This is a genomic window from Nonomuraea sp. NPDC051941 (assembly GCF_044593615.1).
In genome coordinates this window covers 112,565-153,909 of sequence record NZ_JBIUCF010000030.1, presented here as the reverse complement: position 1 = coordinate 153,909, position 41,345 = coordinate 112,565, and the positions used below count along the sequence as shown (strand labels likewise).

Below are 41,345 nucleotides of genomic sequence, written 5' to 3'. Positions count from 1 at the left end.
CACCAGCAGGGACTGCCGGCCGGGGTTGAGCCGCCGCCAGATCGACCCGATGGCCTTACGATGACGCCGGATGACTCCGGCGACGTAGTTCAGGGTCTGATGCGACAAATCGACGGCAGCACGATAGAACAACACCTGAAGCTCCTGGTTGCGACGGCGTGGATTGTGGTGATCAACCCGTCTACCAGGAGCTTCTTCACGTCACCGGCCGAACACCGGCATCGCGATCATGCTGTGACCAGGGCGCTCGCCGCGGAGCCTGAAAAAGGTTCAGTGCACTGGACTTCGGAAATCAGTGCAGAGGACTACGGGAATCGATACACAGTTTAATGATCTTGGTCTTGCTCTCGGGTTCCGTGACCGTTTTAGAGTCACTCAGGTCGTTTGAGCAACTACTCGAGATCTACGCTCAAGATCTGCAAACCCGCCGATGGCTGCTGGTCGGCGCATGTATCGATGCTTCGGGCCATGCAAGATGGACGGCCGTCGCGTCGACCGCGCGTGAACTCGGCCGAAGGAGGCTTGATCACGGCTTGGACGGGTCTGCGGCCAGGTCGGGTGTGTCCCGCGCACCAACCCTTCATCATGCCCTTCGGTTGGGTGTGTCGCTCGGATCTGGCTTTACGATCAGGCCCCCCGCAGCGGATACCCGGCGACACAAACCGGCTGATTTCGATCTCGCTGTCGGCCTGCCGATGTGCTGGACGCGTGCCGAAGAGCACGTGGCGAGCATGAACTCGGCTATCTGCGCCTCGCAGAAGAGAATCGAGAAAGTGCAGGTCAGATGGGGTATGGAGTGGTAGGGCGCCCGGTGCTCGAACCCGGAACCTACGGATAAAAGTCCGTAGCTTTGTTCCTGCATGCCAGAGCGTGCCGCATTCTGTCGCACGGGTTCAGAAAGTGTCAGCGCGAATGCGTCGAAGCTGGACATGCATGCACGTAGCGATCGCGGCGATTTTTTCGTGTATGTCCCGATCTAAAATCGTGTGCTGCTGTTGATTGCTCGAGCTGCTCGGTTCGGAATCCGATGCCGGTTTGACCAAGAGTTGGCCTATCGCGCTGTCCTAACCCGGCCTTTCTGGCCGGTATTTAGATAAGTGACAGGGATGATTCGCCCGCCAGATCGGGGCGTCTGATGGTGACCGTACAGTCCAGCCGCTTCAGCGGATCTCGATGCCGTGCCTTCCGCGCCGGTAGGAGCCGCAGTCCTGCGGTCAGCGCGGGGGCCTCGGTGTCTGGCCGGCGTCCTGCGACCGGGACAAGCAGCAGCGCATCCCCGCATCCACGTTCGGCCAGTGCGTGGGCCGGGATATGTGACCAGCGGATATCACTTGACGTGGGCGGTGAAGGTGGGCGTCGATACCGACGGCCCCGGCCAATCGGTGGCCCCCGACTGTCCCGCTGCGGCCCCCTACGGGCCTGTGCGGGCCGGCAGGGGCGCTATTCGGTCTGGGGCGCGGCATGCCCCACCCCGGGGTCGCTGGGCGATGACCCGCGCGGGGATCGGCCCGATGCGCGAGGCCGCGAGCGACGTCCTGTAGGGGCGATACCGCATCGGCGGTGTTCGGTGGCGGGGCGGGGGGCCGCAGGAAGTGCGGCGTCGAGCAAGCGGCGACGCGAGGTCAGCGAACAAAGGGAAAGGCTCGACAGCGACGATGAACGGAACCACCTTCAAGACGTGTTCCTGCCGGGACGAGGCGACGGGGAAGCGACTGGGCAAGGCCTGTCCGAAGCTGCGACGCCCGGGTGGCGGGGAGTGGTGGAGCAGCACCCATGGCCGGTGGGCCTATCAGCTGGAGCTGCCCGCGCACGCCGACGGTCGGCGGAGGAATCCGCTGCGCCGTCGGGGCTTTGCCACGCTGGAGGAGGTCGAGGCCGAACTGGAGCATGCCCGGGCGCTGCTGTCGCTGGATGAGGATCCGCACATCCAGCGGAAGGTCACCGAGCTGCTGCTGTCGGTGCTCAAGGACACCAAGGCGCTGCCGCCGGTGGAGGAGGTCGAGGCCGAACTGGAGCATGCCCGGGCGCTGCTGTCGCTGGATGAGGATCCGCACATCCAGCGGAAGGTCACCGAGCTGCTGCTGTCGGTGCTCAAGGACACCAAGGCGCTGCCGCCGGTGGAGGAGGTGCGGCGCAAGGTCCGCACCCGACAGGACCTCAATCCCACGGTGTCCGTGGCCGAGTGGATGGCCGAGTTCCTGCGGCGTAAGCGGAAGATCGATGCCACCACCCGCCGCTCCTACGAGGCGCACATCCGTCTGTACTTCACTCCCTACTTGGGCGATATCCGGCTGGATCGGCTCCGGGTATCGGATGTGGCGGGCATGTTCGATGCGATTGAGGAGTTCAACGACGTCATCGCCACCGCCCGGGCCAGCGGCGATCCCGAGGAGCGGGCCAAGGTCCGGTATCGGCGGCCGGTCGGCCCGGCCACCATGCACCGCATCCGTGCCACTCTCCGGCACGCTCTGAACATTGCGATCAAGCAGGATCGGCTGATCGACTTCAACCCGGCCGCGGTCGTCGAACTCCCTGACGCCGAACGCCCCAAGGCGCTGGTGTGGACCGACGAACGGGTCACCGCCTGGAACCGCGACCTGCAGCACCGGCTCGACATCGAGCAGCGGCGGCGCGGGTCCCGGCTCAGCCGCGCCAGCATGATCAACGTGTACGCGTCCGTGCCGAGGCCGTCGCCGGTGATGGTGTGGACGCCCTCCCACACCTTCGCCTTCCTCGCTCAGGCGGCCGGCCACCGGTTGTTCGCGCTGTACCGGTTGATCGCCCTGCGCGGGTTGCGCCGGGGGGAGGCGGTTGGGCTGCGCTGGAAGGACGTCGACCTGTCCGCCGGGACGGCCGGGGTGCATTGGCAGATCACCCAGCTGGGGTGGGAGCCGGTGCAGGGCAGGCCGAAGACCGAGGCCAGCGACCGCACTATTGCGTTGGATGAGGACACCGTCACCGCGCTGCGTGCGCACCGCAAGCGGCAGGCAGCCGAGCGGTTGATCGCGGGTGAGGCCTGGGCGGACAGCGGGTTCGTCTTCACCGACGAGATCGGCGGGCCGCTGCATCCGCAGCAGGTCAGCGACCAGTTCTACCAGTTGGCCTTCCAGGTGGGGCTGCCGCCGGTGCGGCTGCATGACCTGCGCCATGGGGCTGCCTCGCTGATGCTGGCTGCCGGGGTCGATCTGAAGGTGGTGCAGGAGACCCTCGGCCATGTCTCGTCCACCTTTACCCGTGACACCTACACGAGCGTCTACCCGGAGGTGGCCCGCGCCGCCGCGGAATCGACCGCCGCTCTCGTCAACACCGCAGCCGCAGGCGCGCAGACCGCCCGGCTGATCACTCTGCCGACCCACATCGGCGACGCCACAACCTGAACCACCGAACCCAGCAGGCCCGTCGGTTCTTCGGCGGGTCTGCGTCTTTGTCCTCAGCGTTGTCGTGCAGGTGATGCAGCCGATCGATCCTTAGCCTGTGCTGTAACGGGGTCGAGAGGATCGGCGCGAGAAGCAGCGGATCTTTTATCTGCTGGTCACGAACGGCCGGGGCGGTGAGACGAGCCCACTTGGACAAGGCTTGACCGCGCATGAGGCCACCACTGACCCGCGACGCCGAACAGACCTTCCAGCTTGATCTTCTGATGGTCATCTCTGGGGTCTGAGCTGACGGTGGCAGCCTAAATGATCTACCGCGATACACGGTCCGTACACAAGAGCAACCACCGAGCAATCAACCATAATCAACAACGAGGTCGGAGGTCGACGGAAACCGAGAAACCCCAGGTCGAACGCGGTATTGAAGAGTAGGGCGGGTGGGACTTGAACCCACGACCCACGGATTATGAGTCCGATGCTCTGACCGGCTGAGCTACCGCCCCTGGATTAAGTTGTGTGACGTGCGGTGGGACGTCGGAAGACCGTGCCGAGCCCCTGCGCATGCTAAGGCTAGAGCATCGGATGCGGTCGTGGCGTCCGGTCGAACGGGAGACGGGTCTCCGCGGATATCATTCCATGCCCGGCAGTGTTGTTGGAGCCTCGGTCGATCATATTCGGGGTCTTCGCTCCCAGCGGAGTCGTAGGGGATTGATGGGGCGGTAGCGTCTGGGCGTGGCCGTGACGCTGGGTTACGGGACTCACTCCATCGCCGTGGACAACGAGATGGGCATCGCCGCCGGGTGATTACCCAGGGAGTTGTCTGCGCGGGGGCGAAGCCTGGCTGTGGAGCTGGGGGCGCGGCGGGCGGCGGTGGACGTCGTTTATACCTCTGACCTGGGGCGGGCTGTGCAGACGGCGGAGATCGCCTTTGCGGGCAGTGGCAAGGAGATCAGGCTCGATCGGCGGCTCAGGGAGTGCGACTACGGGATCTACAACGGGCGGCCGGTCGGTGAGGTGGCGGCGTTGCGGAGCAGGCATATCGATATGCCGTGGCCGGGTGGGCAGAGCTATCGGCAGGTCGTGGCGGAGATGGCGGGGTTTCTGCGGGACATGATGGATGAGTGGCAGGGGGGTCTGGTGCTCGTGGTGTCGCATTCCGCCAATCGGTGGGCGCTGCAGAATCTGCTGGATGCGACTCCGTTGGAGGAGTTGGTTGACGCGCCGTTCGAGTGGCGGCCGGGGCGGGAGTACAGCATCGCCTTGAGGTGGGGTGGTGTGCGGGGGAGGGTGGGGTGCCCTCCCCGAGGTGGTGTTTTGGGTCCAAGGGGTGGGGGCGGTGTCCGGGGTAGATGGTGGTCTTCGGGGCGGGGGCGCTGATTTACGGGCGGGGCTTAGGGCGCGGTGCCGTAGCTGGGGTTGCGGACCAGCCAGTCGTGGTAGATCGGGCTGCGGCGTACGGCGTCCAGGTGGGCTTGTTTGGCCTGTGTCACCACCCAGTCCGCCTTGGGGGCGGTGGGGTGGTGGCCGAGGAGTTGGCGCCAGCGCAGTGGCGCGCCGGCGAACGGCACCATGGTCAGGCCCTGGGCGGCCTGGTGGGTGGCCTGGCAGAGCACGACCGCGCGGCCGACCTGGGCGAGGTGGGTGCAGGTTGACACGTCGGTCTCGTAGATCGTGCCCGGGGTGAACCCCGCTCGCGCGCACGCCGTGGCGAAGCAGTCGGCGAAGCAGCCGTCGCCGGGTGTCACCGCCCACTGTTCGCCGGCGAGGTCGGCGAGCTCCACCTCCTTCTCCTTGGCGGCCGGATGGTCCACGCCGACCAGGCAGAACACGGGGTCGAGGCTGATCGTCTCCCACATGAGCGCGCCGGTGGGGGTGCCGGAGTCGCCGCAGGCGCCGGTCAGCACGTAGTCGAGGCGGCCGAGCTCGACCATGCTGGTCAGCTCGTGGGCCGACCAGGAGGTGTACGTGCTGACCGCCCCTTCCGCGGCGAGCCGGTCGACCAGGCCGCCCAGTATGGGGCCGTTGGTGGCGCCGATGCGGAATCCGGGGGAGGGGGCGGCGGCGAAACGTACGGCTTCCTCCTGCAGCTCCTGCGCCGCGGGAAGCAGTACTCGTGCCCTGGAGAGCACGAGCTCGCCCAGCCTGGTGGGTCGCGCGCCATGCCTGTCGCGCTCGAACAGCGTGCCGCCGAGCACCCGCTCGATGCGCTTGATCTGGGCGGTCAGGGCCGGCTGGGCCAGCCCGAGCTGGGATGCGGCCTTGCTCACACTTCCCGCGTCCGCGACCGCACGGACGATCCTGAGGTGCCTGAGCTCGAGGTCCATAAGGGGACGGTAAGGCGGCGATCTCTTACAAACAATGCCCATATGTCAGGAAATGTGACAGATATTGTCGAGGCTCTCTGGGGTAGGGGGAGCCCATGACGACGATGGGAATAGATCCGGCGCAGCTCAGCGACGAGGATCTGGTCCGCGAGCTGCGGCAACTGCACACCACCCGGAGCGATACCTTCTTCCACGGATCGGACGACGCTCTGGCGGTGCACACGTCCCGGATGAACGAACTGGAATCCGAGTACCTTCGCCGCAACCCGGACCGTGAGGTCGACCCGAACCGGCTGAGGGAGGGGGCGAGACAGCGATCATGATCGAGGTCCACGATGTGCAGGCTCTGTCGGACGTCGATGTCTACGTCTACGAGGCGGTGGCGTCCCTGGCGGTGGAGCACGGCCTGGCGGTTCCGGCCGCGTTGGTGCGGGCGTGCGGGCTGACCGAGGAGCAGGTGCGCGAGAGCCTCAAGCACCTGATCGAGCATGGGTACGTGGTGCCCAGGCAGGACGGGTACGCCCTCGGGGCTCATACGTTCGAGGTCGAGTACTGAGGGTCTGAGGGTGCTGAGGCATCGTCGGCCGTCCCCGGCGCGCGTATGAGCGGTCCACCCGGTCCACCCGGTCCACCCGGGGTGCTGATCGCGCGCTGCCTGGACGAGATCTCGGCGATGTGATCGCGGCGCGTAGGGCCTGCGATGAACGGGCGAACCGAGCCGATCAGGGCCGTCTGGCCCGGACCGGTGCCATGAAAGGTGCCGGTCAGGGCCGTCGGCCGGGGCTGTGAAAGGTGCCGGTCAGAGCTGCCGGGCCGGGGCCGCGAAAGGTGCCGGTCAGGGCCGGGGCCCGGAGGGGCGGTCAGGGCCGGGGCCCGGAGGGGCGGTCAGAGGCGTCTGGCTCGGGCCCAGGCCACGAACGCGCCGCCGAAGACGGCCATGGCGAGGCCGGTCCACAGGTTGATCGCGCTCCCGAGCGCCCCGGCGACGACGAGGATCACCCCGTACACCAGGAACAACCCGCCGATCACCATCCGAATGTCACTCACAGGATCACCCCGTACATCACAACGGCCAGGACGAGGGCGCCCGTGCCGAGCAGCACCGGCGAGCGGTACCAGCGCGCGTCGCCCGCGAGCGCGTCGTCCTCCAGGTCGGTGGCGTTGAGCCCGTACACGAGCCCGCGCAGCTCCTCGGCGGGCTTGGGCGTGGTGACCAGCGTGACCGCCACGGACACGATCACGTCCACGACGAACGCCAGGCCCGCGCCCCAGAAGCTGGCGTTCAGCTCGGTGCCGAAGTCCACGATCCCGGCCTTGAACGCGATGTACGACGCGAAGGCCGCCAGCGTGCCGGCGAGCAGCCCCCAGAAGCCGGCCCACGGCGTCATCCGCCGCCAGAAGAGCCCGACGATGAACGTCGCGAAGAGCGGCGCGTTGAAGAACGAGAAGAGGGCCTGCAGGTAGTTCATGATGTTGGAGTAGCCGGCCGCGATGAACGCCGTCCCGACGCCCAGCGCCACGCCCGCGACGGTCGCGATCCGGCCCACCCGCACGTAGTAGCCGTCGTCGCGGTCCGGCCGCAGGTGCGACTGCCAGATGTCGTTGGTGAACACCGTGTTGAACCCGCTGATGTTGGCCGCCATCCCCGCCATGAACGAGGCCAGCAGCCCGGTCACCGCGACCCCGAGCACGCCGTTCGGCAGCAGGTCCCGCATGAGCATCGGGATCGCGTTGTTGTACGCCTGCCCCTGCCCCCAGCCACTGAACAGCACCAGCGCGATCATCCCCGGCAGCACCGTCACCAGCGGGATGAACAGCTTCGGGTACGCGGCGATGATCGGCGTGAGCCGGGCCGCGTTCGTGTTCCTGGCCGACAGCGCCCGCTGCACCTCGGCGAAGTTCGTGGTCCAGTACCCGAAGGACAGTACGAACCCGAGGCCGAACACGATCCCGATCCAGTGCGCGTGCATCGGGTTGTCGCCCGCCGTGCCCGCCCACGTGTGCAGGCCGCCCTCGCCGAGCGGGCTCTGCCGTACCTTGTCCGCCAGCCCCGAGAAGCCGCCCACCTTGATCAGCCCGAGCACGGTCAGCGGGATCAGCCCGGCGAGGATCACGAAGAACTGCAGCACCTCGTTGTAGATCGCGGAGGAGAGCCCGCCGAGCGTGATGTACGCCAGCACGATCACCGCCGAGACCACCACCGAGACCGGCAGCGGCCAGCCCAGCAGCGCCTCCATGACCAGGGCGAGCGCGTAGAGGTTCACGCCCGCGATGAGGATCTGCGCGACCGCGAACGTGATCGCGTTCAGCAGCTGCGTGGCGCCGTTGAAGCGCTTGCGCAGGAACTCGGGGACGCTGCGGACCTTGGAACGGTAGTAGAAGGGCATCATCACGATGCCGAGGAACACCATGGCGGGCACGGCGCCGATCCAGTAGTAGTGCACGGTCATGGCGCCGTACTGCACGCCGTTGGCCGCCATGCCGAGGATCTCGATCGCGCCCAGGTTGGCCGAGACGAACGCGAGCCCGGTGATCCACGCGGGCAGGCCGCGCCCCGCGAGGAAGAAGTCGAGGCTGGAGCTGATCCGTTTGCGGGCGGCTAACCCGATGGCGAGCACGGTGGCGAAGTAGATGGCGATGAGCACGTAGTCGAGGAGGTTCACGTCGAGACGCACGGCAAGCCCGCTACCCCGGAAACGCCCGGCATCACGCGGACCTGTCACGCGGGCGTACTGTCGGGGTGTGGACGTCGCCGATCTCAGCCCGGCGCAGGCGCGGGAGCGCTTCCGCGCCGGCGAGCGCGTGCCCACGGCGGGGTGGTGCCTGGGGTGGACGCAGGCCAACCTGATCGCCGTGCCCCGGCGGCTGCGCTACGAGCTGCTGCTGTTCGCCCACCTCAACCCGCAGGCGTGCCCCGTCCTGGACGTGGGGGAGCCGGGCGCCTGGTCCACGCCGCTGTTCCCCGGCGACCTCCGTACCGACCTGCCCGGATACCGGCTCTACCGCGACGGCGAGCCGGTCGCGGATCTCGGCGACGTGGTGGAGCGGTGGCGGGACGACCTGGTGCCGTTCCTCATCGGGTGCAGCTTCACCTTCGAGCGGGCGCTGCTCGCGGCCGGGGTGCCGGTGCGGCACCTGGAGCTGGGGACGAACGTGCCGATGTACGTCACGGACGTGGCCTGTACGGCGGCCGGGAGCCTGTCGGGGCCGCTGGTCGTGTCGATGCGGCCGGTGCCGGACGAGCTGGTGAAGACCGCGATCGAGGTGAGCGGGCAGTATCCGCTGGTGCACGGGGCGCCGGTGCACGTCGGGGACCCCGCGGGGATCGGGATCCACGATCTGGCCCGGCCGGACTTCGGCGATCCGGTCGAGGTGCGGGAGGGGGAGGTGCCGCTGTTCTGGGCGTGCGGGGTGACGCCGCAGGCGGCGGTCATGGCCAGCGGCGTCGAGTACGCGATCGGGCACCTGCCGGGGCACATGGCGATCCTGGACGCCCGCGACGACGACTACCGCGTGCCGTCCTGACCGTCTTGCTGTCCTGACACCCGCGTACGCGGATTTGCGTACGCGGGTGCCTCGTCTCGGCGGACGACCCCGGGCGCCGCCCAGGTCAGACTCCTTGACCATGCTGACCGTCTTGACCAGGGCGTTCCGGGTGCCGGAGCTGCGTAAGAAGCTGCTGTTCACGCTGGGACTGATCGCGTTGTTCCGCCTCGGGCAGCTCATGCCCTCCCCGGGGGTGGACGTGGTGGCCGTACGGGAGTGCGTGGGGTCGGCCAGGGGCGGGCTGTTCGACATGGTGCAGATGCTCAGCGGGGGCGCGATGCTGCAGCTGTCGGTGTTCGCGCTGGGCGTCATGCCGTACATCACGGCCAGCATCATCATGCAGCTCTTCGCCGTGACGGTGCCCAGGCTGGAGGCCCTCAGGAAGGAAGGGCAGCGGGGCCAGGCGAAGATCACCCAGTACACGCGGTACCTGACCGTCGGGCTCGCCGTGCTGAACGCCGGGACGATCGTCGCGCTCGCCCGCTCCCGGCAGCTCCTGCCCGGGTGCGCGAAGCCGCTGCTGCGCGACGAGGGGCTGCTGCCCGTGGCCGTGATCGTGCTGACCATGGTGGCCGGGGCCTGCGTGGTCATGTGGCTCGGCGAGCTGGTCACGGACCGGGGCATCGGGAACGGCATGTCCATCCTGATGTTCACGCAGGTCGTGGCCGTCTTCCCGGGATACATGGCGAAGATCTTCGTGATGAGCCCGGTGAGCTTCGTGGTGATGACGGCGGCCGGGCTGTGCCTGGTGGCGGCAGTGGTGTTCGTGGAGCAGGCGCAGCGGCGGATCCCGGTGCAGTACGCGAAGCGGATGGTGGGGCGGCGGATGTACGGGGGCACCAACACCTACATCCCGCTGAAGGTGAACCAGGCGGGGATCGTGCCGGTGATCTTCACCTCCTCGCTGCTGTACCTGCCGACGCTGGTGGCGCCGCTGCTGGGGGACTCGGCGCGGACGTGGGTGGAGCTCAACCTGACCTCGGGGACGCATCCCCTCTACATGAGCGTGTACGTGCTGCTCATCGTCGCCTTCGCCTACTTCTACGTGTCGATCACCTTCAACCCCGTGGAGGTGGCGGACAACATGCGGCGCTACGGGGGATTCGTTCCCGGGATCCGGCCGGGCGGGCCCACGGCGCGATACCTGGCGTACGTGCTCTCCCGGCTGACCGCGCCCGGGGCGCTCTACCTGGGGGTGCTGGCGCTGCTGCCGCTGGTGGCGTTCGCGATCCTCCGGGATCCGGGTACGCAGCAGAACTTCCCGTTCGGCGGGACGAGCGTGCTGATCATGGTCGGGGTCGGGCTGGACACCGTCAAGCAGATCGAGTCCCAGCTCCAGCAGCGCAACTACGAGGGTTTCCTGCGGTAAGTCACACGCTGAGCCCGGCTCGCATGGCGAAGACCACGAGCTGGGCCCGGTCCCTGGCATGCAGCTTGAGCATGGCGCGGCTGACGTGGGTGCGGACGGTGTCAGGGCTGATCACCAGCTCCTTGGCGATCTCCTCGTTCGACCGGCCGGTGGCCACCCACGCCACCAGCTCCCGTTCGCGGGGCGTGAGCGTCTCCAGCCCTTCGACCGGCTCGGTGCCGTGCCGCCCGAACATCCCGATGACCTTCTTGGTGATCGCCGGTGAGAGCAGCGCCTCCCCGGCGGCCACCACGCGTACGGCGTTGACCAGCTCCTCCGGGGCGCTGTCCTTGAGCAGGAAGCCGCTGGCGCCGGCCTGGAGGGCGGCGAAGACGTACTCGTCGACGGCGAAAGTCGTCACCACGACGATCCTGGTGGCGCGCAGCTCGGGGTCGTCGGCGATGGCCCGCAGCACGGCCAGGCCGTCCATGCCGGGCATGCGGATGTCGAGCAGGAGGACGTCGGGGCGGGTGCGGCGGATCAGCGCGAGCGCGGCGGCGCCGTCGGCGGCCTCGCCCACGCACTCCATCCCGGGCGCGCGCTCCAGCAGGGCCCGCAGCCCCATCCGCACGACCGCCTGATCGTCGGCGACGGCCACCCTGACCACGCCTTCAGGGGAGGTCGCACCGTCCGGGGTGGTCACGCGGAGGTCCGGGGGAACCGGGCGGTCACCTGGAAGCCGCCGCCCTCGCGCGGCCCGGTGGCGAGGTGGCCGCCCGCCTCGGTGACCTTGGCGCGCATCCCGGCCAGCCCGCGCCCCTCACTCCCGCCCGTACGGCCGACACCCCGATCGGCCACCTCCACCACGAACTCGCCCGGACCCCCGCCCACCCGCACGAGCGCCCTGGTGGGCCCCGCGTGCCGCAGGACGTTGGTCAGCGACTCGCGCACCACCCCGTAGACGGCGGCCTGGAGATGGGCGGGCACGGCGAGGTCCGCGGGCTCGACGTCCACCGGCACGCCCGCCGCCCGGACGCCGTCGATCAGCCCGGCGAGGTCGGCCCCCGGCGGGTCGATGCCGTCGAGCGCCGCCCGCAGCTGGGCGAGCGCCGTCGTGCTGGTCTCCCTGATCGCCCGCAGCGAGGCGCGCGCCTGCTCGGGGTCGTCGTCCAGGGTGACGAGCGCGATCCCGGCCTGCATGGCGATGGCCGCCAACCCGTGCCCGGCCGCGTCGTGCACCTCTCCGGCGATCCTGGCCCGCTCCGCCGCCAGCAGGTCGGGCCCGGCGCCGTCGGCGGAACGCACCGTGGTGAGCCGGTGGGGCTGGGCGGCGGGGATGCCCCACGCCGCCGGCTCGACGCGTGCGGATCCAGTGAAAAGTGGCTCGGCGCGTACGGACTCCGTGGAGAACGGCGGCGGCTCGGCCTCCGCCGCGGCGGCGGCGGCCGCGGCGCGGGCCTGGGCGAGGCCGCTGAACGACCACGGGACGGCCAGCCAGCCCGCCCACGCCAGCATGATCACAACGGGGACGTCGCCGACCCGGGTCAGGCGTGACAGGGCGGCGAACGGCCGGCGCAGGCGGCCGGCCCTGTGCGTCTGCTCCGTCACCATCCCCACCCGGCCAAGGTTCGCGTTGCCCCGATCCTAGCGAGCTTTCACAGGTTCCGGGTCTGGCGCGGGCCGTCCAGCCCCCACGAGGTGATCTTCCTCGGGGTGATCCTGATGATCTCTCTCGAGAAGTACGGCACGGGCGGGTCCACGTCGCTCAGCGCCTCCGCCGTGCCCCTGATCTCGATGCCGCGCACCACCCACGGATCGACCGAGGCCAGGTCGTCCACGACGAGCGCGACGGTGCTGCCCTTCCCGACGTTCCTGAACTTCTTGGACGCCCCCATGGCGTGCCCGCCGATGGTGATCGTGCCGGTCCCGGCGTCGACGAAGAAGCCGACCGGGTTGTTCTGCACCTGCCCGTCGGGCGACACGGAGGCCAGCCGGCCGAGGTGCTGCGAGGACAGGTAGTCAAGTTCCGCTGGTGTGAAGGTCATGCAGGCGAGTCTGCAACCTTGACATTGGTTGGGGTCAAGCCATTCCGCCTGTGAGCCAGCGCACCGGGTTCGCGGTGGTGATGAGGCCGATCGTGTCCTCGCCGACGCCCGCCTCGCGCAGGCGCGGCAGCAGCGCGTGGAAAAGGTGCGCGTAGCCCGGCCCGTCGTACTTGCGCAGCTGCGCGACCCGGCTCAGGCCCGTGCTGATCAGCAGGCGTTCCGCGTGGCCGTCCTCGATGAGGCCGAGCGCGATCCTGGCCGCCTGGTCGGCGCCCAGGCCGAGCACGCCCAGGCTCACGTACGCGCCGGCCTCGGCGATCTTCCTGGCCGCGCCCAGGTCGGTGCCCGCGTAGCCGACGGCCACCCGGGAGCCCGGCAGGCCCTGGCCGAGCAGGATCTCCAGGAGCGCGGGGGCGTGCGCGCCGTGCGTGGCGACGGGCAGGCGCGACTTCAGCGAGGCGCGGGCGGCGGCGACCAGGCAGCGCTCCTCGCGCGGCGTCGGCTCGGCGCCCCAGGTGCCGACCTCGCCGATCACGCCGGGGAAGACGCCCATGTCGTCCATGCCGCTGAGGATCTCGTCCATGAGGCGGGCGGTGAGTGTGTCCACGTCCGCGTCGCCGACGTCCGTGAACGGCTCGGCGAACAGGCCGGTCGAGGCGATCACCGGCACCCGGCTGCCAGCCGCCATGCGGGCCAGGGCGGCGGCGTCGCGGCCCATCCCCATGCAGGTCAGGTCGACCACGAGGCCGAGGCCGTCGGCCTGGCGCAGCTCGCGGAGCTCGGCGGTGACGGCCTGCTCCTCGTCGAGCCACCGGTGCGGGTCCGAGTCGATGCCGACGGCCCAGCGCATGTCGGTACGCAGGTGCTCGTGGGGGAGTACGGGGCCGGTGATGGCCGCGGCTCGTACAGGGCCGGTGACGGTGCGAAGCAAGACCTCGGGCATAGCAGACATTAACCGATGTTTGCCGGAAGTAGCCTCTTCTGGCGGGAAATTTTGCCGTTCGGAGGGTTTCAGGCCTTGCTAGTCGCCTGCAAGTCGGCACCTAGTGAGGGCCCGTATCCTGGATGGCACACCGACTGCCGGGGGGAATTGTGCAGGTTCAGAACTCCGACACCGGCGACGCCGACATGCTCAAGGGCGAGGCCGCCGAGCATTCCCGCATGCCCGAGCGCCGTACGGGCCTTCACGGGTGGCTGGACGGGATCAGGTCCACGCGCACGGGCGCGCTCACGCTGAAGATCGTGTTCGGCGTGATCGGGACCCTTATGGTGGTGGCCGGGCTGATCATGGTGCCCTTCCCCGGGCCGGGGTGGGCGGTCGTGTTCGCGGGGCTGGCGGTGCTGGCCGTGGAGTTCCACTGGGCCCGCAGGGCGCTGGAGTTCGGCAAGCGCACGCTGCACGCCTGGATGGAGTGGTACAAGCGGCAGGGCTGGCTGGTGCGCGTCGTCGTGCTCGTCGTGACGGTGGCCGCCGCCGCGGTGATCGTCTACTTCGGGCTGCTCACGCTCGGCTTCGACGCGATCGCGTTCGCCCGGGGTTACATATAGATCGGTCCGGTATACCGGCCCGATATTCCATGCTTTCCTGCCTATTCTGCGGGCGTGATCGCCAAAATCGCCATCGCGCTGTCCTTAACGCTTTCCGGCCACGCGTCCGCGGGGTTTACGGGTCCCGCCGCCCGGGCGGACCTCGTCCTCCCCGGGACCGCGGGCATGAAATATCGCGAAACAACGGGTGATCCGGTACGCCTGACCGCCTACGGCCTCGGCACCAAGCGCACCTACCTCAGGTCCACGACCGGGAGCACGTTCACCTGGCAACAGGCGCTGTCCGAAGTGTCCGTCGCGCCCGGCGGCCGGCTGACGGCGGGCGTGCCCAGGGCGTACCGGTCGGGCTACGACTCCCTGATCGTCACCGACCGCACCACGGGCGCCGCCGGCCGGATCCGTACGGTCAAGAAGCCCCTGACGGCTTCCTACGCCTCCTGGTCCCGCGACGGGAAGCGGGTCGCGCTCACGGTCGAGCAGAAGACCGGCGGCACGTGGCGCGTGATCGGCTACACCGTCGTGGACGTGGCCGCCAAGACCGCCCGCACGATCAGGGTCACCGGCCTGAGCGCGAAAGCGGGCTTCTGGTGGAGCCCCGACGGCAACCTCGTCTCCATGTACGGCACCGGCCTGCGCGTCTACCGGGCCCTGGACGGCGCGGTCCTGCGCACCTACGCCGGCGTCGGCCTGCCGACCGGCCCCGAGGACTCGTTCTCGCCGTCGGGCACCCGCCTGACCACCTGGTGCCCGGCACGCTTCAAGGAACAGCTCTGCCTGGTCGACCCGGCCACCGGCAAGATCGCCCAGCGGGTGAACGCCCGGCCGGAGGCGCTGTTCGGCTGGTGGGACGACAGCCACGTCATCGCCGTCGTGGCGCGCGGCACCGCCTACCGGCTGGTGGTGCTGGACCTGACCGGCAAGGCGACACGCGTGCTCGCGGAACTGCCTCGTACGACGTGGGCCGCGGAGCTCTGGCTCTCCTTCACCCGAGGATCATAGATAGAGGCCGGTGCCGTGGTCGGTCTCCTGGGTGGCCACCGCGTGCAGATCGCGCTCGCGCATCACCAGATAAACCTGCGCGTGCACCTCGACCTCGGACTGGTCTTCCGGGTTGAAGAGCACCTTGTCGCCCACCTTGACCGAGCGCACGTTCGTACCGACGCCGCACACCTCGCCCCAGGCCAGCCGGTTGGCCAGTTTGACCGTCGCGGGGATGACGATCCCGGAGCCGCTGCGCCGCTCCTGTGCCTCCGGCTCCAGCCTGATCATGACCCGGTCGTGCAGCATCTGAATTTCGAACTTGGGCTCAACCACAGCCCAAGTTTACGAGTCAGGACACCCCCGAGACTCCGGAAGCGCGATCACGGCAGCCTGAGCTCGGCGAACACGGGCCGGTGGTCGGTGCCCGGCAGCGGCAGCACCTGGAACTCCCGCACCGCCATCCGCGAGTCCGCCAGCACGTGGTCGATCGCCACGCCCGGCAGGTCCACCCGCGAGCCTTCCTGCGGCCAGGTCGCCACGAATCCCCGCCCCATGACGTCGGCCGCGTCCCGGTAGCCGCTCGCCAGCAGGGCGCGTACCGGCAGGTGGTCGAGCGTGGCGTTGAAGTCGCCCGCCAGCACCCGCAACTCCTTGCCCGCCGGCGGCAGCGCCTCCAGGCCGGACTGCCAGCACGGCTGCCTGCCGATCCGCTTGGGCGCGCACGGGTGCACCGACACGATCTCCACGCGGGCCCCGCCGGGATGCCTGAGCCAGGCCCTGGCCTGCCCGAAGCCGCCGAAGTTGATGGCCTGCCCGGCCGTGAGCGGGTGCCGCGCGTACACGGCCGACCCGCCGACCCCCTCCCGCGGCCGCGTGACGGCGTACGGCAACAGCGCGCGCACCCCCGCCCGGTCCAGCCGCCGCATGGCGTCCGGCGTGAACTCCTGCAACGTCAGCACGTCCGGCCGCAACCTGCTGATCAGCGCCATCAGCTCAGCCGTGTGGGCCCGCCCCACCAGCAGGTTCGCCGCGAGCACCCGCAGCACCGGCCCGTCGGCGTCGGGGTTGCCGTCGACCAGGGCCCGGGGGAGCACGGCCGGCACCAACGCCAGCACCGTGACGAGCGCGACCGTGCCCGCCGCCCACCGCCGCAGCACGCAGGCCAGCGCCAGGCTCACCGCCGCCGCGCACACCGCGTACGGCGTGTACGCCACCACCGGCACCCACGGCCAGTCCGGCTCGAACCCGCTCAACCGCACCGCCGCCCACCCCGCGAACGGCACCACCACGATCCAGCTCACCCATGTCCGCACGCCTTGTATCGCCACAAAGCGCGATTCGGGTTCATGAGTAGGGTGTGCTCCATGCGCGACGTGGAGGCAGGCGTCCTGAACGCCATCGACGAGGTCGAGACCGTGAGCCTGCTGGCCGAGACCGTCGGCGTCCCCAGCGTGACCGGCACCGACGCCGAGTCGGAGCTGCAGCACCGCTTCGCCCGCCTGCTCACCGAGGCCGGCATGGACGTGGACGTCTGGAAACTCGACCTCGCTGGCCTGGCCGCCCGTCCCGGCTTCCCCGGCACCGAGGCGCCCAGGAGCGAGGGGTACGGCGTCGTGGCCGTCACCGAGGGCGAGGGGCCGCCGGCGCTCGCGCTCCAGGGCCACGTGGACGTCGTCCCGACCGGCGACCTGGCCAAGTGGGAAGGGCACGACCCGTTCGCCGCCCGGATCACCGGCGACGTGCTGCACGGCAGGGGCGCCTGCGACATGAAGGCGGGCCTGGTCGCGAACCTGGCCGTCGCGCGGGCGATCAAGAAGGCCGGGGTCAGGCTGGCCAGGCCGCTGGCGGTGCACTGCGTGATCAGCGAGGAGGACGGCGGGCTCGGCGCGTTCGCCACGCTCGCCCGGGGGCACACGGCGCAGGCCGCGGTCATCACCGAGCCCACCAGCGGCGCGATCATCACGGCCAACGCGGGCGCGCTGACGTTCCGGCTGGAGATCGCCGGGCGGGCCGCCCACGGGGCCACGAGGCACGAGGGGGTCAGCGCGGTCGAGGCGTTCTGGCCGGTGTTCGAGGCGATCAGGCGGCTGGAGACCGAGCGCAACCGGGACGTTCCCGATCTCTCTCGGCCCGATCTTTCTCGGCCCGGCCTCTTCCGGGGCGACGGAGCGCCGTACCCGATCGAGGTCGGCACCGTGCGCGCGGGCGACTGGGCCAGCACCGTGCCCGACCTGCTGGTGGCCGAGGGCCGGCTCGGGGTGCGGCTGGACGAGGACCCGGCGGCGGCGCGGGCCGCGTTCGAGGAGGCGGTCGCCGACGTCGCCGATCCCTGGCTGCGCGCGAACCCGCCGGTGGTGACGTGGCCCGGCGGCCAGTTCGCCAGCGGCCGGCTGCCCGCCGGGCACGCGCTGCTGGACGAGGTCGGCCGGGCGGTCGCCGACGTCACGGGCGTGCGGCCCGCCGAGGCGGCGGCGCCGTACGGGAGCGACCTGCGACTGTACGCGGCCGGCGGGATCCCCACCCTGCACTACGGCCCCGGGGACGTGCGGTACGCGCACGCCCCCAGGGAACAGGTCGAGCTGAGGGAGCTGCGCGAGGTCACGCGGGCACTGGCACTGCTCGTTGTGCGCCGCTGCGGAGCACTCTGAGCAGGGTCCCCGGGCTCATCAGCGACGGCGGCGGGTCGTAGAGGTTCGACACCCGCAGGAAACGCAGCGCCAGCTCGGGGTCGTGTGCGGCGGCCGCGTGGAAGCGCTCCAGGTACGCGTTCACCATGCGGACCTTCGGCGTCAGATCGCCCTCCACACCGGGCATCACCAGGTCGCCGCCGACCGTGATCTCCCACGGGCCGTCCACGATCTTCGCGATCCGCCGGAAGAACGGCAGCGGCCGCAGGTCAGGGTCGAGCAGCATCCTGGCCTCCAGCGCGGCGACCGTCATGCCCTGGCCGTAGATCGGGTTGAACGCGCAGACCGCGTCCCCGACGACCAGCAGGCCCTCGGGGAAGCGGGCCAGCCGCTCGTAGCGGCGCCTGATCCCGGCCGGGATCCGGTACGTGCGCGGCTCGCCGATCGGCTCGGCCGTGCTGACCAGGCGGTGCAGGTCGGGCGCCCACAGGCCGGCGGCGAACTCGGCGAACTCGGTCAGGCCCAGCCCCGGGCCCTCCCCGTACCCGGCCATGGTGACGATCCAGCGGTCGTCCTCCATCGCCAGCGCGACCCCGCCGCGCGGCGACTCGACCGTGGGGGCGATCACCACGACGAGATCTCCGCCGAAGTCGCTGGGCCCGCGGCGGAACTCGCGCGTGCCGTAGCGCAGGTCGATGCCCACCCGCTCCTCCTCGGGCGGCCGGTAGCCCAGCTCGCCCAGCCAGAGCGGCGTGCGCGAGGCCCGGCCGCCCGCGTCCACGACCAGGTCGGCCGGGATCGGCTCCCCGTCGGCCAGGCGCACCCCCGTGACGCGCCCGTCCCGGGAGAGCAGGCCGGTGACGACCTTGCCCGGTGACACGTGCACGCCGGGGAGCGCGCTCACCCGGCGGCGTACCTGGCCTTCGAGCAGCGGCCGGCTGACGAGCAGCCCGATCAGGCCGCTGTCGCCGCGGGCCAGCATCCGCCCGGCGTGGTAGTGGCGCGAGTGCCGCTGCAGGTCGCCCTCCATGGCGCCCTGCGCGACGAGTTCGGCCGTGATGCCGGGCAGCAGTTCGTCGATGGTTTCGCGGCCCCTGGCGAGCAGGCCGTGGGCGTGCCGGCTCTGCGCGGTGCCCCGCCGGTGGACGTCCACGGCGGGCAGCGTGTCGCGGTCGAGTACGGTGACGGTGGCGAAGCGGCGGTGCAGCGCGGCCGCGGTCAGCAGCCCTGCCATGCTCGCGCCGATGACGACGGCGTGGTCCATGAGATTCCCCCAGTGTGTCGGCCCGTGTGGTGTCTGTCCGGCTGAGGGTCACCCGGGACGGCCGTCCGTTCCACGTCCAATGGCGCGTTCTGGCTGTGCCGGCGGGCACTGAAAATGGACTAGAGTCCGAATCATGTCGGAGTCCCTGGAGCTTCTGGTCGGCCAGCCGGTGAAAGAGCGGGCGGACGCGGCGCGCAACCGGGAGAAGGTGCTGGCCGCGGCGGCCCGGCTGTTCGCGGAGAAGGGGGTGGAGGCGGTCTCGATGGACGCCGTCGCCGCGGAGGCCGGGGTGGGCAAGGGCACGCTCTTCCGGCGCTTCGGTGACAAGTCGGGGCTCGCCGTGGCGCTCCTGGACGCGCGCGAACGCGACCTGCAGCAGCGCGTCCTGTCCGGCCCGCCGCCCCTCGGGCCCGGGGCTCCCGCGTCCGAGCGGCTGGCCGCCTTCGTGGCCGCCTACCTCGACTATCTCTTCGCCCACCTGGACCTGGTCCGCATGTCGGAGACCGCCAGCCCGGGGGCCCGCTACCGGATCGGGGCCTACCGCTTCTGGCACCGGCACGTCGCGATCCTGCTGGCTGAGTGCCGCCCGGGCGGCGACGCGGACCCGCTGTCCCACACGCTGCTGGCCGCGATGGGCGCGGAGGCGGCCGCGGCCCTGAAGGACGCCTACGGCCCCGCGCGTGCGGCCACGGCCGTCACCACCCTCGCCACCGCCCTCACCACCACCCCCTGACCCCACCGCGCGGCCCGCCGAGCCCGCGGGCCGGTCGTCGGCGGGGTGGCGGGTCAGGCGGAGGTGGAGATGCGGCGGCGGGACTCGGGGACGATGAGCGGGGTGCCGGACTGCGGGTCCGCGATGATCTCGCAGCGCAGGTCGAACACCCGGTGCACCAGCTCAGGCGTGACGATCTCCGTCGGATCCCCCTCCGCGACGATCTCGCCGGCCCGCATGACGATCAGGTGGGTCGCGTACCGGCAGGCCTGGTTCAGGTCGTGCAGGACGGCCACCATGGTGCGCCCGGCCTCGTGCAGGTCGGCGCAGAGGTCCAGCACCTCGATCTGGTGGGAGATGTCCAGGAACGTGGTCGGCTCGTCCAGCAGCAGGATCGGCGTCTCCTGGGCCAGCGCCATGGCCAGCCACACCCGCTGCCGCTGCCCGCCCGACAGCTCGTCCACGATCCGGTCGGCCAGCTCCGCCACGTCGGTGGCGCGCATGGCCTCGGACACGGCCGCCTCGTCGGCGCGCGACCACTGCCGCATGAGCCGCTGGTGCGGGTAGCGGCCGCGGGCCACCAGGTCGGCGACGGTGATCCCGTCGGGCACGACCGAGCTCTGCGGGAGCAGGCCGAGCCGCCGCGCCACCTCCTTCGACGGCAGCGACGTGATCACGCTCCCGTCCAGGTGGACGGCGCCGGACTTCGGCTTGAGCATCCGGGCCAGGGCGCGCAGCAGGGTGGACTTGCCGCAGGCGTTCGGGCCGATGATCACGGTGAAGGACTCGTCGGGGATCGCCACGCTCAGGTCGGCCGCCACGACGCGCTGGTCGTAGGCGAGCGTGAGATCGGTGCCTGACAAACGGGCCATCAGTGGCGGTCCTTTCGCAGGAGCAGAGCGAGGTACGTGCCGCCGATGGCGGCGGTCAGCACGCCGACGGGCAGCTGGGTGGGGGCGAGGACGCGCTGGGCGGCCAGGTCGGCGACGGTCAGCAGGACGGCGCCCATGAGCGCCGAGGCCCCCATCGTCACCCCGGCCGAACGCGTGAGCCGCCGGGCGAGCTGCGGCGCGGCGAGCGCGACGAAGACGACGGGCCCCGCGGCGGCCGTGGCCACCCCGGACAGCAGCACGCCGGCCGTGATGGCCACCGCGCGCACGACCTCCACCCGGATCCCCATGGCCTTGGCGGCGTCGTCGCCCATCTCGATCATCCGCATCGGGCGCGCCACGAACGCGCACACCGGCAGCAGCACGGCCAGCGCCAGCGCCACAGGGATCGCGTGATCCCAGCCGCGCCCGCTCAGGCTGCCGGTCAGCCAGGCGCCCGCGGTGGCCGCGTCGTTGATGTTCGCCCTGGTCAGCAGGTACGAGTTGACCGCCAGCAGCAGCGCGTTCGCCCCGATGCCGACCAGGACCAGCCGGTAGCCCTGCACGCCGCCGCGGAAGGCCAGCGCGTACACGAGCACGGCCGTGAGCACGCACCCGGCCAGCGCGCCACCGGCGATCGCCATCGCCGAGCCGCCCGCCACGACGGCGACGATGCCGCCCGTCGAGGCGCCGGCGGTGAAGCCGATGAAGTCGGGGCTGCCCAGCGGGTTCCTGGTGAGGCTCTGGAAGATCGCGCCGCTCACCCCGAACGCCGCGCCGACCAGCAGCCCGGTCACCACGCGAGGGGCGCGCAGCTTGTTGACGATCAGCTCGGCGACCGGCGTGCCCTGGCCGAAGAGCGCGGAGACGATGTCGGGCACGGGCACCGTGAACTCACCCGTCGAGATGGCCGCCACGGTCACCGCGCAGGCGACCACGACGAGGATCGCGCCGACGAGCAGGGCGCGGGGCGCGAGCCGTACGGACCAGGGGCCGACGCGGACGGTCACAGCGCCGCCACCCGCCTGCGCCGGGCCAGCATGATGAAGATCGGCGCGCCGATCACCGCCCACACGATCCCCACCTGCACCTCTCCGGGCCGGGCGATGACCCGGCCCACCACGTCGGCCGCCAGCAGCAGCACCGGCGCGGCCAGTGCTGAGTAGGGGAGGACCCACCGCTGGTCGGGCCCCACCACCGCGCGCACGGCGTGCGGCACGATGAGCCCCACGAACCACAGCGGCCCCGCGGCGGCGGTGGCCGCGCCGCACAGCAGAGTGACGGCCACCCCGGCGAGGATCCTCGTACGGTTCACGGCCACGCCGAGCGCCCTGCCCGCGTCGTCGCCGAGGGCGAGCAGGTTGAGCGGCCTGGCCAGCAGCAGCCCCAGCACCAGCCCGGCCACCATGAACGGCGCCAGCCGCACCAATGTGTCGGCCGTCTGCCCGGCCAGCGACCCGGTCAGCCAGAACCGCATCCGGTCGAACGTCTGCGCGTCCATGCGCAGGATGGCCGAGGCCACCGCCGTGCAGACCATGCCGAAGGCCACGCCGGCGAGCGCGAGGCGTACCGGGCTGGAGCCGGAGCGGCCCGCGGAGGCCAGGGCGTAGACGGCGGCGGAGGCCAGCGCGGCGCCGCCGAACGCGAACCAGACGTAGACCGCCGGATCGGACAGCCCGAACAGGCCGAGCGCCAGCGTCACGCCGAGCGCGGCCCCCTCGTTGATGCCCAGCAGGCCGGGGTCCGCCAGCGGGTTGCGGGTCAGGCTCTGCATGAGTGCCCCCGCCAGGCCGAGCGTCGCGCCGACGCCGAGGCCGAGCAGCGTACGCGGGACGCGCAGCTCGCGGATGACCGTGTGGTCGTTGGAGCCGTTCGGGGCGAGGAAGGCGTCGATCACCGTCGAGAACGACACGGACCGCGCCCCCAGCGCCACACTCGCCATCGCCACGAGCGCCAGCACGCCCACCGTCACGACGAGCCCGGTGACGAGCATGAAGGCCCTTGCGGCGGGAGCGGGGCGGCCGGTGGTGGCCCCACAGCGCGGCGGGGCCGTGTCTTCAGCCGGGCGCACCCGACCCCCTCTCGTAGCGGTCAAACTTAGGCAAGGCTAATCTAAACGCCCAGTAATCAGGCAAGCCTAACCTTAGGAGATGTACATGTCGGGACCGGTTCTGCCTCGCAGGGGTTTTCTGGCGTCCGCCGCGGGCCTCGCGGCAGCCCTGACACTGGCGGCGTGCGGTGGCGAGACGGCGGCCCCCGGCGGGTCAGCCGCTCCCACCGCCTCGTCCTCCACCGCACAGAGCTGGACGTTCACCGACGATCGCGGCAAGAAGGCCGAGCAGCCCAAGACCCCGTCCAGGATCGTCGCCCAGGTCGGCGCCGCCGCCGCCCTGTGGGACTTCGGCGTGCGCCCCGTCGCCGTGTTCGGCCCGCACAAGCTCAAGGACGGCTCCAGGGACCCGCAGGTCGGCAACGTCGACATCACCAAGGTCCAGGGCCTGGGCAACGTGTGGGACGAGTTCAACGTCGAGCAGTACATCGCCCTCCAGCCCGACCTCCTGATCAGCAGCATGTACATCAAGGGCACCCTCTGGTACGTGCCCGAGAAGTCGAAGGACACCATCGAGCAGGTCGCCCCGACCGCGGGCATCATGCTGACCGGCCGTAGCGCCACCCAGGTGATCGGCAAGTACGAGGAGCTGGCCAGGTCCCTCGGCGCGGACATGCAGGGCGTGCCCGAGGCCAAGGCCCGCATGGAGGCCGCCACCAAGGAGCTCGCGCAGTTCAAGAACCTCAAGATCCTCATGATGTCCGGCGGCCCCGACGCGATGTGGGTGGTCAACCCGCCGGAGTACCCGGACATCGTGCACCTGATGGACGCGGGCCTCGACGTCGTCAAGCCCGCGAAGGTGGACGAGGGCGGCTTCTTCCAGACGCTGAGCTGGGAGAACGCCGACGAGTACGACGCCGACGTGATCCTCTACGACACCCGCACCCAGTCGCTCAAGCCCGAGGAGATGATGAAGAAGCCCACCTTCGCCAAGCTCCCCGCGGTCAAGGCCGGCCAGCTCTACCCGTGGAACGCCGAGGCGCCCTACAGCTACCAGGGCTACGCGGCCTTCCTCGAAGGGCTGGTGGCCAACCTGAAGAAGGCTAAAGAGCTCCCCTGACCTCGACGATCTCGGCGAGGGGGAACTCGAGGTAGTCGCCCGCCTCCTCGCACCACGCGTCCAGCGCGCCGCCCTTGAGCTCGCCGTGGCTGATCGTGGCGGTCAGCCCGTCGGTGAGCGTGATGCCGGCGCGCACGCCCCGGTCGACCACGAACCCGAGCAGCGACTGCTGGGCCGTCGGCAGCCTGGTCGCCATCCTGCCGATGATCGCCCACGTGCGGCCGTTCCTGTCGTCCGCGTTCCGGCCGGCGGTGACCAGGCGGCGGGCATGCTCGTACGGGTCGGGCGTCGGCTCGGCGAGCATGTAGGGCACCTCCAGCTCCGCGAGGCCGGGGAACTCCGACAGCTCGGCCACCTGGCCGCCCGGCAGCAGGATCAGCTTGCCGTTCGGCGGCTCCTCGGGCCTGGCGCGGTGGATGGTGATCTGGCCGGTGTCGGCGACGGGCACGGGGGAGTAGCCGACCTCGCGCAGCGCGGCCAGCGTGCGGTCGGCCGGCGCGGCGCTCACCAGCACCGTGGGCGCGAGCAGCCGCAGGCCCAGCCGGCCCAGCCGCCGGTGCGCGGCGATCTCGGCCAGCAGCGCGGGGTCGCCGGCCTGGACGACGCATCCGACGGTGGTGACGGTGACCTCGCCGTGCCTGCGCGCGGTGTCGCGTACGAGGTATTCGAGCGGCTGCGGGATCGTGCCGACCCCGGCCAGCTCGTCGAGCAGGGCGTCGGCGTCGTAGCCGTGGTCGAGCGCCCGGCGCACGCTCTCCGTCGTGAACCGCCACACCGAGGCCGCGCCCCGCGACTCGCGGTCGGCGGCCCGGTCGAGCAGCGCCGCCAGCTCCGCCGACGGCGGCCCGGTCACGACCGCGGTCAGGTCGGGGCCGAACAGCGCGCTCCTGCGCACGCTGGCCAGCGCCCTGGTGGCCGCCTCTGCCAGCACGGGGTCGTGCTCGACCATGGGCACGGCGTCGTCGTTCTCGTCGCCCGGCCCGGCGATGAGCCCGGCCATCGCCCGGCCGAGGTCGGTGATCGCGTTGTTGGCCAGCAGGCCCAGCAGCGTGGCCTCGTCGAGCACGGCGGGCGCGCAGGCCAGCAGCAGCTCCAGGTCGAGCAGCGGCGCGTGCCAGTGGACGTTGGCCACGAGGCTGTCACGGTCGGCGAACGCCGTGCCCGCGGGCAGACCGGACAGGACCGGCAGCACGGCCCTGCGGATCCTGGCGACCGCGCTGCCCGAGGGGTCGTCGCCGAGCACGGTGCCGTACTTGCCGTCGACCTTGCGCAGCGACGAGCGCTCCATGCGCCACCAGGCCGCCAGCAGCACCCGCAGCCGCGCCGAGCCCTCGTCGAGCCGCCACCGGTCGAAGCGCTCGGTGGGGATCATGCCGCCCGACTGCTCGTCCCAGGCCAGCAGCCTGGCCACCGCGCAGACCTCCAGGAGCAGCCGCGTCTCGTCCTCGTCGCAGCCGGTCTCCTTGGCCACCCTGCGCACCTCGCGCACGCCCACGCCGCCGGTCTTGAGCAGGGGCAGCGGCGTCTTGGCGGTGTTGTCGAGCAGGGCCGCGCACCGCTCGACCACGTGCGGCGCGGCCAGCGTCATCAGGTGGTCGACCTCCTCGGGGTCGACCGGGATCGTGGCCACCTCGGGCGCCTCGGGCCGGAAGGCCGGGTGGTAGCCGGGGCCGCGCAGGCAGATCGCCACCTCGCGGGGGATCTCCGCGACGTGCCAGCTCGGGCGGAAGAGCAGGCCGTGGTCGGCGCACCACTTCTCCGGCGTGCCGGGGGTGACGAACCGGCCGCCGTCGACGTTGAGCGCCGGCCCCTGCCAGGCGACCCGGTCGAGCAGCGGGATCGTGCCGTCGGGGGCGCCGCGCAGCAGCGCGTCGAGGCGTTCGCGGTCGGCGAGCGCCTCGGTGACGCGGGTGATGACGCGGCGCTTGTGGCCGTGGGAGGACAGGCCGAGGTTGCGGGCCAGCGCGTGCAGCGCGTCGTTGCCGATCGACCAGGAGTTGAGGTAGTGGTCCAGCGGCTCGCCCAGGCTGAGCGGGGCGGACCACCAGCGTGCGACGCCCTCCGCGAGATGGATGACGCCGTCCTCGCCCGGCCAGGCCAGCGCGTGGTCGTACAGGTGCTCCAGCCAGGGGGTCACCTCGTCGACCGGCGCGTCCACGAAGCCGGCCAGCCGCTCGGCCGTGGGGCGGGTCATGGCCAGGGCGGCCTCGGCGAGCTGCAGGCAGGGCAGCGGCAGGGCCCGCAGGGTCTCCATCACGGCGAAGCCGTTGCTCAGCCGCTGGGCCAGGGTGTCGAGCCGCCGCGGCCAGGGAGCGGCGATGGCGTCGGGCCTGTTGGCCAGGACGCGGCCCAGCCTGTCTTCGTTCAGTTTTCGCAGCCAGCCGAGCAGGTGATCTTCCATCTGTGAGCAACTCTCATGGGGTCGCACGCGGGGACTCACCGTGAGCCATGAGCATCCACGGTAATGCAGATCACCCCCGGTCAGGAGAGGACTGCCCAGACGATCTTCCCGTGAGGTGCAAGTGCGGACCAGCCCCAGCGGAGGCTGAGTGATTCGACGATGTGGAGTCCGAGGCCGCCGGTGTCAAGGGGGCCAGGGTATCGCAGCACCGGCACCGAGGAGCCTGGATCGGTGAATGCGCCGGTCACGAGGGGTCCCCGGCGGACGAGGGACATGTGGACGGGGCGCCGGCAGTGGGGCTCGTCCAGATGCAGGCCGTGGCGCAGCGCGTTGGTGGCGAGCTCGGAGACCACCAGCTCCATGTTCTCGGTCAGCTCGGCGAGCCCCCATCCCGACAACGTGCCGGTGGTGAAGCTGCGGGCCGAGTGGACCGAGGCGGGGCTGGGCGGGAGCACGAACGTGGCGCTCGCGGACGGGCCGGGGACCAGCAGATCGCGGGCCGCCTCCGGCCACCAGCCGACCGGAGGCCACCAATCGAACGTGGTCCACTGGCCGGGCGCCGTGGTGGATTGCACGTGATCATTCTGCGACAAACTCTCGTGCAGGTGCAAGAGCGAATGCACGTGCAGACAACCTGTGCACGCGCTACCGTTGCCCTCAAATGGTCAATATGGGGGAAAGGGGATCTTGTCCGCGGCCCATGATCTTTCGGCCGTGAAGTGACAGACTGTACGTGCATACCCCGCAACATGCGGTGGGCCGCCGACCGCAGCTCACCGTAAGTGCAGACTCCGCTACTTATGGCGATCCGCTGGGTGCGGCCCACCATAGGTGCATACTCCGCTACTTGCGGTGGACCGCCGAACGCGGCCCGCCGCGTCGCAAGGAAACGAACAAGGAGCAGCACGTGTCCATTGATCCGCCCGGTTCTGCTTCGACCGTTCGGCGCATCATGCTGGGGGCGAGTCTCAGGCGCCTGCGTGAGGCCAGCGGGCTCGACCGCGGACAGGCCGGATTCCACATCCGGGCGTCCGAGTCCAAGATCAGCCGGATGGAGCTCGGGCGGGTCGGTTTCAAGACACGTGACGTGGAAGACCTGCTCACCCTGTACGGCGTCGTCGACGATGCCGAGCGCCGTGCCCTGCTGGAGATGGTTCGCGAGGCCAACACCCCCGGGTGGTGGCACAAGTACTCGGCCGAGCTGCCTTCGTGGTTCACCACCTACGTGGGCCTGGAGGAGGCCGCCGAGATGATCCGCACCTACGAGGTGCAGTTCGTGCCCGGTTTGTTGCAGACCGCCTCGTATGCGCGATCGGTATTCCAGCTTGGCAACCCCGGTCTGAGTCCGGACAAAATCGAGCGCCGCGTGCATATGCGCATGCAGCGTCAGGAGCGCTTCACCCAGAAGGACGGACCCCGCCTGTGGGCCGTCATCGACGAGGCAGCGCTCAAGAGGACCATCGGCGGGCGGGAGGTCATGGCGGAGCAGCTCCAGCATCTGCTGGAAGTGGCTGCCCTTCCCAACATCACCATTCAGGTGATGCCCTTCAGGTTCGGCAAGCACGCCGCTGAAGGGGGCGCGTTCAGCATCTTGCGGTTTCCCGAGTCCGACTTGTCGGACGTTGTCTACGTCGAGCAGCTATGGGGTGCCCTGTACCTGGACAAACGCGAGGACATCGACCCGTACCTCACGGCCATGGAGCAGTTGTGCGTGGAGAGCACCACGCCAGGGGGCACCGTCGAGCTCATCGGCGGTCTTCTCAGAAAGATGTAGATGAACCAGACCTACAACGGCATGCCCGCGGCGAACCTGACGCAGGTCGCCTGGCGCAAGAGCCGCTACAGCAACTCGCAGGGCAACTGCGTGGAGCTCGCCGAGCTTCCTGACGGGGGGATCGCGGTCCGCAACTCGCGTTTCCCCGACGGCCCTGCCCTCATCTATACCCGCGACGAGATCCGGGCCCTGGTGCTCGGGGTTAAGGACGGAGAGTTCGACGGCCTGCTCGTTTAACAGCTTTGTAACCTCCGGCGCGCCCGCTTAACGGGGGCGCGCCGGAGGCTTAACAGCCCGGCCTTCTGTTGCCGCGAGGATCGGGGTCATGCTCGACCAGATGACCCTGTATCCGATCGCCGACGATGTGCTGTTCGCACCCGGCGGCAAGGTCGTGATCCGTACGTATGGAGTGGCGCCCGCCACCACGGGGGCCTCCGTCTCTTACCGGACCTGGGTGACCGGCATCCGCGACCAGCCGCGGTACTGGCACTGGGGCCACTTCGAGGACGCCGCCTCCGGGCACCGCAGGGTCCTGGAGTGGCTCACGGGGCGGGGGCCGCAACCTTCCCAAGCGCTGACCTGATCGCTATCCTCGTGCCAAGCAACCGCTTGGTAGAGGAGGCGTGGTGCGGCGCGCGATCCACCTGATCGAGGAGGTCGACTTCCGGCCGATGAACTCCAGGCGGCCCCTGGAGTACCTCACCTGGCTGACCCGCTACAAGCGCGAGGACGAGAGCCGTGCCGCGCCCTCGCTCACCTCCGGCATGTCCATCAGGTCCCGTGAGATCGACCTGGTGGGCGCCTTCTACGCCGTCGGCATCACCGGCCATCCGCAGTTCAAGGCCGTCACGCTGTGGGACTGCCACGGCGGGTGGGACGGCGGCTGGCGGCAGATGATGGAGATCTACCAGGGCGTCGACGAGCGGCTCTTCCTGTCCGACATCGACGACCTGCGCTTCTCCGCCTTCTCCCGGCCCCTCGGCGCCGTGCCCGGCTGCCCGCCGCTGTCCGAGGCGCCCGCCGCCGAGCTCTACCTCTTCGAGAGCGCCCGGGTCCGCCCGGGGGCCGCGCTCGACTACCTGCACGCCGTGCGCACCGAGCGGGCGCCGCTGCTCGCCGAGCACGGCCACACCCTGGTCGGGCTGTACGAGGTGCTGTTCTGCGACACCGAGGCCGTCACCGTCTGGGCCGTCTCCCTCGACGACCATCTGGCCACTCAGCGCGCCCGCGACGCCGCCCTGGGCCTCGACGACGAGGTCGCGCCCGATTCCCGGCTTCTGGACTGGAGCAAACGGGCCCGCGACTATCTGGAAGGCCCCTGGCGTGAGACGCTTCTGGCACCGTTCCCCGGTTGCCGCCTGGCGCCGGAGGTCCCGCCGGGTTAGCGTCGGCTGCGGAGGTGGCCATGACGGACTCGTACCTCTCCAACGGGCAGAGCCCCGACGAGCACGTCGCCGCGTGCCCCGACTGTCGCGCCGCCATCGCGCTGCTCGACCATCCCGACCCGGCGGCGGAGCCGCCGCCCACGCTGCGTGAGGCGGTGCTGTCCAAGGCGCGCCGCCGCCGCAGCCCGGCCGTGCTGGGCGTGTCGTCCGTGGTGGTCCCGTACGCGGAGCAGGTCGCGCTCATGGACGACCTGCTCGGCGAGCTGAGCGGGCCCCAGTGGGAGGCCCCGATCGCCGGGCACGGCACGGTCAGGGGGCTGATGGAGCACCTGGCGGCCAACGACGCGACCGTGGCCCGGTTCATGGGTGTGCGCGGCATGAGCGGCCTGCCCGTGCACCGGCGCTGGCGCGAGCAGGCCGGCAGCCTGCTCGAACGGGTCTCCGCCGGCAGCGAGGTGCTGCTCGGCGTCGAGGTCGCGCTGGCGGGAGCCAGGCCGGCCCGCGCGCCGCTGCGCCAGGCTTTGATCCAGCGCACGTTCGAGACGTGGACGCACGCCGACGACATCAGGGCCGCCACCGACCGCTCCCAGGAGCCGCCGCGTCCCGAGCACGTGCACATGATCGCCGAGTTCGGGCTGGCGCTGCTGCCGCGGGCGATGCGGGAGCCGCGCCGCGACGTCTCGGCCACCGTCGTGCTGACCGGGCCGGGCGGCGGCACCTGGACGATCCCGCTGTCGCCCACCTCCGACCACGTCGCCGTGCTGCTGTCGGCCGGGGCGGTGGACTTCTGCCGGCTGCTGGCCAACCGCCGGCCGCCCGACTCCTTCCCGTACGCCGCCGAGGGCGACTCCGCCCTCGCCCGCGACATGATCAGCGCCGCCGCCACGTTGGGGTGCGATTGATGAGCGACATGGAGCTGTGCACGCGGCTGACCGCCGGTGACCTCGACGCGCTGGCCGACGCCTACGACCAGCACGGATCGTACGTGTACGGGGTCGCGGTCAGGGTCACCGGCAGCCAGGCGCACGCCGAGGAGATCACCCAGAACGTGTTCACGGCCCTGTGGGAGCAGCCGCTCTCCTACGACCCCGCGCTGGGGTCGCTGCGCGGCTGGCTGGTCAGCCGGGCCCTGCACGAGTCGGCCGTGCGCTCGAAGGTCGGGTGACCCGTCAGCTGATCGGGGCGTTCCAGGTCAGGAGCACGGGCTCGGCGTGCTCGAAGCCGAGCCGCGAGTACGTGCCCGTGTCCAGCTTCAGCAGCCTGCCCTCCTCGGGCCCGAGGCCCAGCCAGCGGGCGGCCAGCACGCGCAGGAAGTGCCCGTGCGCCACCAGCGCCACCCGCCCCCCGGCGTTCCTGGCCCGCTCGATCACCCGGTCGGCGCGGGCGGCGACCTGCTCGGCGCTCTCCCCGGGGTGCTCGGCGTCGCCGGGGATCACGCCGTCCCGCCACAGGTACCAGCCGGGGTGGCTCTCGCGGATCTCCGGCGTGGTGATCCCCTCGTAGCCGCCGTAGTCCCACTCCCACAGGTCCGGGTCCACCTCGTAATCGGTCAGGCCGGCCAGCTCCGCCGTACGCCGTGCGCGCTGGGCGGGGGAGACCAGCACCAGGTCGAACGACTGCCCCTTGACCAGCGGCGCCAACGCCCTGGCCTGGTCCTCGCCGTGCTCCGTCAAAGGCAGGTCCGTACGTCCGGTGTGCTGACCCGCCTTGCTCCATTCGGTCTCACCGTGCCGGAGCAGCAGCATCTCTTCCATGGAGTCCATCATCCGGTATGCCCGATTCCGGCCCGGCGTCAGGTGGCGAGCTCCTCGACGACGGAGGCGAAGGCGTCCAGGTCACGCTCATGATGCACCACGAAATACGAAATATCGTGCTCATCCCGCCAATAGCGGAGCTTGTCGATGATGTCGGCGCGGGTCCCGAGCAGGACCTGCGGCGTCTCGCCGAGCGACGAGCTGTCGGCCGCGCTCCATGACTCCTCCGTCTTTCGCTCGCCCACCTGCACCACGCTCGTCCCCAGCTCCAGCGCGTCGTAGCGCTCGCCCGCGGCCTCGCGCACGATCTCGATCTTCCTCAGGAACGCCGCCGGCCCGCCGTCCCGGTCGTCGGGCCCGCTCCCGTCCGGCCGGACCCGCATCCCGAGGTTCACGACGTCCGCCTCTTCGGCCGCCAGCCGCAGCATGCGCGGCCCGCCACCGCCGAGCGCGATCGGCGGGTGCGGCCTCCATACGGGCTTGGGCTGCTGGTCGAGGCCGTCGATGCGGTAGTGCTTGCCCTGGAAGCTGAACGGCCCGTCCCCCCAGAGCCCCTTGAGCACGGCCACGGCCTCCCGCAGTCGCTCCACCCGCACCCCCGGCGGCTCCAGCGTCAGCCCGGCCCCGTCGTAGTCGCGCGCCATCCACCCGGTCCCGATCCCGACCTCCAGCCGCCCGCCGGACAGCAGGTCGAGCGTGGCCGCCTCCTTGGCCAGCACGGCCGGATGCCGGAAGTCGTTGGCGAACACCAGCGTGCCGACCCGCAGCCGGGTGGTGGCGCAGGCGGCCGCCGTCAGCGCGGCGATGGGGGCGAACCTGGGGCCGACGAGATGGTCGGGCACGAGGAGCACGTCGTACCCCTGCGCTTCGAGCCGTCGCGCCTTCTCCGCCCACGCCGCGCCCGACCCGGCCTCCCGCACCACCGCCCCGAACCTGAACCGCCGCACGATGCCTCCCATCACGTTGAGCAAGCGCTTGGGCGACACTGTACGCGCCGACCGGCCGCGCGGTCAGCGGGAGGGGAGGGCGAGGGCGATGCCCGTGGTGGCGGCGGTGAAGACGAGCCAGGCCACGCCGCCCACCGCGCCCGGGAGCCCGGCGATCCAGGCGACCGGGATGAGGAACGGCGCCACGATCATGGCGATGGCCGCCCACTTCGGCGCGGCGCTGCGGAGTGCGGCGACCCCCAGCAGCACGAACCCGAGCAGGCTCAGGAAGAACGTGAACCCGAGGACCGACGTCGGCATCCCCTCGCTCAGCTCCGTGACGAGCCGGTTCGTGGTGGGCACGTCGAGCCCGGCCTTGGCGGCCGCGTAGATGGTGTCGTCGGAGGTCAGGCCGAAGGGCAGGGCCATGGCGAAGGCGAGGATCATGCCCACCAGCCCCAGCACGGGCCGCCCCGACCGGGCCACCTTGCTCACCGCGAAGATCGCGGGGATGAGGGTGACGGCGCCGAGGGCGGCGACCCAGCTCCAGAGCGCGTACGCGCCGAGGTCGGCGACGATGGCGCGGATGTACGGCTCGCCCTCGGCCGTGGCGTCGAACGGGCCGAGCAGGAGCGACACGGCGACGGTGAGCGGTGAGATCGCGGCGCAGGCGATCATCGCGCTCCGGGTGAAACCGGCGGTGGAGGAGGTTGTCTCAACTGTGGTCATGCCCCGAGGGTGAGCCCGCGGGGCGGTGCGTGCATGAGTATGGGCTACTCAAATCACGGGTTTACCAAGCGCTTGCTTAGGTGCCAGACTGGGGGCATGGAGATCCCGGTCCGCCAGGTGACAGACGACGAGGCGGCGTTCTTCGGCGAGCACGGCTGGGTGCGGCTCGGCCGGCTGATCGCCCCGGGCACCGTCGCGGCCCTGCGCGAACGCGCCACCGGCTTCATGAACGGCCGGTCCAGGAGCCACGAGACGCTGGTCGACGAGGCGTTCGGGCAGTCGAGGGACATCGCGGCGAGCGACGAGATGTTCGGCGCGCTGACGTCGAGCCCCGAGATGGGGCGCAACGCCGTACGGCTGCTGCGCGGCGTCCGGGCCGTGCGCGTGCAGGTCACCAACCTCCTGGTCAAGGAGGCGGGGGAGCACGGCGCGACCGAGTTCCACCAGGACTTCCCCTGGATGCCGATGGACCGCTCGGCCATGCTGACCGTGTGGCTGGCCCTCGCCGACGTCCCCGCCGACATGGGGTCGCTGCGCTTCTACGACCGTTCGCACCGGTACGGGCTGCTCGGCCGGAGCTTCACCCGACCGGGGGACGACCAGCTCACCCAGCACCCGTGGCTCAAGGAGCTGGAGCTGTCGCCGCCGCTCGACCTCAAAGCGGGCGACGCCACCGTGCACCACGCCCTGACCGTGCACGGCGCGCCCGCGAACCGCCGCGACAGCCCGCGCCTGTCGTTCACCGTCACGTACTTCGACGCCGACGCCCTCTACACCGGCCTGCCCTACCGGCAGACCGACGGGCTCGGGCTCGAGGTCAACCGGCCGTTCGAGCACGAGAGATTCCCCGTCGTGAGCCTCGGAGGCCGGGATGCCTGAGACCGTACGGGGGCCGGTGGCGGAGCTCGGGGCCACGCTCATGCACGAGCACGTCTTCGGGCTGAGCCCCGAGATCCTGTGGAGCTGGCCGGACATCCCCGAGGGCTGGGACCTCGAGACGCGGGCGCGCGAGGCGGCGGGCAAGCTCGACGCGCTCAAGGCCGAGGGCATCGACACGATCGTGGACCTGACCGTGGTGGGGCTCGGCAGGTACATCCCCGCCGTCCAGCGCGTGGCCGAGCTGACCGGCGTGAACATCGTGGCCGCCACCGGCCTGTACACCTACGACGCCCTGCCGCCGTACTTCGCCAACCGGGGCCCGGGGTCGCTGTTCGGAGGGCCGGACCGGCTGGCCGAGTTCTTCGTACGGGACATCGTCGAGGGGATCGGCCGGACCGGCGTCAAGGCGGCCATGCTCAAGTGCGCCTCCGACCACCTGGGGATGACCAAGGGCTGCGAGCGGGTGTTCCGGGCGGTCGCGCAGGCGCACCTGGAGACCGGTACGCCGATCACCACGCACTCCCACAGCGCCTCCAGGGGCGGCCTCGAACAGCAGCGCCTCCTGGGCGAGCTCGGCGTGGACCTGGGCAAGGTGGTCATCGGGCACGCCGGGGACTCCACGGACGTGGCCTACCTGGAAGAGCTGATCGCCAACGGCTCCTACCTCGGCATGGACCGCTTCGGCATCGAGACGATCAGCCCGTTCGAGGACCGCGTGGAGATCGTGGCGAAGCTATGCGAGCGCGGACACGCCGGAAAAATGGTCTTAAGTCACGACTCCTACTGCTTCAACGACCGCTTCGACGCCGACGTCGTACGGCGGCGCCACCCCAACTACCACCTTCTCCACGTCCCCCGCGACGTCGTTCCCGAGCTCCGCAAGAGGGGCGTCACGGACGACCAGGTCCACCAGATGCTCGTCGACAACCCGCGGAGGATCTTCGCATGACCGGTGACATCGAGGACTTCGACGTCAGCGCGGACTGGCACGTCGCCGCCCCGTACGACTTCCTCCGCGGGCTGCGCCGGGAGCGGCCGGTCTTCCGCAGCGAGCACCTCGGCGCGTACGTCCTGACCCGCTACCCCGACGTGCGGGCGGCCTACGGCGATCCGCGGCGCTTCTCCTCCAAGGGCTCGCTCACGATCTCCCGCAGCCTCACCCGCGAGACCAGGGAGAAGCTGGGCGAGCACGGCTCGTTCCTGTCCAGTTTCGTGGCGAACGTGGACCCGCCCGACCACACCCGCCTGCGCCGATCGGTGTCGAAGGCGTTCACGCCGCGCGCCGTGGCGGCCATGGAGCAGGAGTTCCGGCGGCTCAACGAGGACCTGCTCGACCGCCTGGAGCCACGCAAGAGCGCCGACTTCGTCGGCGAGATCGGCCACGAGCCGTCGATCAAGCTGACCGCCCGCTTCATCGGCGTGCCCGAGGCCGACGAGGCGTTCGTCCAGGCGCACGTCAAGGACTGGTTCCAGCTCTTCCTGTCGCCGCAGCCGCCGGAGCGCCAGCTCGAACTCGCCGGCAGCTTCCTGACCTATCTCGACTACGTGGACCGCCTGGTCGCCTCCCGGGCCAAGGACCCGCAGGACGACTTCACGTCCCTGATGACCTCCCTGATCGGCGCGGAGCTGACCCATCGCGAGGTCGTCGAGCTGATCTCCACGATCCTGCTCGGCGGCAACGACACCGTCCCCAACCAGCTCGGCAACACCGTCCTGCGCCTGCTGCGGGAGGGTGCCTGGCCGGTGCCGCCCGACCTGGTCGCGAACGCCGCCGAGGAGTGCATGCGCATCGACGGCGCGTCGCTGGGCTCGTTCCGCTACGCCGTGACCGACATCCCCCTGCACGGCGTGACGATCCCGGCCGGCGCCCTCGTCCTGCTCTCCACCGACTCCGCCGCCCACGACGAGAGCGTCTTCCCCGAGCCCGAGCGCTTCCTGATCGACCGGCCGAACGCCGCCGAGCACATGGTCTTCGGCTACGGCATCCACTTCTGCGTCGGCGCCGCGCTCGGCCGCCTGCAGCTGCGCACCGCGCTCGACGTGCTCGGCCGCCGCCTGCCCGGCCTGCGGCTCGTCCCCGGCGAGCCGGTCGCCCACCGCAGGTCGATCGTCGGCCGCGGCCTGACGTCCCTGGCGGTGGAGTGGTGAGCGGCCGCCCCTCGGGCCGGTTCGTCTCAGGCCGGTTCGACGGGCGGGTCGCGATGGTGACGGGCGCGGGCTCGGGCATCGGCGCGGCCTGCGCGGCGCGCCTGGCCGCCGAAGGTGCCTGCGTCGGCGTCCTGGACCTGCGCGCGGCCGGGGCGAAGTCCACCGCGGCCGCCATCCGCGCCCACGGCGGCACGGCCATGGCCCTGACCTGCGACGTCTCCGACGAGAAGCAGGTGGAGGAGGCGGTCGCGGCCCTGGTGACGTCGTTCGGCCGGGTGGACGTCCTGCACTCCAACGCCGCCGCGCTCGACGCCGGCGTCTACGGCCGCGACCGGGATCTGGACTCGCTCGACGTCGGGGTCTGGGACCGCACGATGGAGGTCAACCTGCGCGGCGCCATGCTCATGGTCAAGCACACGGTGCCCGCCATGCCGGACGGCGGCGCCATCGTCCTCATGTCGTCGGTGTCCGCCCTGGTCGGGGACGAGGTCCACGCCGCGTACGGGGCCTCGAAGGCGGCCCTGATCGGCTTCACCCGTTACGTGGCCACGATGTACGGCTCCCGCGGCGTCCGCTGCAACGCCGTCGCCCCCGCCCTCGTCCTCACCGAGACCGCCCAGCGGGCCCTGAGCCAGGGGCAGCTCGCCGACAAGGCCGCCGAACGCCTCCTGCCGTGGCCGTGCACCCCCGACGACGTCGCGAACCTGGTGTGCTTCCTCGCCTCCGACGAGGCCCGCTGCATCACCGGTCAGACCCTGACCATCGACTCCGGCACCCTGGCCCACCGCCCGCAGCACGCCGTCCAGCGCCGGCGCGACCTGAACGACGGGCCCCACTGACGCCGATGGGCGGGCGCCGCGCGGGGCACCCGCCCATCGAGCCACCGGCCGTCATGCCGGTGGTGTGGGAAGATCCTCCCCATACGTGCGGTAACAGGGGAGGTCTCATGGAGCCGGTGGCGGTCGGGCTGGTCGGAGCGGGCCCGTGGGCCGAGATGGCGCACGCGCCGATGCTGTCCAAGGGGCCGCACACGCGGCTGGCCGGGGTGTGGGCCCGCCGTCCCGAGGCCGCCGCCCGGCTCGGAGCGCCGGTGTTCGAGCGCGTCGAGGAGTTGTTCGACGCCTGCGAGGCCGTGGCGTTCTGCGTGCCGCCCGCCGTACAGGCCGAGCTCGGCGTCCGCGCCGCCCGCGCGGGCAAGGCGCTGCTGCTGGAGAAGCCGCTCGCGGACACGCTGGACGGCGCGCGGCGCCTGGCCGAGGCCGTCGCGGAGGCGGGCGTCGCCTCCCAGCTGGTGCTCACCCTGCGGTACGCCCCCCAGGCCCGCGCCTTCCTGGCCCGGTGCCGCGAGATCCAGCCGTTCGGCGGCCACGCCGCGAACATCTCCGGCACCCTCCTCGGCGACCACCCCTTCGCCACCCCCTGGCGGCTGGAGCGCGGCGTGCTGCTCGACGTCGGCCCGCACGTGATCGACCTGCTGGGCGCCGCGCTCGGCCCGGTGACCGGCGTGCGCGCGCACGGCAACTCGCTCGGCTGGACCGGCCTGCTGCTCGAGCACGAGGGCGGCGCGGTCTCCGAGGCGTCGCTGTGCATGGCCGCGGTCGGCGACCTGCCGCCCGCGACGTTCGCCGTGTACGGACGCACCGGCAGCGCCGTGCTCCCGCACTTCGACGACGACCCCCTGGACACCATCGCCGAGGAGTTCGCCGGAACCGTGCGGAACGGCGGCGGCCACCCGCTCGACGCCGCCCACGGGCTCAGGCTCCAGGAGATCATCGCCGAGGCGGAGTCCCAACTGGCCCCTTGACGCCGCGGGCATCCGGAGGATTGATAGCGTTTGTCCGATGCGCAGGGTCGCAGCGAAGTCCGGTGTGAGTCCGGCGCTGTCCCGCAACTGTCATAGCCAGGTCGCCTGCCTCTGCGCTGACGTCATCAACCCTCGTGGAAAAGGGTGATCCGTCGCTCAAACGCGGGTCTCTCGGTTCCGACAGTGAAAGGACTACTCGTGAGGCCCCGACGTACGGCCCTCGCGGGCGCGCTGCTGGGAACGCTGATCCTGGCCGGATGCGGCCAGACCGGCACCACAGCCACCCCGTCCGCCGCCCCCAGCGCTTCCTCCGCCTCCGCCCCTGCCACCGCCTCCGCGCCTGACTCCGGGGCGGGCTTCCCCGTCACCGTCGAGGCGGGCAACGGCAAGGTCACCCTCGCCAAGAAGCCCGAGCGGATCGTCTCCCTCTCGGCCACCCACACCGAGACGCTCTTCGCCATCGGCGCGGGCCCCCAGGTCGTCGCCGTGGACGACCAGTCGAACTACCCGGCCGAGGTCCCCAAGACCGACCTGTCCGGCTTCAAGCCGAACGTCGAGGCCATCGTCGCCCAGAAGCCCGACCTGGTCATCGTCTCCAACGACATCGACCAGATCGTCGCCGAGCTGGGCAAGGTGAACGTGCCCGTCCTGCTCGAACCGGCCGCCACCAAGCTCGACGAGGCGTACGAGGAGATCGCCGAGATCGGCGCGGCCACCGGCAACCAGGCCAAGGCCGACGAGGTCGTCTCCGGCATGAAGACGGCCATGGACAAGCTGGCCGCCGAGGCGCCCAAGGACAAGAAGCTCACGTACTACCACGAGCTCGACCAGACGCCGTACGCGGCGACGTCCCGGACGTTCATCGGCCAGGTCTACGGCCTGTTCGGCCTCACCAACATCGCGGACAAGGCGCCCGACCAGGCGGGCGGCTATCCGAAGCTGTCGGCCGAGTTCGTGGCCCAGGCGGACCCCGACATGATCTTCCTCGGTGACGTCAAGTGCTGCCAGCAGAGCAAGGACACCCTGGCCAAGCGGCCGGGCTGGAAGGGCCTGTCGGCCATCAAGAACGACCAGGTGATCCAGCTCGACGACGACCTGGCCTCCCGCTGGGGGCCGCGCGTCGTCCAGCTCGCCGAGTCCATCGGCGCCGCGGTCGCCAAGGCCGGGGCCAAGAGCTGACCATGGCGGCGCAGGCCGGCCCGTCGAGGGCCAGACCACTCTGGATCGCGTGCGCCCTGGGCGTGCTGGCCGTCTGCATGATCGCCGGGCTGCTGGACGGAGCGGCCGACATCTCGCCGTGGCAGGTGGTGCTCCAGGCCGTGGACTGGCTGCCGTTCGTGCACGTGGACTCCGGGCTCGCGCCGGTCGAGCAGGGGCTGCTGTTCGAGCTGCGGCTGCCGCGGGTGCTGGTGGCGGCGGTGGTCGGAGGGCTGCTGGCCATGGCGGGGGCGGGGTACCAGGGCGTGTTCCGCAACCCGCTCGCCGACCCGTACCTGCTGGGGGCCGCGGCCGGGGCCGGCCTGGCGACGACCGTGGCCATCGTGCTGCTGCCGGAGTCGGGCGCGAGCATCCCCGTCGCGGCCTTCCTCGGGGCCGTCGGCGGGGTGTTCCTGGCGTACACGCTCGGCAACACCGCCGGGCGCTCCGGCGGCACCGCGACGCTGGTGCTGGCCGGGGTGGCGGTCACCTCGTTCCTGACCGCGATCCAGACGTTCATCCAGCAGTTCAAGGTCGAGGAGCTGCAGCGCGTCTACTCGTGGATCCTCGGCGACGTCGGCGGCGGGTGGGACCAGTTCTGGCTGGTGCTGCCGTACGCCGCCGTCTCGGCCGTGCTGCTCCTGCTGCACGGGCGGATGCTGGACGTGCTGTCCGTGGGCGACGAGGAGGCCACCAGCCTCGGCGTGCGGGCGGCCAGGGTGCGCCTCACCGTGCTGCTGGCCGCCTCCCTGGCCACCGCGGCGGCCGTGGCGGTGAGCGGGCTGATCGGGTTCGTGGGCATCGTCATCCCGCACATCGTGCGGCGGCTGGCGGGCGGCTCGTACCGGATCGTCCTGCCGCTCTCGCTGATCGGCGGCGGGGCGTTCCTGGTGCTGGCCGACCTCATCGCGCGTACGGTGATCGCGCCCGCCGAGCTGCCGATCGGAGTGGTGACCATGTTCGTGGGGGCGCCGTTCTTCGTCGGCGTCCTGCGCATGACCAGGCGGACGGCGACATGATCAGCACCCAGGCGCTGTCGGTACGGCTCGGCGACCGCGAGGTCGTGTCCGACGTCTCGCTCCAGGTGCGCCGCGGCGAGTGGCTGGCGATCATCGGGCCCAACGGGGCGGGCAAGTCCACCCTGCTCAAGGCCGTCATGGGTCTCGTCGCGCACCGGGGCGAGGTCACGCTGGACTCCCGGCCGGCGGCCCGGCTCAAACCCCGCGAACGTGCCCGCCTGCTGGCCTACGCCCCCCAGACTCCGGCCCTGCCGCCCGACATGACGGTCTTCGACTACGCGCTGCTCGGGCGCACCCCGTACATCCCCTACCTGGGCAGGGAGAGCGCGCACGACCGGGAGGTCACCGCCGGCGTGCTCGAACGGCTCGACCTGACCGCGCTCGCCATGCGGCGCGCGGGGGAGCTGTCCGGCGGCGAGCGCCAGCGCGTGGTGCTGGCCAGGGCCCTCGCCCAGGAGGCGCCCGTCCTGCTGCTGGACGAGCCCACGACGGCCCTCGACCTCGGGCACCAGCAACAGGTGCTGGAGCTGGTGGACCGGCTGCGGCGGGCGGACGGCCTGACCGTCGTCACCACCCTGCACGACCTGACCGTCGCCGGTCTCTACGCCGACTCCCTGCTCCTGCTGGCCGGCGGCCGCGCGGTGGCCTCCGGCAAGCCCGCCCAGGTGCTCACCGAGCCGTTGGTGGGACGGCACTTCGACGCCCATGTCAAGATCGAGCCGGGGCCGGACGGCCGGCCCGTCGTGCACCTCGTCAGGGGAGGGCCATGAAGCTCACATATCGGGTGGAGGACGGGGCGCGGCTGGGAGCGCTGCTGTGGGAGTTCGGGCCGGGCTGGCGGATGATCTCCTCCGCGCTGCTCGGCGGCGGGATCGGCCCGCGCGAGTGGGTGCTGAACGCGCAGGTGGTGGCCGGGTATTCACGGATGGACCCGGTCGACCACCTGCTGTCGTTAGGCCCGGCCGGGGACGGCGTCGGCATGCTCACCGCCGCCTCCGTCGACCGCTGCGTCCAGGCCTCGGACGGCGGCGTGGAGGCGTACGCGACCGTCGGCCTCCGCGTCCCGACCTGGGCCGCCGCCCCCGAGGGGAGCGCGGACCCGGAGCTGGCGCCGATGCGGGTGGGGACCATCAACATCGTGACCGTGCTGCCGGTGGCCATGACGGACGCGGCCCTCGTCAACGCGGTGATGACGGTCACGGAGGCGAAGTCCCAGGCGCTGATCGAGGCGGGCTTCCCGTGCACGGGCACGGCCTCGGACGCGGTCTGCGTGGCCGCGCCGGCGGAGGGGCCCGCGGAGCTGTTCGGCGGGCCGCGCTCGGAGTGGGGCGCCCGCGCGGCCCGCGCCGTCCACGCGGCGGTCCTCCAGGGCGCCGAAGCGTGGCGACATCGTGACTTTAGGTGACGAGATTTGGGCAAGTAGCATGTGGGCGAGGGCAAGGTTCCCGATACTTGGTGGGTGACCGCAATGGCGACGATCGACCGGACGGCGGGCACGGCATTTCCTGTCGCGCCGTTCAC

The 41,345-nt window shown here is 71.1% G+C and carries 45 protein-coding genes, 1 tRNA gene and 1 pseudogene (1 of these 47 cut by a window edge); 27 read left to right on the top strand and 20 right to left on the bottom strand.

Annotation, left to right across the window (positions count from 1 at the left end; translation table 11 throughout):
- Positions 1-135, bottom strand: a pseudogene (locus ACIHFD_RS40465) (IS5/IS1182 family transposase); the annotation flags it as partial.
- 1,520 nt (positions 136-1,655) lie between these two features.
- On the opposite strand from ACIHFD_RS40465, the gene xerC reads away from it, so the two are divergent.
- The gene (gene xerC / locus ACIHFD_RS40460) at positions 1,656-3,377 is read left to right on the top strand and encodes a tyrosine recombinase XerC (protein ID WP_397371443.1); all 1,722 of its coding nucleotides are present in this window, start codon (positions 1,656-1,658) and stop codon (positions 3,375-3,377) included.
- Between the two features lie 426 nt (positions 3,378-3,803).
- Here xerC and ACIHFD_RS40455 read toward each other — a convergent pair.
- Positions 3,804-3,877, bottom strand: a tRNA-Ile gene (locus ACIHFD_RS40455).
- A gap of 313 nt (positions 3,878-4,190) precedes the next feature.
- Between ACIHFD_RS40455 and ACIHFD_RS40450 the strand changes: the two genes are divergently transcribed.
- Entirely contained in the window at positions 4,191-4,751 is a 561-nt protein-coding gene (locus ACIHFD_RS40450; protein ID WP_397371442.1) for a histidine phosphatase family protein, read from the top strand.
- Positions 4,752-4,765: 14 nt separating this feature from the next.
- On the opposite strand, the gene ACIHFD_RS40445 is transcribed toward ACIHFD_RS40450, so the two are convergent.
- Entirely contained in the window at positions 4,766-5,698 is a 933-nt protein-coding gene (locus ACIHFD_RS40445) for a LysR family transcriptional regulator (protein WP_397371441.1), read from the bottom strand.
- Between the two features lie 95 nt (positions 5,699-5,793).
- Here ACIHFD_RS40445 and ACIHFD_RS40440 point away from each other — a divergent pair, with 95 nt between their 5' ends.
- Both ACIHFD_RS40440 and ACIHFD_RS40435 read left to right on the top strand, forming a co-directional pair.
- The gene (locus ACIHFD_RS40440; RefSeq protein WP_192791947.1) at positions 5,794-6,021 is read left to right on the top strand and encodes a DUF6158 family protein; all 228 of its coding nucleotides are present in this window, start codon (positions 5,794-5,796) and stop codon (positions 6,019-6,021) included.
- Positions 6,018-6,254, top strand: coding sequence for a hypothetical protein (locus tag ACIHFD_RS40435; RefSeq protein ID WP_397371440.1), 237 nt, complete (start codon positions 6,018-6,020; stop codon positions 6,252-6,254). Before ACIHFD_RS40440 ends, ACIHFD_RS40435 begins: the two co-directional genes overlap by 4 nt.
- Positions 6,255-6,583: 329 nt before the next feature.
- Here ACIHFD_RS40435 and ACIHFD_RS40430 read toward each other — a convergent pair whose 3' ends face one another.
- Both ACIHFD_RS40430 and ACIHFD_RS40425 read right to left on the bottom strand, forming a co-directional pair.
- Positions 6,584-6,745, bottom strand: a complete 162-nt coding sequence (locus tag ACIHFD_RS40430) for a hypothetical protein (protein WP_363963164.1) — start codon at positions 6,743-6,745, stop codon at positions 6,584-6,586.
- On the bottom strand, positions 6,742-8,373 hold the full coding sequence (locus ACIHFD_RS40425; protein ID WP_355206434.1) for a sodium:solute symporter family protein: 1,632 nt from the start codon (positions 8,371-8,373) through the stop codon (positions 6,742-6,744). The genes ACIHFD_RS40430 and ACIHFD_RS40425 overlap by 4 nt, the downstream gene beginning before the upstream one ends.
- A 67-nt stretch (positions 8,374-8,440) precedes the next feature.
- On the opposite strand from ACIHFD_RS40425, the gene ACIHFD_RS40420 reads away from it, so the two are divergent.
- Both ACIHFD_RS40420 and secY read left to right on the top strand, forming a co-directional pair.
- Positions 8,441-9,223: a putative hydro-lyase gene (locus tag ACIHFD_RS40420; RefSeq protein WP_397371439.1), complete on the top strand. Its 783-nt coding sequence runs from the start codon at positions 8,441-8,443 to the stop codon at positions 9,221-9,223.
- 100 nt (positions 9,224-9,323) lie between these two features.
- The gene (gene secY / locus ACIHFD_RS40415; protein WP_397371438.1) at positions 9,324-10,613 is read left to right on the top strand and encodes a preprotein translocase subunit SecY; all 1,290 of its coding nucleotides are present in this window, start codon (positions 9,324-9,326) and stop codon (positions 10,611-10,613) included.
- Between the two features lies 1 nt (position 10,614).
- Here secY and ACIHFD_RS40410 read toward each other — a convergent pair whose 3' ends face one another.
- From ACIHFD_RS40410 to ACIHFD_RS40395, 4 genes are read right to left on the bottom strand one after another with little or no spacing between them, the layout of a single operon-like run.
- Positions 10,615-11,295, bottom strand: a complete 681-nt coding sequence (locus ACIHFD_RS40410) for a response regulator (protein ID WP_397371437.1) — start codon at positions 11,293-11,295, stop codon at positions 10,615-10,617.
- Positions 11,292-12,203, bottom strand: coding sequence for a sensor histidine kinase (locus ACIHFD_RS40405; protein WP_397371445.1), 912 nt, complete (start codon positions 12,201-12,203; stop codon positions 11,292-11,294). Before ACIHFD_RS40405 ends, ACIHFD_RS40410 begins: the two co-directional genes overlap by 4 nt.
- Positions 12,204-12,247: 44 nt before the next feature.
- A complete protein-coding gene (locus ACIHFD_RS40400) occupies positions 12,248-12,637 on the bottom strand; it encodes a PPOX class F420-dependent oxidoreductase (RefSeq protein WP_364255468.1) in 390 nt (129 codons plus the stop codon).
- Between the two features lie 34 nt (positions 12,638-12,671).
- Entirely contained in the window at positions 12,672-13,580 is a 909-nt protein-coding gene (locus ACIHFD_RS40395) for a phosphotriesterase (protein WP_397371436.1), read from the bottom strand.
- A gap of 149 nt (positions 13,581-13,729) precedes the next feature.
- On the opposite strand from ACIHFD_RS40395, the gene ACIHFD_RS40390 reads away from it, so the two are divergent.
- Complete coding sequence (locus ACIHFD_RS40390; RefSeq protein ID WP_397371435.1) at positions 13,730-14,185, top strand: TIGR02611 family protein; 456 nt, start codon at positions 13,730-13,732, stop codon at positions 14,183-14,185.
- Positions 14,186-14,239: 54 nt separating this feature from the next.
- Complete coding sequence (locus ACIHFD_RS40385; RefSeq protein WP_397371434.1) at positions 14,240-15,184, top strand: hypothetical protein; 945 nt, start codon at positions 14,240-14,242, stop codon at positions 15,182-15,184.
- Here the strand turns inward: ACIHFD_RS40385 and ACIHFD_RS40380 are convergent.
- Together ACIHFD_RS40380 and ACIHFD_RS40375 are read right to left on the bottom strand one after the other, a co-directional pair.
- Positions 15,179-15,499 carry a co-chaperone GroES gene (locus ACIHFD_RS40380; protein WP_363963178.1) on the bottom strand — a complete coding sequence of 107 codons (321 nt, stop codon included), beginning with the start codon at positions 15,497-15,499 and terminating at the stop codon, positions 15,179-15,181. The two genes, ACIHFD_RS40385 and ACIHFD_RS40380, sit on opposite strands and share 6 nt — an antisense overlap.
- A 47-nt stretch (positions 15,500-15,546) precedes the next feature.
- Positions 15,547-16,467, bottom strand: a complete 921-nt coding sequence (locus tag ACIHFD_RS40375; RefSeq protein ID WP_397371433.1) for an endonuclease/exonuclease/phosphatase family protein — start codon at positions 16,465-16,467, stop codon at positions 15,547-15,549.
- A 63-nt stretch (positions 16,468-16,530) separates the two neighbouring features.
- Between ACIHFD_RS40375 and ACIHFD_RS40370 the strand changes: the two genes are divergently transcribed.
- Positions 16,531-17,814, top strand: a complete 1,284-nt coding sequence (locus tag ACIHFD_RS40370) for an ArgE/DapE family deacylase (RefSeq protein WP_397371432.1) — start codon at positions 16,531-16,533, stop codon at positions 17,812-17,814.
- Here the strand turns inward: ACIHFD_RS40370 and ACIHFD_RS40365 are convergent.
- Positions 17,765-19,057, bottom strand: coding sequence for an FAD-dependent oxidoreductase (locus ACIHFD_RS40365; RefSeq protein ID WP_397371431.1), 1,293 nt, complete (start codon positions 19,055-19,057; stop codon positions 17,765-17,767). The genes ACIHFD_RS40370 and ACIHFD_RS40365 overlap by 50 nt on opposite strands.
- Before the next feature lie 133 nt (positions 19,058-19,190).
- Here ACIHFD_RS40365 and ACIHFD_RS40360 point away from each other — a divergent pair, with 133 nt between their 5' ends.
- Positions 19,191-19,790, top strand: a complete 600-nt coding sequence (locus tag ACIHFD_RS40360) for a helix-turn-helix domain-containing protein (protein WP_350741560.1) — start codon at positions 19,191-19,193, stop codon at positions 19,788-19,790.
- 53 nt (positions 19,791-19,843) lie between these two features.
- Here ACIHFD_RS40360 and ACIHFD_RS40355 read toward each other — a convergent pair whose 3' ends face one another.
- Genes ACIHFD_RS40355 through ACIHFD_RS40345 form a run of 3 tightly spaced genes read right to left on the bottom strand, consistent with a single transcriptional unit; the run spans position 19,844 to position 22,631 of the window.
- On the bottom strand, positions 19,844-20,641 hold the full coding sequence (locus ACIHFD_RS40355; RefSeq protein WP_397371430.1) for an ABC transporter ATP-binding protein: 798 nt from the start codon (positions 20,639-20,641) through the stop codon (positions 19,844-19,846).
- Positions 20,641-21,648, bottom strand: coding sequence for a FecCD family ABC transporter permease (locus tag ACIHFD_RS40350; protein WP_397371429.1), 1,008 nt, complete (start codon positions 21,646-21,648; stop codon positions 20,641-20,643). The genes ACIHFD_RS40355 and ACIHFD_RS40350 overlap by 1 nt, the downstream gene beginning before the upstream one ends.
- A complete protein-coding gene (locus ACIHFD_RS40345; protein ID WP_397371428.1) occupies positions 21,645-22,631 on the bottom strand; it encodes a FecCD family ABC transporter permease in 987 nt (328 codons plus the stop codon). The genes ACIHFD_RS40350 and ACIHFD_RS40345 overlap by 4 nt, the downstream gene beginning before the upstream one ends.
- Positions 22,632-22,794: 163 nt before the next feature.
- Here ACIHFD_RS40345 and ACIHFD_RS40340 point away from each other — a divergent pair, with 163 nt between their 5' ends.
- Positions 22,795-23,808 (top strand): ABC transporter substrate-binding protein, encoded by a 1,014-nt coding sequence (locus tag ACIHFD_RS40340; RefSeq protein ID WP_397371427.1) that lies wholly within the window; start codon positions 22,795-22,797, stop codon positions 23,806-23,808.
- Here ACIHFD_RS40340 and ACIHFD_RS40335 read toward each other — a convergent pair.
- Positions 23,792-26,209 carry a helicase-associated domain-containing protein gene (locus ACIHFD_RS40335; RefSeq protein WP_397371426.1) on the bottom strand — a complete coding sequence of 806 codons (2,418 nt, stop codon included), beginning with the start codon at positions 26,207-26,209 and terminating at the stop codon, positions 23,792-23,794. The genes ACIHFD_RS40340 and ACIHFD_RS40335 overlap by 17 nt on opposite strands.
- A gap of 80 nt (positions 26,210-26,289) precedes the next feature.
- Complete coding sequence (locus ACIHFD_RS40330; RefSeq protein ID WP_350741568.1) at positions 26,290-26,784, bottom strand: ATP-binding protein; 495 nt, start codon at positions 26,782-26,784, stop codon at positions 26,290-26,292.
- Between the two features lie 377 nt (positions 26,785-27,161).
- Between ACIHFD_RS40330 and ACIHFD_RS40325 the strand changes: the two genes are divergently transcribed.
- The 6 genes from ACIHFD_RS40325 to ACIHFD_RS40300 all read left to right on the top strand — a co-directional run bounded on the left by ACIHFD_RS40325 (position 27,162) and on the right by ACIHFD_RS40300 (position 30,533).
- The gene (locus ACIHFD_RS40325; protein ID WP_350741585.1) at positions 27,162-27,983 is read left to right on the top strand and encodes a helix-turn-helix transcriptional regulator; all 822 of its coding nucleotides are present in this window, start codon (positions 27,162-27,164) and stop codon (positions 27,981-27,983) included.
- Positions 27,984-28,220: a DUF397 domain-containing protein gene (locus ACIHFD_RS40320; protein ID WP_185072716.1), complete on the top strand. Its 237-nt coding sequence runs from the start codon at positions 27,984-27,986 to the stop codon at positions 28,218-28,220.
- Positions 28,221-28,308: 88 nt separating this feature from the next.
- Positions 28,309-28,566, top strand: coding sequence for a hypothetical protein (locus tag ACIHFD_RS40315; RefSeq protein ID WP_350741570.1), 258 nt, complete (start codon positions 28,309-28,311; stop codon positions 28,564-28,566).
- 43 nt (positions 28,567-28,609) lie between these two features.
- Positions 28,610-29,368, top strand: coding sequence for a hypothetical protein (locus ACIHFD_RS40310; RefSeq protein WP_350741572.1), 759 nt, complete (start codon positions 28,610-28,612; stop codon positions 29,366-29,368).
- 20 nt (positions 29,369-29,388) lie between these two features.
- Positions 29,389-30,270, top strand: a complete 882-nt coding sequence (locus tag ACIHFD_RS40305; RefSeq protein ID WP_350741574.1) for a maleylpyruvate isomerase family mycothiol-dependent enzyme — start codon at positions 29,389-29,391, stop codon at positions 30,268-30,270.
- Entirely contained in the window at positions 30,270-30,533 is a 264-nt protein-coding gene (locus tag ACIHFD_RS40300) for a sigma factor (protein ID WP_350741576.1), read from the top strand. The genes ACIHFD_RS40305 and ACIHFD_RS40300 overlap by 1 nt, the downstream gene beginning before the upstream one ends.
- Before the next feature lie 4 nt (positions 30,534-30,537).
- Here the strand turns inward: ACIHFD_RS40300 and ACIHFD_RS40295 are convergent, their stop codons facing one another.
- From ACIHFD_RS40295 to ACIHFD_RS40285, 3 genes are all read right to left on the bottom strand, one after another.
- A complete protein-coding gene (locus ACIHFD_RS40295) occupies positions 30,538-31,122 on the bottom strand; it encodes a histidine phosphatase family protein (protein WP_397371425.1) in 585 nt (194 codons plus the stop codon).
- A 38-nt stretch (positions 31,123-31,160) separates the two neighbouring features.
- Positions 31,161-32,069, bottom strand: a complete 909-nt coding sequence (locus ACIHFD_RS40290) for a TIGR03621 family F420-dependent LLM class oxidoreductase (RefSeq protein WP_397371424.1) — start codon at positions 32,067-32,069, stop codon at positions 31,161-31,163.
- 63 nt (positions 32,070-32,132) lie between these two features.
- Positions 32,133-32,777: a hypothetical protein gene (locus tag ACIHFD_RS40285; RefSeq protein WP_397371423.1), complete on the bottom strand. Its 645-nt coding sequence runs from the start codon at positions 32,775-32,777 to the stop codon at positions 32,133-32,135.
- 96 nt (positions 32,778-32,873) lie between these two features.
- Here ACIHFD_RS40285 and ACIHFD_RS40280 point away from each other — a divergent pair, with 96 nt between their 5' ends.
- From ACIHFD_RS40280 to ACIHFD_RS40235, 10 genes are all read left to right on the top strand, one after another.
- A complete protein-coding gene (locus ACIHFD_RS40280) occupies positions 32,874-33,656 on the top strand; it encodes a phytanoyl-CoA dioxygenase family protein (RefSeq protein ID WP_397371422.1) in 783 nt (260 codons plus the stop codon).
- Positions 33,649-34,605 carry a phosphotriesterase gene (locus tag ACIHFD_RS40275; protein ID WP_397371421.1) on the top strand — a complete coding sequence of 319 codons (957 nt, stop codon included), beginning with the start codon at positions 33,649-33,651 and terminating at the stop codon, positions 34,603-34,605. The genes ACIHFD_RS40280 and ACIHFD_RS40275 overlap by 8 nt, the downstream gene beginning before the upstream one ends.
- Positions 34,602-35,804 carry a cytochrome P450 gene (locus tag ACIHFD_RS40270; protein WP_397371420.1) on the top strand — a complete coding sequence of 401 codons (1,203 nt, stop codon included), beginning with the start codon at positions 34,602-34,604 and terminating at the stop codon, positions 35,802-35,804. Before ACIHFD_RS40275 ends, ACIHFD_RS40270 begins: the two co-directional genes overlap by 4 nt.
- Positions 35,801-36,643, top strand: a complete 843-nt coding sequence (locus tag ACIHFD_RS40265; protein WP_355206370.1) for an SDR family oxidoreductase — start codon at positions 35,801-35,803, stop codon at positions 36,641-36,643. Before ACIHFD_RS40270 ends, ACIHFD_RS40265 begins: the two co-directional genes overlap by 4 nt.
- Positions 36,644-36,750: 107 nt before the next feature.
- Positions 36,751-37,608 (top strand): Gfo/Idh/MocA family oxidoreductase, encoded by an 858-nt coding sequence (locus tag ACIHFD_RS40260; protein ID WP_350728671.1) that lies wholly within the window; start codon positions 36,751-36,753, stop codon positions 37,606-37,608.
- Between the two features lie 198 nt (positions 37,609-37,806).
- Positions 37,807-38,787 (top strand): ABC transporter substrate-binding protein, encoded by a 981-nt coding sequence (locus ACIHFD_RS40255; RefSeq protein WP_397371419.1) that lies wholly within the window; start codon positions 37,807-37,809, stop codon positions 38,785-38,787.
- 2 nt (positions 38,788-38,789) lie between these two features.
- Complete coding sequence (locus ACIHFD_RS40250; RefSeq protein WP_355206361.1) at positions 38,790-39,824, top strand: iron ABC transporter permease; 1,035 nt, start codon at positions 38,790-38,792, stop codon at positions 39,822-39,824.
- Entirely contained in the window at positions 39,821-40,594 is a 774-nt protein-coding gene (locus tag ACIHFD_RS40245; RefSeq protein ID WP_397371418.1) for an ABC transporter ATP-binding protein, read from the top strand. The genes ACIHFD_RS40250 and ACIHFD_RS40245 overlap by 4 nt, the downstream gene beginning before the upstream one ends.
- Positions 40,591-41,229: an adenosylcobinamide amidohydrolase gene (locus ACIHFD_RS40240; protein WP_397371417.1), complete on the top strand. Its 639-nt coding sequence runs from the start codon at positions 40,591-40,593 to the stop codon at positions 41,227-41,229. Before ACIHFD_RS40245 ends, ACIHFD_RS40240 begins: the two co-directional genes overlap by 4 nt.
- 63 nt (positions 41,230-41,292) lie before the next feature.
- Positions 41,293-41,345, top strand: partial view of a Uma2 family endonuclease gene (locus ACIHFD_RS40235; RefSeq protein ID WP_397371416.1) — the 5' portion only. It continues 535 nt past the right edge of the window; the window shows 53 of its 588 coding nt (coding positions 1-53); its start codon is at positions 41,293-41,295; the stop codon falls past the right edge of the window.

What these genes read in the sequence shown, in the direction of transcription:
- xerC (WP_397371443.1), top strand. Translation starts at nt 1,656, where the DNA reads ATGAACGGAACCACCTTCAAGACGTGTTCCTGCCGGGACGAGGCGACG.
- ACIHFD_RS40445 (WP_397371441.1), bottom strand. Translation starts at nt 5,698, where the DNA reads ATGGACCTCGAGCTCAGGCACCTCAGGATCGTCCGTGCGGTCGCGGAC.
- ACIHFD_RS40440 (WP_192791947.1), top strand. Translation starts at nt 5,794, where the DNA reads ATGACGACGATGGGAATAGATCCGGCGCAGCTCAGCGACGAGGATCTG.
- ACIHFD_RS40435 (WP_397371440.1), top strand. Translation starts at nt 6,018, where the DNA reads ATGATCGAGGTCCACGATGTGCAGGCTCTGTCGGACGTCGATGTCTAC.
- secY (WP_397371438.1), top strand. Translation starts at nt 9,324, where the DNA reads ATGCTGACCGTCTTGACCAGGGCGTTCCGGGTGCCGGAGCTGCGTAAG.
- ACIHFD_RS40405 (WP_397371445.1), bottom strand. Translation starts at nt 12,203, where the DNA reads ATGGTGACGGAGCAGACGCACAGGGCCGGCCGCCTGCGCCGGCCGTTC.
- ACIHFD_RS40400 (WP_364255468.1), bottom strand. Translation starts at nt 12,637, where the DNA reads ATGACCTTCACACCAGCGGAACTTGACTACCTGTCCTCGCAGCACCTC.
- ACIHFD_RS40395 (WP_397371436.1), bottom strand. Translation starts at nt 13,580, where the DNA reads ATGCCCGAGGTCTTGCTTCGCACCGTCACCGGCCCTGTACGAGCCGCG.
- ACIHFD_RS40370 (WP_397371432.1), top strand. Translation starts at nt 16,531, where the DNA reads ATGCGCGACGTGGAGGCAGGCGTCCTGAACGCCATCGACGAGGTCGAG.
- ACIHFD_RS40365 (WP_397371431.1), bottom strand. Translation starts at nt 19,057, where the DNA reads ATGGACCACGCCGTCGTCATCGGCGCGAGCATGGCAGGGCTGCTGACC.
- ACIHFD_RS40360 (WP_350741560.1), top strand. Translation starts at nt 19,191, where the DNA reads ATGTCGGAGTCCCTGGAGCTTCTGGTCGGCCAGCCGGTGAAAGAGCGG.
- ACIHFD_RS40355 (WP_397371430.1), bottom strand. Translation starts at nt 20,641, where the DNA reads ATGGCCCGTTTGTCAGGCACCGATCTCACGCTCGCCTACGACCAGCGC.
- ACIHFD_RS40345 (WP_397371428.1), bottom strand. Translation starts at nt 22,631, where the DNA reads ATGCTCGTCACCGGGCTCGTCGTGACGGTGGGCGTGCTGGCGCTCGTG.
- ACIHFD_RS40340 (WP_397371427.1), top strand. Translation starts at nt 22,795, where the DNA reads ATGTCGGGACCGGTTCTGCCTCGCAGGGGTTTTCTGGCGTCCGCCGCG.
- ACIHFD_RS40335 (WP_397371426.1), bottom strand. Translation starts at nt 26,209, where the DNA reads ATGGAAGATCACCTGCTCGGCTGGCTGCGAAAACTGAACGAAGACAGG.
- ACIHFD_RS40325 (WP_350741585.1), top strand. Translation starts at nt 27,162, where the DNA reads ATGCTGGGGGCGAGTCTCAGGCGCCTGCGTGAGGCCAGCGGGCTCGAC.
- ACIHFD_RS40320 (WP_185072716.1), top strand. Translation starts at nt 27,984, where the DNA reads ATGAACCAGACCTACAACGGCATGCCCGCGGCGAACCTGACGCAGGTC.
- ACIHFD_RS40315 (WP_350741570.1), top strand. Translation starts at nt 28,309, where the DNA reads ATGCTCGACCAGATGACCCTGTATCCGATCGCCGACGATGTGCTGTTC.
- ACIHFD_RS40305 (WP_350741574.1), top strand. Translation starts at nt 29,389, where the DNA reads ATGACGGACTCGTACCTCTCCAACGGGCAGAGCCCCGACGAGCACGTC.
- ACIHFD_RS40300 (WP_350741576.1), top strand. Translation starts at nt 30,270, where the DNA reads ATGAGCGACATGGAGCTGTGCACGCGGCTGACCGCCGGTGACCTCGAC.
- ACIHFD_RS40295 (WP_397371425.1), bottom strand. Translation starts at nt 31,122, where the DNA reads ATGGAAGAGATGCTGCTGCTCCGGCACGGTGAGACCGAATGGAGCAAG.
- ACIHFD_RS40285 (WP_397371423.1), bottom strand. Translation starts at nt 32,777, where the DNA reads ATGACCACAGTTGAGACAACCTCCTCCACCGCCGGTTTCACCCGGAGC.
- ACIHFD_RS40280 (WP_397371422.1), top strand. Translation starts at nt 32,874, where the DNA reads ATGGAGATCCCGGTCCGCCAGGTGACAGACGACGAGGCGGCGTTCTTC.
- ACIHFD_RS40275 (WP_397371421.1), top strand. Translation starts at nt 33,649, where the DNA reads ATGCCTGAGACCGTACGGGGGCCGGTGGCGGAGCTCGGGGCCACGCTC.
- ACIHFD_RS40270 (WP_397371420.1), top strand. Translation starts at nt 34,602, where the DNA reads ATGACCGGTGACATCGAGGACTTCGACGTCAGCGCGGACTGGCACGTC.
- ACIHFD_RS40260 (WP_350728671.1), top strand. Translation starts at nt 36,751, where the DNA reads ATGGAGCCGGTGGCGGTCGGGCTGGTCGGAGCGGGCCCGTGGGCCGAG.
- ACIHFD_RS40250 (WP_355206361.1), top strand. Translation starts at nt 38,790, where the DNA reads ATGGCGGCGCAGGCCGGCCCGTCGAGGGCCAGACCACTCTGGATCGCG.
- ACIHFD_RS40245 (WP_397371418.1), top strand. Translation starts at nt 39,821, where the DNA reads ATGATCAGCACCCAGGCGCTGTCGGTACGGCTCGGCGACCGCGAGGTC.
- ACIHFD_RS40240 (WP_397371417.1), top strand. Translation starts at nt 40,591, where the DNA reads ATGAAGCTCACATATCGGGTGGAGGACGGGGCGCGGCTGGGAGCGCTG.